Annotated in this window: 45 protein-coding genes and 4 pseudogenes (1 of these 49 cut by a window edge); 25 read left to right on the forward strand and 24 right to left on the reverse strand. The window is 70.2% G+C overall.

The genetic code is table 11. The annotated features are described in order from the left end of the window. From ACZ4FV_RS25815 to ACZ4FV_RS25830, 4 genes are all read right to left on the reverse strand, one after another. Positions 1–1,185, reverse strand: a 1,185-nt coding sequence (locus ACZ4FV_RS25815) for a diguanylate cyclase regulator RdcB family protein (protein ID WP_465323314.1), incomplete at its 3' end; no start/stop codon positions are given. Then, positions 1,182–3,560, reverse strand: a complete 2,379-nt coding sequence (locus ACZ4FV_RS25820) for a dynamin family protein (RefSeq protein WP_465323315.1) — start codon at positions 3,558–3,560, stop codon at positions 1,182–1,184. The genes ACZ4FV_RS25820 and ACZ4FV_RS25815, both read right to left, overlap by 4 nt. Before the next feature lie 402 nt (positions 3,561–3,962). Beyond that, complete coding sequence (locus ACZ4FV_RS25825; RefSeq protein WP_465323316.1) at positions 3,963–4,460, reverse strand: HAD family hydrolase; 498 nt, start codon at positions 4,458–4,460, stop codon at positions 3,963–3,965. Then, positions 4,408–4,818, reverse strand: coding sequence for a hypothetical protein (locus tag ACZ4FV_RS25830; protein ID WP_465323317.1), 411 nt, complete (start codon positions 4,816–4,818; stop codon positions 4,408–4,410). The genes ACZ4FV_RS25825 and ACZ4FV_RS25830 overlap by 53 nt, the downstream gene beginning before the upstream one ends. An 85-nt stretch (positions 4,819–4,903) precedes the next feature. On the opposite strand from ACZ4FV_RS25830, the gene ACZ4FV_RS25835 reads away from it, so the two are divergent. From ACZ4FV_RS25835 to ACZ4FV_RS25845, 3 genes are all read left to right on the forward strand, one after another. Beyond that, on the forward strand, positions 4,904–5,230 hold the full coding sequence (locus ACZ4FV_RS25835; RefSeq protein WP_465323318.1) for a hypothetical protein: 327 nt from the start codon (positions 4,904–4,906) through the stop codon (positions 5,228–5,230). A gap of 127 nt (positions 5,231–5,357) precedes the next feature. Next, entirely contained in the window at positions 5,358–5,678 is a 321-nt protein-coding gene (locus ACZ4FV_RS25840; protein ID WP_465323319.1) for a hypothetical protein, read from the forward strand. Positions 5,679–7,497: 1,819 nt separating this feature from the next. Further along, complete coding sequence (locus tag ACZ4FV_RS25845) at positions 7,498–8,517, forward strand: outer membrane protein assembly factor BamB family protein (RefSeq protein ID WP_465323320.1); 1,020 nt, start codon at positions 7,498–7,500, stop codon at positions 8,515–8,517. Between the two features lie 229 nt (positions 8,518–8,746). On the opposite strand, the gene ACZ4FV_RS25850 is transcribed toward ACZ4FV_RS25845, so the two are convergent. Next, positions 8,747–9,439, reverse strand: a complete 693-nt coding sequence (locus ACZ4FV_RS25850; protein ID WP_402234992.1) for a response regulator — start codon at positions 9,437–9,439, stop codon at positions 8,747–8,749. Then, complete coding sequence (locus ACZ4FV_RS25855; protein WP_465323321.1) at positions 9,436–10,695, reverse strand: sensor histidine kinase; 1,260 nt, start codon at positions 10,693–10,695, stop codon at positions 9,436–9,438. The genes ACZ4FV_RS25850 and ACZ4FV_RS25855 overlap by 4 nt, the downstream gene beginning before the upstream one ends. 177 nt (positions 10,696–10,872) lie before the next feature. Between ACZ4FV_RS25855 and ACZ4FV_RS25860 the strand changes: the two genes are divergently transcribed. Further along, positions 10,873–11,487, forward strand: a complete 615-nt coding sequence (locus tag ACZ4FV_RS25860) for a class I SAM-dependent methyltransferase (RefSeq protein WP_465323322.1) — start codon at positions 10,873–10,875, stop codon at positions 11,485–11,487. Positions 11,488–11,683: 196 nt separating this feature from the next. Here the strand turns inward: ACZ4FV_RS25860 and ACZ4FV_RS25865 are convergent, their stop codons facing one another. From ACZ4FV_RS25865 to ACZ4FV_RS25875, 3 genes are all read right to left on the reverse strand, one after another. After that, complete coding sequence (locus ACZ4FV_RS25865; protein WP_465323323.1) at positions 11,684–11,839, reverse strand: hypothetical protein; 156 nt, start codon at positions 11,837–11,839, stop codon at positions 11,684–11,686. 322 nt (positions 11,840–12,161) lie between these two features. Then, the gene (locus ACZ4FV_RS25870) at positions 12,162–12,350 is read right to left on the reverse strand and encodes a hypothetical protein (protein WP_465323324.1); all 189 of its coding nucleotides are present in this window, start codon (positions 12,348–12,350) and stop codon (positions 12,162–12,164) included. Positions 12,351–12,644: 294 nt separating this feature from the next. Continuing rightward, the gene (locus tag ACZ4FV_RS25875; RefSeq protein WP_465323325.1) at positions 12,645–13,175 is read right to left on the reverse strand and encodes a hypothetical protein; all 531 of its coding nucleotides are present in this window, start codon (positions 13,173–13,175) and stop codon (positions 12,645–12,647) included. Positions 13,176–13,348: 173 nt separating this feature from the next. Between ACZ4FV_RS25875 and ACZ4FV_RS25880 the strand changes: the two genes are divergently transcribed. Beyond that, entirely contained in the window at positions 13,349–14,092 is a 744-nt protein-coding gene (locus tag ACZ4FV_RS25880) for an SDR family NAD(P)-dependent oxidoreductase (RefSeq protein WP_395861664.1), read from the forward strand. A gap of 344 nt (positions 14,093–14,436) precedes the next feature. Here ACZ4FV_RS25880 and ACZ4FV_RS25885 read toward each other — a convergent pair whose 3' ends face one another. Next, the gene (locus tag ACZ4FV_RS25885; protein ID WP_465323326.1) at positions 14,437–14,751 is read right to left on the reverse strand and encodes a hypothetical protein; all 315 of its coding nucleotides are present in this window, start codon (positions 14,749–14,751) and stop codon (positions 14,437–14,439) included. Positions 14,752–15,079: 328 nt separating this feature from the next. Here ACZ4FV_RS25885 and ACZ4FV_RS25890 point away from each other — a divergent pair, with 328 nt between their 5' ends. The 3 genes and pseudogenes from ACZ4FV_RS25890 to ACZ4FV_RS25900 all read left to right on the forward strand — a co-directional run. Then, on the forward strand, positions 15,080–15,667 hold the full coding sequence (locus ACZ4FV_RS25890; protein WP_465323327.1) for a TetR/AcrR family transcriptional regulator: 588 nt from the start codon (positions 15,080–15,082) through the stop codon (positions 15,665–15,667). A 26-nt stretch (positions 15,668–15,693) separates the two neighbouring features. Then, positions 15,694–16,107, forward strand: a complete 414-nt coding sequence (locus ACZ4FV_RS25895) for a hypothetical protein (protein WP_465323328.1) — start codon at positions 15,694–15,696, stop codon at positions 16,105–16,107. 134 nt (positions 16,108–16,241) lie between these two features. Then, positions 16,242–16,406: pseudogene (locus ACZ4FV_RS25900) on the forward strand (IS5/IS1182 family transposase); the annotation flags it as partial. Positions 16,407–16,505: 99 nt separating this feature from the next. On the opposite strand, the gene ACZ4FV_RS25905 reads toward ACZ4FV_RS25900, so the two are convergent. Both ACZ4FV_RS25905 and ACZ4FV_RS25910 read right to left on the reverse strand, forming a co-directional pair. Next, positions 16,506–16,646, reverse strand: a complete 141-nt coding sequence (locus ACZ4FV_RS25905) for a hypothetical protein (RefSeq protein ID WP_465323364.1) — start codon at positions 16,644–16,646, stop codon at positions 16,506–16,508. 416 nt (positions 16,647–17,062) lie between these two features. After that, positions 17,063–18,685, reverse strand: a complete 1,623-nt coding sequence (locus ACZ4FV_RS25910; protein WP_465323329.1) for a serine/threonine-protein kinase — start codon at positions 18,683–18,685, stop codon at positions 17,063–17,065. Positions 18,686–19,247: 562 nt separating this feature from the next. Between ACZ4FV_RS25910 and ACZ4FV_RS25915 the strand changes: the two genes are divergently transcribed. Together ACZ4FV_RS25915 and ACZ4FV_RS25920 are read left to right on the forward strand one after the other, a co-directional pair. After that, positions 19,248–20,255: an ArsR/SmtB family transcription factor gene (locus ACZ4FV_RS25915; protein WP_465323330.1), complete on the forward strand. Its 1,008-nt coding sequence runs from the start codon at positions 19,248–19,250 to the stop codon at positions 20,253–20,255. A gap of 24 nt (positions 20,256–20,279) precedes the next feature. Continuing rightward, positions 20,280–20,585, forward strand: a complete 306-nt coding sequence (locus ACZ4FV_RS25920; protein ID WP_465323331.1) for an FtsX-like permease family protein — start codon at positions 20,280–20,282, stop codon at positions 20,583–20,585. A 503-nt stretch (positions 20,586–21,088) separates the two neighbouring features. Here ACZ4FV_RS25920 and ACZ4FV_RS25925 read toward each other — a convergent pair. After that, on the reverse strand, positions 21,089–22,216 hold the full coding sequence (locus tag ACZ4FV_RS25925) for a hypothetical protein (protein ID WP_465323332.1): 1,128 nt from the start codon (positions 22,214–22,216) through the stop codon (positions 21,089–21,091). A 405-nt stretch (positions 22,217–22,621) separates the two neighbouring features. Here ACZ4FV_RS25925 and ACZ4FV_RS25930 point away from each other — a divergent pair, with 405 nt between their 5' ends. Then, positions 22,622–23,434 (forward strand): ATP-binding protein, encoded by an 813-nt coding sequence (locus ACZ4FV_RS25930; RefSeq protein ID WP_465323333.1) that lies wholly within the window; start codon positions 22,622–22,624, stop codon positions 23,432–23,434. A 61-nt stretch (positions 23,435–23,495) separates the two neighbouring features. Here the strand turns inward: ACZ4FV_RS25930 and sigJ are convergent, their stop codons facing one another. After that, the gene (sigJ, locus tag ACZ4FV_RS25935) at positions 23,496–24,443 is read right to left on the reverse strand and encodes an RNA polymerase sigma factor SigJ (RefSeq protein WP_465323334.1); all 948 of its coding nucleotides are present in this window, start codon (positions 24,441–24,443) and stop codon (positions 23,496–23,498) included. A 169-nt stretch (positions 24,444–24,612) separates the two neighbouring features. Between sigJ and ACZ4FV_RS25940 the strand changes: the two genes are divergently transcribed. Next, entirely contained in the window at positions 24,613–25,602 is a 990-nt protein-coding gene (locus ACZ4FV_RS25940; protein WP_465323335.1) for an NAD(P)H-dependent oxidoreductase, read from the forward strand. Between the two features lie 1,250 nt (positions 25,603–26,852). Next, positions 26,853–27,506: a glycosyltransferase family 2 protein gene (locus tag ACZ4FV_RS25945; protein ID WP_465323336.1), complete on the forward strand. Its 654-nt coding sequence runs from the start codon at positions 26,853–26,855 to the stop codon at positions 27,504–27,506. 664 nt (positions 27,507–28,170) lie between these two features. Here the strand turns inward: ACZ4FV_RS25945 and ACZ4FV_RS25950 are convergent. Continuing rightward, positions 28,171–28,611 (reverse strand): alpha/beta hydrolase, encoded by a 441-nt coding sequence (locus tag ACZ4FV_RS25950; protein WP_465323337.1) that lies wholly within the window; start codon positions 28,609–28,611, stop codon positions 28,171–28,173. Positions 28,612–28,800: 189 nt separating this feature from the next. On the opposite strand from ACZ4FV_RS25950, the gene ACZ4FV_RS25955 reads away from it, so the two are divergent. Both ACZ4FV_RS25955 and ACZ4FV_RS25960 read left to right on the forward strand, forming a co-directional pair. After that, on the forward strand, positions 28,801–29,250 hold the full coding sequence (locus ACZ4FV_RS25955; protein WP_402235040.1) for an SRPBCC family protein: 450 nt from the start codon (positions 28,801–28,803) through the stop codon (positions 29,248–29,250). Between the two features lie 229 nt (positions 29,251–29,479). Continuing rightward, a complete protein-coding gene (locus tag ACZ4FV_RS25960) occupies positions 29,480–30,385 on the forward strand; it encodes an SDR family oxidoreductase (RefSeq protein WP_465323338.1) in 906 nt (301 codons plus the stop codon). Between the two features lie 327 nt (positions 30,386–30,712). Here ACZ4FV_RS25960 and ACZ4FV_RS25965 read toward each other — a convergent pair whose 3' ends face one another. Beyond that, a complete protein-coding gene (locus ACZ4FV_RS25965) occupies positions 30,713–31,090 on the reverse strand; it encodes a VOC family protein (protein ID WP_465323361.1) in 378 nt (125 codons plus the stop codon). 30 nt (positions 31,091–31,120) lie between these two features. Between ACZ4FV_RS25965 and ACZ4FV_RS25970 the strand changes: the two genes are divergently transcribed. Continuing rightward, complete coding sequence (locus ACZ4FV_RS25970; protein ID WP_402235046.1) at positions 31,121–32,176, forward strand: YihY/virulence factor BrkB family protein; 1,056 nt, start codon at positions 31,121–31,123, stop codon at positions 32,174–32,176. A 264-nt stretch (positions 32,177–32,440) separates the two neighbouring features. On the opposite strand, the gene ACZ4FV_RS25975 is transcribed toward ACZ4FV_RS25970, so the two are convergent. Continuing rightward, positions 32,441–34,033, reverse strand: coding sequence for a phytoene desaturase family protein (locus ACZ4FV_RS25975; protein WP_465323339.1), 1,593 nt, complete (start codon positions 34,031–34,033; stop codon positions 32,441–32,443). Beyond that, positions 34,030–34,503: an SRPBCC family protein gene (locus ACZ4FV_RS25980; RefSeq protein ID WP_465323340.1), complete on the reverse strand. Its 474-nt coding sequence runs from the start codon at positions 34,501–34,503 to the stop codon at positions 34,030–34,032. The genes ACZ4FV_RS25975 and ACZ4FV_RS25980 overlap by 4 nt, the downstream gene beginning before the upstream one ends. Before the next feature lie 102 nt (positions 34,504–34,605). On the opposite strand from ACZ4FV_RS25980, the gene ACZ4FV_RS25985 reads away from it, so the two are divergent. Both ACZ4FV_RS25985 and ACZ4FV_RS25990 read left to right on the forward strand, forming a co-directional pair. Then, positions 34,606–35,982, forward strand: a complete 1,377-nt coding sequence (locus ACZ4FV_RS25985; protein WP_465323341.1) for an APC family permease — start codon at positions 34,606–34,608, stop codon at positions 35,980–35,982. Positions 35,983–36,064: 82 nt separating this feature from the next. Continuing rightward, positions 36,065–36,310 carry a hypothetical protein gene (locus tag ACZ4FV_RS25990; protein WP_465323342.1) on the forward strand — a complete coding sequence of 82 codons (246 nt, stop codon included), beginning with the start codon at positions 36,065–36,067 and terminating at the stop codon, positions 36,308–36,310. 281 nt (positions 36,311–36,591) lie between these two features. Here ACZ4FV_RS25990 and ACZ4FV_RS25995 read toward each other — a convergent pair whose 3' ends face one another. Further along, on the reverse strand, positions 36,592–37,293 hold the full coding sequence (locus ACZ4FV_RS25995) for a MerR family transcriptional regulator (protein ID WP_395861616.1): 702 nt from the start codon (positions 37,291–37,293) through the stop codon (positions 36,592–36,594). Between the two features lie 431 nt (positions 37,294–37,724). Between ACZ4FV_RS25995 and ACZ4FV_RS26000 the strand changes: the two genes are divergently transcribed. The 6 genes and pseudogenes from ACZ4FV_RS26000 to ACZ4FV_RS26025 all read left to right on the forward strand — a co-directional run bounded on the left by ACZ4FV_RS26000 (position 37,725) and on the right by ACZ4FV_RS26025 (position 51,469). Beyond that, positions 37,725–45,098: a LamG domain-containing protein gene (locus ACZ4FV_RS26000; RefSeq protein ID WP_465323343.1), complete on the forward strand. Its 7,374-nt coding sequence runs from the start codon at positions 37,725–37,727 to the stop codon at positions 45,096–45,098. Positions 45,099–46,187: 1,089 nt separating this feature from the next. Beyond that, positions 46,188–47,909 carry an aa3-type cytochrome oxidase subunit I gene (gene ctaD / locus ACZ4FV_RS26005; RefSeq protein WP_465323344.1) on the forward strand — a complete coding sequence of 574 codons (1,722 nt, stop codon included), beginning with the start codon at positions 46,188–46,190 and terminating at the stop codon, positions 47,907–47,909. Between the two features lie 151 nt (positions 47,910–48,060). After that, positions 48,061–48,425 (forward strand): annotated as a pseudogene (locus tag ACZ4FV_RS26010) (IS701 family transposase); the annotation flags it as partial. Between the two features lie 516 nt (positions 48,426–48,941). Further along, positions 48,942–49,658: a neocarzinostatin apoprotein domain-containing protein gene (locus tag ACZ4FV_RS26015; RefSeq protein WP_465323345.1), complete on the forward strand. Its 717-nt coding sequence runs from the start codon at positions 48,942–48,944 to the stop codon at positions 49,656–49,658. 210 nt (positions 49,659–49,868) lie between these two features. After that, positions 49,869–50,063: pseudogene (locus ACZ4FV_RS26020) on the forward strand (Orn/Lys/Arg family decarboxylase); the annotation flags it as partial. A gap of 188 nt (positions 50,064–50,251) precedes the next feature. Further along, on the forward strand, positions 50,252–51,469 hold the full coding sequence (locus ACZ4FV_RS26025) for an aromatic acid exporter family protein (protein WP_395861599.1): 1,218 nt from the start codon (positions 50,252–50,254) through the stop codon (positions 51,467–51,469). Between the two features lie 432 nt (positions 51,470–51,901). Here the strand turns inward: ACZ4FV_RS26025 and ACZ4FV_RS26030 are convergent, their stop codons facing one another. The 5 genes and pseudogenes from ACZ4FV_RS26030 to ACZ4FV_RS26050 all read right to left on the reverse strand — a co-directional run bounded on the left by ACZ4FV_RS26030 (position 51,902) and on the right by ACZ4FV_RS26050 (position 57,434). Further along, entirely contained in the window at positions 51,902–52,585 is a 684-nt protein-coding gene (locus ACZ4FV_RS26030) for an SDR family oxidoreductase (RefSeq protein WP_465323346.1), read from the reverse strand. 471 nt (positions 52,586–53,056) lie between these two features. Further along, positions 53,057–53,518: a PH domain-containing protein gene (locus tag ACZ4FV_RS26035; protein ID WP_465323347.1), complete on the reverse strand. Its 462-nt coding sequence runs from the start codon at positions 53,516–53,518 to the stop codon at positions 53,057–53,059. A gap of 1,843 nt (positions 53,519–55,361) precedes the next feature. Further along, positions 55,362–55,769 (reverse strand): YwqG family protein, encoded by a 408-nt coding sequence (locus tag ACZ4FV_RS26040; RefSeq protein ID WP_465323349.1) that lies wholly within the window; start codon positions 55,767–55,769, stop codon positions 55,362–55,364. A 162-nt stretch (positions 55,770–55,931) separates the two neighbouring features. Beyond that, positions 55,932–56,169: pseudogene (locus ACZ4FV_RS26045) on the reverse strand (DUF6009 family protein); the annotation flags it as partial. Between the two features lie 362 nt (positions 56,170–56,531). Beyond that, positions 56,532–57,434 carry a LysR family transcriptional regulator gene (locus ACZ4FV_RS26050; protein WP_465323350.1) on the reverse strand — a complete coding sequence of 301 codons (903 nt, stop codon included), beginning with the start codon at positions 57,432–57,434 and terminating at the stop codon, positions 56,532–56,534. A gap of 187 nt (positions 57,435–57,621) precedes the next feature. Here ACZ4FV_RS26050 and ACZ4FV_RS26055 point away from each other — a divergent pair, with 187 nt between their 5' ends. Continuing rightward, on the forward strand, positions 57,622–57,671 hold the start of the coding sequence (locus ACZ4FV_RS26055; protein ID WP_395861548.1) for a DUF1330 domain-containing protein. The gene runs 244 nt beyond the window's last position; the window shows 50 of its 294 coding nt (coding positions 1–50); it begins with the start codon at positions 57,622–57,624; the stop codon falls past the right edge of the window.

Raw genomic sequence — 57,671 nt, forward strand, 5'->3', positions numbered from 1 at the left:
CGCCGCGGACGCCTCGGCGCCTCGCGCCGACCCCACGACGGGTCCCGCATCCGCATCCGCGGACGCCTCGGCGCCTCGCGCCGACCCCACGACGGGTCCCGCATCCGCATCCGCGGACGCCTCGGCGCCTCGCGCCGACCCCACGACGGGTTCCGCTTCCACGCCGGGCCCGGGGCCCATCGCCGGCTCCGCGGGAGAGAGCATCCGACGGTCGGCGGCGACCACCGCGGCCGTGCTCGCCACCACCTGGCGCACGAACGCCCGCGGGTTGACCGTCCGCCCCGGCCGGATGTCGTACCGTGCCGCGTCCTCGATCGCCCGGTGGACCACGTCCTGGACCGGACCCGCCGCCTCGGCCGCCAGCACCAGACATCGGCCGACCACATACGGCAGCGGAAGCAGCGGCACGTGACCGTCCACGAGCCGGGAGTAGGAACGGACCAGGTCGGCGAGCATGGGGATGTCCGCCGGTGATTCCAACCGCAGACACGGGGCCAACAACTCGTCGTCGAGCAACAGCAGGCGGGGCAGTCGCGTACGGCTGCCCGCCAGGATCTTGTTCGCCAGCAGATCGCGGAACATCGGGTCACCGCTTTGGAATTCGTACTGGCCCACCGGTCCGCGATACGCCTCCTGGGCGAGCAGAACCACCTGCAACGCCCAGGGCAGCCCGCGATAGGTCTGCTCGGCCGACCACGCCGTGATCAACATGTCGAGGTGGTGCATCGCCTCCAGGCGGCCGGTCAGCAGTCGGTGCTGATCGGCCCAGCCGGCCTGCAGCCGGGTCAGGGTCGCGTCGAGCGCCGTCCGATGGTCGCTCTCGTCGGTGGTCAGCCGGTCCAGGTCCTGCCGGGTCCGGGCGAGGAGCCGACCGGCCTGAGCCAGGGCGAGGTTGGACACCGAGCCCTGGCCGGTGAGTTCCTCGATCCGCTGCAGCAGCAACCGCTGTGCGTCGACCACGTTGCGGTTGAGCAGGGATTGCGCCTCTCGCCCCACGGTCCGGGCCACGAACGCCTTGAAGAACCCGCTGTGCCGGGGAAGCCGGGTCAGATCGGTGGCGACCTGGAGGCAGTTGACCAGTTCGAGCAACAGCGCGTCGCTGACCAGCGGGATGCTCCGGGCCAGTTCGGAAACCCGGGCGGGGGCGATCTCAAACTCACCGGTCGGGCCGGTCGGGTCGCTCATTGCAGGCCGTGCAGGGAAGTGATCGGCTGGAGGCCGTCGAGGAAGTCCTCGGCGATCAGCGTCTCGGCCCGCAACTCCTCATGGAAGCGGCCCACCCGCGCCTCCCACTCGCCGAGCGATTCACGCTTGCGCTCGCGATCCTTGAGCGATTCGGCGAGCGCGTCCCGGTAGCGCTGGAGGTATCTACGCAATTGCGCGTAGTAGTTCTCCACGTGTCGGGACAACTCGCTCGTCAGGTAGGCGTGGAACTCCTCGCGCATCGCCTCGATCTTGCGGTCCAGGTCGCCGATCATCCGCTCGCGTACATCGTCCAGGCCAATCCGGTGGAACGACTTCTGCTGTTCCTCGCGATGTTGCTCCCGGAATGTGCCCCAGCCGATCCACACCTTGTACCAGACGCGCCGGCGCAGGGTCTTCTCCACCAAGATCTCGATGGTGCGCTGTTCGCTGCGCAGCGGGATCGCGGCCCAGTCCTCGGTGTCGTCGGAGAGTTCGGCCGGCGGCACGTCGAGGGTGATCCGGAACTGGGTGCGCAGGCGTCGGTGCGCCTCTTCCAGTACCGGCTGGAGCCGAGCACCGTGCCGGTCCACCTCGCTGTTGATCCGTTCGACGAAGGTGCGTGCGGCCGTGCTCTGGGCCGCCTTCAGCGCCTCGTCGATGCTCTCGATCACGGGTCGGGTGAGCAGGCTCAGGAATGCCTGCGCGTCCTCCACGGTGTCGAATTCGACCGCGTCCACGGCCGGCACCTGCTGATTGGGCCGAAGCGCCTGGGAGATCAGCCGGGCCTCCCCCGCGATACCGGCGGGCTTGTCCGTCACCTCGATGTCGCGGATGGCGCGCAGGCTCCTGCCGCGCGTGCCACGCAGGATCTTGTCGACGTCGGAGCGCAGTTGGTCGGCGACGTCGGTGTTGCTGTCGAGTTCCTCGCGTATCTCGCCGATCCGGCGCAGGTCGTTGTCGAGCAGTTCGATCTCGGTGGCCACCGCCTCACGACTGCTCTTGAGTGCGCCGCGCCGCAGTTGCACCTCGTTTGCCAGTCCGACGATGCCCGCGACCGTGCGGCGCAGGGCGTTCTGCATGACCCGGGAGCCTGCCTGGGTACGCAGCGTGGCGATCGCCTGGCGCAGGAAGTCGTCGAGGCCGGAGCGCGAGCGGGCCTTCTCCGCGAGCCTGCGCACGCTTTCCGTGGTCGCCTGGCCGAGTTCCTCCTCGGCTTCGATCGTGTAGATCAACTCGTACAGCGCCCGCGTGGCCGGTCCGCTCCGAGGCTGGAAGCTGCCCGGTCGGGTCGCCTCGGCCGCCTCGACCTCGTCGAGGCAGCGGACCGCCTGGAGGGCCCGGATCGCGACGAGTTCGAAGACCCGGTCACTTGCGTCGCCGTCCACCAGACGCAGGTCGTCGATCACGAACCGGCGGAGTTCGTCGCGTTTCATGTCGCCCTGTCGGCGCTGGTCGACCTTGTTGACCACGGCGAACAACTGGTCGCGTCGGATCACCGCGAGCGCCGGTTCCATCGTGTCCTTGATGGTCGTCGCGGCGGTGCTGTTGAGCTTGGTGAAGTCCAGGACGACCAGGATGACCGAGCACTTGTCGAGTTGTTGGCGCAGTACGTCGGACAGGCGCAGGCCGCTGTTCGCCTCGTCCGGGCCGGGGGTGTCCACCAGCACGAGGTGGCCGAACGCGGTCGTGTCGTCGGTGGGAGCCCATCGGTGCGAGGCCACGATGCGGGGCACGGCGTGCAGCCGGTCCGCCAGGTGCACGGGATTGCGCAGCCCCGCCGCCAGGCGTGTCAGGTCGTTGAACGCGGTGAGGGCGCCGCGAATGTCGTCCAGGCCGGTGAAGGTGGTGCGGTTCCAGCGAGCGAGCCAGTCGTCCTGGATCTGCCGAAGGAAGTCGGCGAGGTAGGGGTAGCGGCCGGTCATCCGATCCCGATAGCCGGGATCGGCACTGTCCGGGGCCAGTTCGTCGGCGATCCGGCGGATGGCCTCTCGAAAGAGTTCGTGGTCCCTGGGGTCGATCTGCAGCGTCGGGCGAAGCCTGTCGTCGGGCTGGGAGAGCACGATCTCGGTCGGTAACGTGGTCATCGCGGCGGCCCGGCTGGGCACCAGGTCGTAGCCGACCAGCGAGTTGACGATGGTGGATTTGCCGGCCTTCATCGGCGCGATGATCGCCATCCGAAGTTCCAGGTTCTGCACGGAGGTTCGCGCCTCGGTGACCAGATCGATCAGTGCCTGGGTGGCCTTCTTGCGATTCTTCGTGTCCTCCAGGTGCGGATCCGCTTGTGCGAGCAGGGATTCCACCCGGGCGAAGAACTCCAGCACGTCCTGGTGCAGCGCCGCCAGTCTCCTGGGCAGCGTGGGATCCGTGTACGTCATCGCTCACCCCCGGGCGGCGCCGGGCAGACGCCGCCGAATACGTCGCGTACCGACCATGATTCCGAACCAGGCTACGCACTGCCCGCCCCTCCTCGCAGTCGATCGGGATCGCCGCGGGGATCGCGTCGCCCCCGGCCGAGGCGTCACGCCGCCGCGGCCAACCGACGCACCGGTCCCGGACGAACTGCGCACCGCGCTGGACGCGTGCGCGAGCGAGACGATCGCCCGAGTGATGGCACCGCTGCCCTGGATGCGCGCGACGACTACACCGGCCACACCGCACTCCACCGCTGCCTTCGCGCACTGCTCCACCTCGAAGACCCCGAACCGCGACCGGACAACCCGTGGAATCACCTCCGCAGCCCGGTCGGACCGCCACGAAACCCGTGAAAAGCACCCGGCTCACGGCCCGTTGGGTGCCTGCCGGTCGTCGAACCGGCACATCACCCGCGTTCGCGGGGAAAGCCGGGACGCCACGGATCGGCGTGTGTCGGTGGCCCCCGTGAGGTGCCGCCGCACATCGGTCACACGCATGCCGGCAGCCAGGGCGGCGGCGATGCCGGTATCGGCATCCTCGAAGACCACGCAGCAGCGGGCCGGGACCCCCAACAGTCCTGCGGCGCGGAGAAAGATGTCGGGGGCGGGCTTGCCGCGCGCGACGTCATCGCGGACAACGACCACGTCGAACACACCGGCCGGCTTTGCGGCGTCCCAGTCCCGCCCGGACGAAACGGCGACTGCTGCCGGTGGCGATCGCAGCAGGGACGCCGGGGCCCCGGCCGCGGGCCAGCCGCGCCGCCGGCTCGATGACGCGCACGTCACCGACCCGCCGCTTCGAGCGAGGCCGTCAGGATGCCTCGGCGTCGTGGGCGAACACACGCCACTCCACAGGTTCCACACGCTCGGCCGCGCTCTGCCGCACTTGCGCGGCAAGCCGCGCGACCGGGGTCGAGGCGTCCAGAGCGAGGTGCTCGACGATGCAGTGGGTACCGTAGTGAGTGAGGGTCAACGGTCCGATCCGCCCGACCACTGTGCCGAACCGCGGATGCGCCGAACCGGAGCCACGCAGGATGCGATCGTGCGCTGCAAGCAGTTCCCCCACGTCCAAGACCACCGCGGCATTCAAGCACTGCAAGTCCCGCGAAACCATTGGTTGGATGCGAACGGGCCCCGTCGAACGAATGTGATTCTTCTCGGCCGGGATGATCGACCCTGCACCGGCGGCGCCTCCGACGAAGCCCGCGAAGCCTTCGCACACAACGCGTACCGCCGGGTGTGCCGCTAGGGAGCGGATCGCGTTCTCGGTGTCCCGACGGTGTGCCCGTACTGGCCCCACACGGGGGGTGTGGACGATCCTCGCGCACGAGTTGCGGTGGCTCGACGAGCGGGTGAGGACCGTCGCGGTGCCGGTGTTGCCGACCGGACGCCACGACGTTTCGGTGTTGCCGCCGCAGGTGCACATCTCCACCGGCTACGACGACCTGCGAGGACGACTCGCCGACGCCGGTAGCGTCCAGGCCACCGAACACTCCCGGGCCCGGCTCGACGACGTGGGCCTCGGCGTGGTCCATCGCGGCACGCCGGTCGCCCGGTGGGTCGTCCGGCAGAAAGTCGCCTGGGACACGCTCACCAGCCACCAACGCGAACGAGTGGGCTTGTGCGGGTCTTGATCGGATAGGCGGAGAGTGCATCGGGTCGTACCCACCTGTCCGGGCCCTTGTCGGCGGTGGCGTCGGGTCTCGTAGGCGCCCGCAAAATGGCTGGTCACAGGTGCGGCCTGTGCAGGACCCTGAACGTATGCCTCGACGTCTGATGTTCGTGCAGTTGAAGACTGGTTACAGCACCGACCGCGGACCCTCGTGGATCGGGTGGGTGGACTTCTCGAAGACTTGGAGCACCGCGTACTTTCACGGCAGGACACTGCGCCGTGCAGGGGGGATGTCCGACGCGAACTTCTACGACGTGGCGACCGGTGAGGAGTTCTGGGTCTCCGGGCCGAAGCGGGACCGCACCGACACCCGCTACGGCCCCTCCAACTCTGAAATCGAGCCGGACGCCGTCGAGATCTATCACGCCTTCCTGGACGGTGCGCCCCTGCCAGGCCGGGAAAGCGGCTGACCTCGCGCCCCTGCCAGGGGGTGCGTCCGGGTCTTGATCAGATACACAGAAAGTGCTTCCGACCTGCGTCTATTGGACTCCGGTTCGGCGGGTCGGGGGCCTCATCCCCGACCGCACCGTCACCTCACCGTCCGGCGCACCGGCGGGCGCACCGGGGTCACCGGGGTCGGCGCAGGGTCGCGAACGCCTTCCCGTCGATCGGGCCGTGGGCGCGGAGGCGGTCGACGGTGGTGGCCTGTACCTCGAGGACGAAGGTGGCACGGAGGTGGCACGGCCGCGTGGTACCGCGCGGGGGCGTCCGGCGGGCGGGCCCGGCGCGCGACCCAGAGGCCGGCGAAGTCGTTGAACCCGCGTGAGCACCTGCTCGCCCCGCCCCCCTCGTCACCGCCACGCTGTCTGCCACCCGTGCGAGGACCGGGCCCCGGCCTACGACACACCGGCCGTGCGGAAGCAACAGGAAGGCGACTCGGCGGAGTTCCGCCCCTTGGGTGGGTGATTTCCCTATCGCGGTCGACCGGTTCGGCGATGAGGATTCGCGGACGGACACAAAGGTGGGGCGCGTATGGGCGGCGGCGACGACGGTGAGCGGAAGACGTGCGGGTGCTCCTCGAGGAGCACGACGCCGCGCTGCGCGAGGTCGATCCCGGCGATACGGGGTCCGTCCTGCGGGCGGCATGCCAGGGCTTTTGCCCGGCGGGAGCGGCGGGCAGTCTCCTGGCGCTGTGCGCGGACCGGGAGAGATCCTCCCCGCGTTGTGGGACAACGCCTCGCCGGTCCTGGCGGCTGCGCTCCTCGCGCTGCAGGGCGTGCCGTCCCTGGCGGGAGGGCAGGGGGCCCGGATCCCGCGGGCGGCCCGGGCGAGGCGATCGGCGACGACGAGGCCGAGGAGGTACGTCACGCAATCCTCCGGCTCGCGCTCACCCTGAACACCGTGCTCCCGGCCGCCGCCGACCGCGCCGGCGCAGTAGGCGACCGGAACGCGTGCCGCCAGGCCGCCCTGCTCGCCCACGAACCGTCCGACTGCTACGAAGGCCGTTTCCGCGGCCGGCGGGTGGGTCGACGCGGTCGGCCGGTTGTCTCCGGGAGCGTAGGCGTCGCTCGGCGGCCGATGGGTCGTTGTGCCCGTCCCGTCGTGGTGGTCCGGCCTCTCCCCGTCGCCGGGTCCCGCCGCGGCCCTGCGGTCCCTGCCCCGAGCCCGCGGGGTGGGCGGGCGCTTCGGTGCCGGCAGGCGTGACGCCGGCACCGACCGCGCCCGGGACACGATCGGCGTCACCCGACCGAAGCTCGCGCCGCGCCTGCGAAACGTAGCCGCTGTGGGGGCGGACCGTCGATCGTCCAAAACCGGTGAGGGTGCTCGACGTACGAAACCGGATCCACCGCGCCCCGGGCCCGCCGCCGCCGTCGTGCCGGACAGCAGCGGCCCGAGACCGTACTCCCTCGAACGCCCACTGTCGTGCCGGCCGGTTCGGCCGGAAGAGCGATCACGCGCGCCGTCGGCTATGGTGCCGGTGCTCGGACGGGTCGAAGACCTGCGTCGGACGGGGGAGTTGGTGTGCTCATGAGGCGTGTGGTGTTACTCGCCGTCGGTGTGGCGTCGAGCCTGGCAGTCGCGGGATGCGTTGATTCCGGCGGCGGGAGCCCGAAGGGCCCGGATGGCGGATCCGCCGCAACGGCGGCCGCTTCGGGCGGTGCGGGGCGCCGGTCCACGGCGGCCGCGTTTCCCGGGGAACCACCGGCGGGCGTACGCGGCGCACCGCTCTGGTCGGCGCAACTGACCGGCCGCGGAGCGAGCGCGGCACCCCTCGGCGCGAGCGTCGCCTTGATCACGCCGCACGGGGACGGCGGGGACGGCAGTGGTGTGGAGTTCCGCGACGCGGCGACCGGCGCGAGTCACGCGAGCGTCGAAGTTCCCGGCAAGCCGGTCGCGGGCACCTGGCACGGCCGTCCCGCGCTGGTGAGCGAGAGCGTGAAGAAGACTCCCTCCGACGGGATCTCGCCGGCGAAGACGGCCTGGGTGGTCGACGTCTTCGACGAAAAGGGGCAGCGCATCGCCCACAAGGAATACCCGGGCCAGGACAAGCCCTTCATCGTCGACGGCAGGCGCATCGTCACCGAGCACGGCAGGGGAAGCGACGCCGGGGCCTTGGTGATCAGCGACGCCGGCAGCGACGCTCCCGGCTGGCGGATCCCCTGCCAGGACCGGGTCTGCATGGACGAGAGCGCCACCGTCGCCTCCGGGGTGATCGTCCACCGGCGCCGCGACTCCAAGTCCGTGGACCTGCACAGAGCGGAAACCCTGGCCGGGTTCGATCCCGCCACCGGGGCCACCCTGTGGACGCCGCAGAACCTCGCCCGGCCGGCCGGCGCAGCCGCCACCGTGGATCCCGAACTCGTCGAACAGGACGGCGACAAGCTGGTCATCGCCTGGTACGACTACGGCGCAACGCAGTCCCCCGCCATCGCCTACAGTGTCAACGACCCCGCCACCGGCAGGCTGCTGTCGACCGGCCCGACGCTCTCGGGCACGCACAAGTCCGGGCTCTCCAACCCTCAGGGATCCGTCGTCGTGGTCGCGACGACGAACACCACCGCCGCCTGGGAGACCGACATCGGGACCCTGCTGTGGCAGCAGGCCAAGGACGAGGTCCGCCTGGCCCCGGTCACCGTCGTGGGCCCGGTCCTGTACTCCGGTAAGAACCCCTCGATGGCCGTCGACCTCCGCACCAAAGCAGTCCTCCAACGCACCGTCTCGGACATGCCCCTACCGGTGGGCACCGGCCACGCCGTGATCACCCGCAACCCCGGAGTCGCATACGTCTTCGCCACCCGACAAAACTGACCGGTACGCACGGCTGCACACCGAGAGCGGCGGGTGGTCGAGCGCGGCGTCGGCACCCCTGACCGGACGCAGGAGATGATGGCCGGGCAGCGCCACGCGAACCGGAAGGACGAAGTCGACAGGCAGCCACGTCATGAGCCGCAGGCCGGCAGCCGACGGGCCGCCGCCCCACACCCGGTTGCACCCCAAGGACAAAGGACGTCTGGCGGACGGTTTCCGCGATGGGGCATCAGCGCGTCGCGAGGCCGCATTCGTAGGCGAATACCACGGCCTGGACGCGGTCGCGGAGGTCGAGCTTGGTGAGTACACGTCCGATGTGGGTCTTGACGGTGGTCTCGCCGAGGTGGAGGGCGGCGGCGATCTCGCGGTTGCTGAGGCCGCGGGCGACCAGGCCGAGGACTTCGCGTTCGCGGTCGGTCAGCAGGTCGAGGCGTTCGCGGCCGACCGGTGGGCTGCTGCCGGTGACGTAGCGGTCGATCAGGCGCCGGGTGACGGAGTGGGAGACGAAGGTGTCGCCGCGCAGTACGCCGCGTATCGCGACGAGCATTTCGTCGGCGGGTGCGTCCTTGACCAGGAAGCCGCTCGCGCCTTCGCGCAGGGCTGCGTACGCGTACTCGTCGAGGTCGAAGGTCGTGATGACCAGGACGCGCACGCCGGGCAGTTCGCGGACAATACGACCGGTGGCCGCGACGCCGTCCAGTACGGGCATGCGCACATCCATGAGCACGAGGTCCGGGCGCAGCGCCGCGGCGAGTTCCACGGCGCGGCCGCCGTCTGCGGCCTCGCCGACGACCGTCAGGTCATCCTGGCTGTCCACCACCATGCGCAGACCGACGCGCATCAGTTCTTGGTCGTCGCAGAGCAGGACGCGTGCCGGGGACGGTTCGCCGGAGCGGATCTCGGCGTCGAGGGGGCCGGTCATCGTGCGACCGCCGCATCCTGGACCGGGGCGTGGTGGAACGCCGAGTCGGGGAGGCGGAGTTCCGCACGGACGCGGTATCCGCCCTCCGGGGTCGTGCCCGCGTACACGGTGCCGTGGAAGAGCGCTGCGCGGGCCCGCATGCCGGCCAGGCCGTGCCCTGCCACCGCGGTATGGGCGGGGCCGCTCACGAGGGTTTCGTGCGTTTCGTCGACACACTCTGCCGCCCGGGGGCGATGGCCGGCGGTGTTGACGACCTCGACCTGCGCCACCCTTCCGGGGCCCGGGTCACCGAAGTCCACACGGACATGCGCCGACGCGTCCGGGGCCGCGTGCTTGAGGAAGTTGGTCAAGGCCTCCTGGACGATGCGGAAGACCTGTAGGCCGGCGCTGGCCGGGAAGGCGTCCGGGCTGCCGTGCAGCGTCAGCCGTACCGGGCGCTGCTCGGTGCCGGCTTGCTCGACCAGGCCGCGCAGGTCCTGGACGGTGGGCTGGGGCTCGCGCTCGGCCACCACGCGGAGCAGGCGGCGCAGATCGTCCAGGGCGGCGCGGCCGGTCGCCGAGATCGTGTCGAGGGTGCGGCCGACCACCTGCGGTTCCTTGTGCCGGGCCAGCCGGGCGCCTTCGGCGTGCACGACCATCACGCTCACGCTGTGGGCCAGGACGTCGTGCAACTCGTGGGCGATGCGCGCCCGTTCCTCGGCCGCGGCGGCGCGGGCGTGGGCCCGGCGCTCGGACTCGGCGTGCGCGGCGCGCTCCACGACCTCGGCCAGGTAGGCGCGGCGGGCCAAGACGTACTCGGCGAGCATCCACGAGCTGCCGAACATCAGCGCGACCAGCAGCGCGACGTTGGACCAGTTCCCGGACTCGTCCAGGTACCAGGTCAGCGCGTACGCGGTGAACCATGCCGCGACCGCGAGGCACATCGCGGCGGCGGCACGCCGATGGCCGCGGACCACCAGCGTGTAGATCGCGACGAACACTACGGCGTCGCACAGTCGCGGCTCGCCGCGCCATGGGTGGACGGCGTACTGCAGCCACGCCACCCCCACGACCCAGACGGCGAAGGCACGCGGGAACCGGCGGCGGACGAGCAGCGGCAGGAGCAGCGCCGCGGTGAACGTGACCTGCACCCACACCGGCCGCCAACCCGGTCCGTGCAGCCGGTCGTTGGGCGAGGCCAGGACGACGATCAGCACGGCGTCGACCGGCCACCGGTGGTGGCGCAGCCACGGAATCAATCGATGGAGGCGGGGCACGCTCCCCAGGCTAGGTTTCGGCCCCGTCCCGGCGCCTCGTACCGGGGAGGGGGATGGCGGCGGCACCTCAGGATGACGGTCCGGTCCGCGAGGAGGACACCGCGGTGTCCTGCGGGACGATCATCCGCGACTCACCGGGGGACGTGCGGCGACGGCCCGCGTTCCTAGCTTTTCGGCATGTTCTTCCGAGAGTTCCTCCGCCACCCTCTCCGTACCGGCGCCGTCGCGGCGAGCTCGCACGGTCTGGCCGACTGCCTCACCGACGGCATCGGGCTCGGCGACGCCTCGCTTGTCGTCGAGTTGGGGCCCGGCACCGGCGCGGTCACCGATGTGCTGCTGGCCCGCATGCGGCCCGGTGCGCACCTCGTCGCGATCGAGGTGAACCCGCACCTTGCCGCCGGCCTTCGGGGCCGGTTGGCCCGACGCGCCGCGCTGGTGGCGGCCGGCGCCGGGGCGGCTCTCCCGGACGCCCGGGTGGACGTGGACGTCGTCGACGGGTCGGCCGCGGACCTGTCACGGCTGGTCCCGTCCGGCGGGGTGGACGCCGTCGTCTCGGGCCTGCCCTGGGCGGTGATGCCGGTCGGCGTCCGCCGGGAGATCCTCGACGCGGTCACCGGCGCGCTGACACCGGGCGGGTGGATGACGACGTTCGCGTACGGGCACGCCGCCTGGATGCCGACGGCACGCCGCTTCGCCGACGAACTCTCCGATGCCTTCGGCACCGTCGAACGCACCCGGACCGTGTGGCGGAACCTTCCGCCCGCCTTCGTCTACCGGGCCAAGACGGCGTAGGCGGCGTACCTTCCTCCCGCCGCAAGGCGATGTTCGCCGCGCTGCCACCGGGATTCGGCCGGCGCCGTGGGTCGGCGTCTCGCCGCCCGCGTCGACGACCCGGGCGGGCGGGTGTAGCAGGCGCTGTCGCTGCCTCGTCAAGGACACCGCCGGTGGTGGCATCCACTGAACATCCCACCCGCCGCAGGAGTGAAGGTCAGCAGTTCGTCGGATGTCTTTCGACAGGCTTGATGTAGCGGTGGCAGGGGACGAGGACGAGGCCCGCGGCGCCGTCCGCCGGATAGGCGAACGGGCCTTCGTCGGTCGAGCCGTTGCGTGTGTAGAACCTGCGGGCCCGGGCGTTGCCGCCCACGACGGCCAACCACGCCCGACACGGGTGCGGCACCCGAGGCACCGATTCCCAGTGATGATCCCAGCGCGACGGCTGCCGACGTCCGGCGTATGCGCATTGATTCCCGACTCCCTGCGATTGTGGGTGCCGTCATCGAAATAACGGACGCCGACGGCGTGTGTCCAGATTGCCGGGGAGCCCGAGCACTCGCCTTGTACGAAGGCGCACTCTCCAACCAAAGCCGGCCAACGCGTCCGGTAACCGCCCCGACATTCGGGCGGCCACACCGCGACGACGGCGATCGGCATGAGGGGTTGCCGCTTCGTCCCCACCCGCTGCCTGATCACCCGTGCCGGTTCGCTCTCGGCATCGGCATGCCGAGCACGACTGGCCCGCCCGATGCCGCCGCATCGATCTGGCCGATCCTGGATTCCGCACCGGCGAGGCTGACGCGGAGTCCGTCGATCTCGCCGCGCCGGCCTTCGCGCTCGGCTTCGGCGATCCGGTCGAGCAGGTTGTCGCGGATCTCCACGAGCCGGCCGCGCTGCGCGGGGTCGGGGCGCAGCGGGGAGCAGCGGACGCAGACGTGTCGGCCGCCCATGGCAGGTCATCGCCCCCGCGCCTGTTCCGCAGAGCGAGTTCCCCAACGATCCCAGCGTCGCCGCCTGCCACAGCGTTGCCGAGTTCGTCACCTGCGCGGAGTCCTACCGTCCCAATGACGGCATCCGGAGCTGGATCTATGACTATGTCCCGGGCTCAGCCTCCGTATTGCTCGGGGGCAGCGCCTTTGAGGAGCACCCGCAGTAGGCGAATGAGTCCGATGTGATCAATCGTTGTCGTTGAGGTTGAGGCCGTGGTTGAGGTGGGCATGGAATGTGGGCCGGGCGCCGGTCGGACCGCTCAGGACGAATTCGTAGGCGGCGTCGTCGGGGTCGTCGGGGTGCAATCGGTGTCCGCGGACTTCCACTTCGTACCAGCCGGGTGGTACGGAAATGCGCCGATGCCGGGGATGGTCGGGCGTCCACTTCGTGAGGTAGCCCAGGCCGCACAGCAGCAGTTCTCCCGACCGGACGTGCAGAACCCACCCGGCGGATGTCACCTTGGGGTCCTGCCACGGTGAAGGGCCGCGGGCGTGGCGTACGAGCACGGTGTAGAAACCGGGATCGATGTTCTGCGCGGGAATCGCGATGCCGTCCCGTACGACCCGATCGCCCTGCTCACTCGTGCTGAACAACTGCAGCAGATTCCTGCCGACAGGGCTGCCGACACCGAGATCGTCGAGCCCTGTGGCATCCAGCAGCACGAAGCCGAAGAGCTCGGGAAAGCATCCTTCGAACCGCTCGCTGGGAAATGTCATGGCCGCACGGTAACGGGTTGCGCCTGCACGCAGCTTCTCGCGGAGCGGGGTAGCCGCGTTGCGGTTGGCTGTGCGTCCACCTTGCCAACGCGACGTCCGAATGTCGCCAGACTCCCGACTGGAGACCCACGAGCATCGACATGTCCACGAACGCAACACAGAGACGAGCGAACATGACTGCGGTGCTTCAGGGCAAGGTTGCATTCGTGACCGGCGGTAGCAGGGGGATCGGCGAGGCGGTCGCGCTCAGGCTGGCCGAGGACGGAGCCGATGTCGCGCTGACCTATCAGCACAATGCCGAGCGCGCGGCGGACGTGGTGGATCGGATCAAGGCACTGGGCCGCCGGGCCTGGGCGGTACGGTCCGACAGCGCGGACCCGGCGGCGGTGCGCGAGGCGGTGGATCGGGCCGCTGCCGAGTTCGGTCGGCTCGACATACTGGTCAACAACGCGGGCATCGGCGTCCTGGGCCCTGTCGAGGAACTGTCGCAGGCGGACATCGACCGGGTCCTGAACGTCAACGTGCGGGCGCCCTTCGTCGCGTCCCAGGCCGCGATCCGGCACATGGCTGAAGGAGGCCGGATCATCAACATCGGCAGCTGCATGGCCGAACGCTCCGCGTTCTCAGGCGGTTCCCTGTACTCGACGAGCAAGACCGCCCTGATCGGCCTGACGAAATCGTTCGCCCGCGAGTTGGGCCCCAGAGGAATCACCGCCAACCTGATCCACCCCGGGCCCATCGAGACCGACATGAACCCCTCCGACGGCCCGGGCGCCGACACCCAGAAGGACCTCACCGCCCTCGGACACTACGGACAGCCCTCGGACGTCGCCGCGACCGTCGCCCACCTCGCGGGCGAGGGCGGCCGGTACATCACCGGCGCCGCCATCGCCGTGGACGGAGGCTTCGCCGCCTGAACATCGGTGGCCGGCCGCACCACGCCGCCGCCGGCCACCCCCGAACATCCGCTACGCCGGCCCGCTGATGCTCGACGCGCCGAGCGCACGGCGGACCGGCACGACATCGACCGCTGCTCACCCGATCAGGCAAACGCGCCGCCCCTGCCCCGCCCCCGGCCTCGTGTCTCCACCGGGGGGCGTCCGCCCCGGCGGAAGCCCATCTCGCTGCGGACGCGTGCGCGTTCCCGGGGTCCAGTAGTAGGCGTACAGCCGTCGGCGCCGAGAATGGTCTCGTTGGCTCGCCCAGCCCTCTTGCGCCAAGGGGACGCTGAGCACTTTCGTGCGGTGGGGCGGCATCGGGATCACTCGGCGTTTCCATCCCGGGTCTGCGCAAGCAACCGAGCCATGACGTCGTCGGAGCCGTTCTCGGCCTGCCAGGCCAAGTCGTCCGGCACGCGATCGCCGTCGAGGACTTGCCGGGCGAACCGTTCCATCGGCTCGGCGTTGGTGCCGCTGCCCGCACCGGTGATCCGGGCGGGGGCAGGGCCGGCGCGGGCCGACGAGGTGGGCGTCGGTGGGTGCGCCGGCTTCCTCGGCTTCGGCGAGGGCCGGTACAGGAAGGCGATCGCGGGGTGCTTTCCCGCGTTCTTCCCGACCTTGATCGGCACGGTGTCCACGTCCCGCTCCGTGGCCGCGGCCCACCGCAGGAACATCTCCGGGAACGGACGCCGCCAACACCGCGCGTCACGTGCTCGCCCCACCGTCGCCGTCCCCCGAACCGGCGAAACACCGGGGGCCAACGAGGACTTCGATGCGGATCTCCCCAGTCCGTTGACTGTCCGCATCTTCCGGAACCGGCGGACGAACACTGGTACCCGAAGGTCGAAGCGACGGTCGACGAGAGCAACTGCGTCGCCGGCGCTCGAACCGTTGCGCCCGAGGCGAAGAGGAGGTTCGGTTCGCCCGCTCGTTGTTATCAAACGGGTCGACCCGTAAGGTAAGACCATGAGTTCCTCTTCCTCCCCCAAGGGGCGTCCCAGGGATCCCCGTTCGCACGCGGCGATCATCGGCGCGACCGGGGCTCTGGTGGTCGAGGTCGGCTACGCGGCGACCTCGATCGGGGCCGTGGCAGCACGTGCCGGGGTCGGCAAGGACAGCATTTATCGGCGGTGGTCGGGGAAGGCGGAACTGGTCTTCGAGGCCGTGTTCACCACCACCGACGACGCCCCGATCCCGAACACCGGCACACTCACCGGGGACCTGACCGAGCTGCTCGAATCCCTGATCGACGAGTTCCGCACACCGGCCGGCAGCGCGGCGCTGCCGGGGCTGCTCGCCGACTTCGCCGCCGATCCGGTCCTGAGGACACGTATCCGCACGGATTTCCTGGCTCCGTCCAAGGACCGACTGGCGGTCGTCTTCGACCGGGCCGCGCAGCGCGGCGAGATCGCCACCGACACGCCGGTCGACCTGCTCCTGGACACGTTGGCCGGAGCGGTGTTCTTCCATGTCGCGCTGGTCGGCGAATCCCCGACGCCCCGGCTGGCCGGCCAACTGGCCGCGATGATCTCGCGCGGCATTGAGATCCGATGAACACCCGCCCCACACCGGAGGTTTCCGTGTCAAGCACCGCCATCATCACCCCCACGACCGCGGCCGGCCGCCGTTGGCCGCTGTGGACCGCCGCCGCCCTTGCCGCGGGCATCACCGGACTTCACCTGTTCGGCACCTCCGAATTCGTCGACCCCCTACTCGGTGCCGACGACCTCGACGACTCCGTCATCCAGCTCTTCCGCGTGCTGTGGCACCTGTGCTCACTGCTGCTCGCCGCCCTCGCGGTCGCCCTGGCCTGGGCCGCACGCGCCGAACGAAAGGCCGCCCGGCCGGTTCTGGCTCTCGCCTGGTTCATCGCCGCCGCGTTCACCTGCGTGTTCTTCACCGTCAATGTGGCAGCCTTCGGCGGCGCGGTGTTCACCCTGCCCCAGTGGACTTTGTTCGTACCGCTGCTCGTACTCATACCGCTGTCCCGCTGACCGGGCCGCCGGAACGGCACACGTCGCCGGGGGCGCATCAAGCACGACCCCACAGGCACGGATCCACAGCGGCAACCTGCCCGACCCCGGGGCGAGTCGGGCGAGTCGGGCCAGCGGAGCGAGGAACATGTGGACGTACGCACGCCCGGCGGACCGCCTTTCACCGCCTCGCCCGCTGCTCCGAGCAGCGCACCGCAGTCGTCGACGTCTTCTTCGACCACCCACGCCGCGACTCCATCATCACCGTCCGACGTCTGATCCGCCGGGCGTGGACCACTCACCGCCGGCGCACCCGGCCCCAAGCCGCCGGCACTCCCCCGGGCGGCCGGCCTGCGCACGGCGGACACCCGGGGCGCGCCGTGCGGGAATACGGTCAGCGGCATGCCGGCACCGCGACCTCACAGCCGAAGGTCACCGCCGGCCGGCCGTCCGTCCGGCGCCACCGCCACGCTGCTCACCGTCATGGGAAACACCGACTCCCCCTCGGCGCCGACGACCTCGACGACTCCGTCATCCAGCTCTTCCGCGTGCTGTGGCACCTGTGCTCACTGCTGCTCGCCGCCCTCGCGGCCGCCCTGGCCTGGGCCGCATGCGCCGAACGAAAGGCCGCACGGCCGGGGTGCCGGATCGCCGGTGGGCCGCAGGTCTCGCCTGTGCATCTTGCCGAGACGAACTCGCCGCCGGGGAGCGGGGCTTCGCCGGGCCCTCCGCGGTGCTGACCGGCGGGGCGGCCGGAATCGGGTTGGCGACCGCTGCATGCTGGTCGCGCGGTGCGCGGATGGCCGGCGTTGTCGGCATGTCGGCGTTCGCTGCGGACCTGACCGATGCCGCGTCGGTCGTCGAGACCCGGGGTGGTGCGTCCGCGCTGCCGGGTGGGCATCGACGTCTTGGTGAACAACGCGGGGTCGACCGCCATCGGGACGAGCGCTGGAGTCGACACCCCCGTGGTCGACGCTCACGCGATCCGGCGCTCGTCGTCCCCGGCCGGTCGTCGGACCGCGCCCCCTTCCCGGAGATACGGCGTGTGACCGAGTTCCGGACGCCACCGGGCGCCGGCGTGGCGGGTGAGGGCCCGAGTGAGCTCGTCGTACTCCTGTTCGGTCAACGGGCCCAGGATGCACAGGGGGATGCGGCCCACCGTGCCGGAAGCAGCCTTGTCGGGGTAGAACCAGCCCGCGGGACGTAGGGGAGTGCCACCGGCGTCATCGACGAAGTGGACGTACAGTCCGCGATAGGCGTACGGCACGGGGGCGACGACGACCTCCGTGGTGACCGTCTCGACCTGGTCCCAGGTGACGGTGCGGCGGAAGCCGTCGGTGGTGACGATGCCCTGGGGGCCGACGTGGAGGGACCAGGGCGCCCTGTTCGGGAGCGCGTGCCGGTGTCGTCCGTTCGCGCGCACCCCCATCTGCAGAAGGATGAGGCTGATGAATAGCCAGATTGCGGCCAGGATCCCCACCGCGTTCGGGATCAACCAAATGTAGGAGTCTTCGCTGTCGTCGAAGCCGCCCGTGACGCTCACGCCGAAGAAGGAGGCCACCGCGACCGCCAAGGTGATCACGACACGAAGCACGGCGGACTGGGAGGTGTCAAACCTCGAAGGGGCGTAGTCGGTGATCGGTTCCCGGCCGGTCCAGGAGATGTCGAAGGCGCCGTCGTCAGCCGGCGGGCGTTGTGTGTGCGGTGGAGTCGTTTTCGGGGATCGTGGGGCAGTGACGGTGGTCGCGGCGGACGTGCCGGGGGCGGCGGAGGCGGTGCCGAGGCGGCCGAGGCGTTCGTGGACCTCTTCCGCGCTCTGGGGGCGCCGGTCGGGTTCGCGTTCCAGGAGTGCGGCGACCAGTTCCGTCAGGGCGGGTGGCAGGCCGGGGCGGAGGGTGTCCAGGTGTGGGGCGTCCTCGGTGAGCTTGCGTTGCATGATCGCGAAGCTGGTGTGGCCGGTGAACGGTGGTCGGCCGGCGAGCAGGGCGAACAGCACGCTGCCGAGGGCGTACAGGTCGGAGCGGGCGTCGCCGCGTTCGGCAAGGAACTGCTCGGGCGCGCCGTACTGCGGGGTGCCGGCGGGGGCGAGTTGGGAGGAGGCCGCGAGGGTGAAGGCGGCCTGGAGAAAGCCGGCGATGCCGAAGTCGACGACCTTCACGGCGCCGTCGGGGGTGATCATCACGTTGTGCGGCTTGATGTCGTAGTGGACGACGCCGGCCCGGTGCGCGGCGGCCAGTGCCGCGCAGATCTCGCGCGCGATGGCGAGCGCGCGGTCCGTATCCACGGGTTCCCCGTCGCGCATGTGTTCGGCGAGGTCGGCTCCCTCGACGCGTTCCATCACCAGGAACCACAGGTCCTCGTGGATCCCCCGGTCGTACAGGGCGACCACGTTCGGATGGTTGATCTGCGCGGCGGCCACCGCCTCGCGTTCGAACCGGCGCGGCAGGTCCGCGTGCACCGCCTCGTCCAGGACCAGCATCTTGACCGCCACGTCCCGGTGCAGCACCCGGTCCCGCGCCGCCCACACCTCACCCATCCCGCCGCGGCCGAGCCGTTTCAGCAACTCGTAACGCCCCGCGATCAGTTCCCCGCGTTCCACCCGTCACCCCCGATGACAAAGGCCACACCGACTCGTAGGGTACGGCTCGCCGCCCGGCCGCAAGGAGACCTCGGGCCCCGCGATACCGGCCTCTTCCTCCCCCGCGCAAAACAGTCGGACCCGACCGCGGAAGCGGCGGCCGCCGCCTGGGACGCGGCGGCAAACACCGGCGCGACCGAGCCGCCCAACAGCGGCGCGGTGTCGACAGCCGCGATCGCACGACGAATACGCGTGGATCTCTCCTTCGGTAGGAACACCGAGTTCGTGCCTTGCCTTGTCCTTCTCGCCTACGAACGCGGAACGGCATCCGCCCTGAAATCCGAGGGCTGGGCCCCGAGGCGACCGAATTCACCCGCTTGTCACCGCGAGTACCTTATTGCGGGTCACCGCGTGTTCCGAACACGTTGCCGCGAATCGTCAGGGGCGCGGGACGGGAGGCTTCATGCCTTGCGCCTGGGTAAAGCCTCTTCGGTCGCACCGATCGCGACAACAACTTTCGGGCGTGACCGAATATCACCGGCCGCCGGGCTGCGGCGGCGGGTAAACCGACAATGGGGGGCACATGTTACGTATTCACTTCACGGCTCGGGATCTGACGGGGGTGGCGTTCGCTCACCACCGCGCGCTTCCGATCAGCGAGGCGGTGATGAGTCTGCAAGTCCTGCGCCGGGGCTCCGTCCCGCTCTTCCGTGCCTGGCGGAGTCATGTGCTGGAACGGCTGCCCCCTCGCGCGTCGTTGCTCGGGTCGTTGGTCCCGGCTGTCGGCTGGGTACCGGACTTCCTCACCCCCAGCGCGCCGGCGTTCCCCGGCACGGGGGTCTTCGAGGCGATACGGGCCACGCCACGCGAGCGCCTCGCCATCGATGTACAACGCCTGTCATCGCACCGCCGCCCGCCCGCGTGGGTGCGGCAACTGGCCGACGGAGACCGAGACACCCTGGACACGGTGGCCGACACCCTGGCGGCCTATCACGACATCGCCGTAACGCCCTTCGCCGACCGCATGCGCGCCGTCTTGGACGCCGACCGAGCCCGGCGTATCGACATCATGGCACGCGCCGGGATCGGCGCTTTGCTGGCCGGACTGCATCCGCACGCGCACTGGCGCGAACCGGTACTGGAGCTTCCCGGCCTCCCCGGAGAGGGTGACGTCGACTTCCATCTGGAGGGTCGCGGGCTCCTCCTGTGCGGGCACGTCTTCTGCGGCCCACGCCCTCGGGCACTACTCAACGACGTCGACACCCCCGTACTGATCTACCCGCCGCTCCGGGATCCACGGACGAACGACCTCGTCCGCGAACCGGCTCCTGCGCACGCAGCGAAGAGCCTGGCGACGCTCCTGGGCCGCACACGCGCGGCCGTCCTGCAGGCGCTCGCAGACCCGGGCGGTCACACCACCACACAATTGGCCCGACACCTGGGAATCTCCAACGCGTCGGCCTCCCAACACGCCGCCGCGCTCCGGGCCACCGGCCTGGTCACCAGCCTCCGCCAAGCCAACACGGTTCTGCACACCACCACCGCCCTGGGAACCAGCCTCCTGTCGGCCCCGCAGAAGCCGCCCGCGTGAACCGACTCGTCGACGGCGCGGGTCGTGGGATGCGCGGGTCCTCGATCTCAGGTCTTCCGGACGACATCAGGCTCCCGGCGCGGCAGCTTCCAAACACAGTCCGGGGAACCTCCGTTGAGCGGACGGAAGGGATCTCCAAGCACGGCCCGGCCCTTCCCAGCGGCTTCCGTCGCTGGGCGCCGCCGCGAGTTCGCGCTCCACCGGCTCGTCGGAGCCGGGAGACGCCGAGTACTACGCATGGTGGCGGCCGGGGCAGTCGTCACCTCGGCGGCCGGCGTCATCCTCGGCACCCGCCGTCGGCGCCTTGACCCTGGTGCCCCTGGACATTAGCGTCCTGGGCGCATCGCTCCCGGCCCGGGTCGCCCTCCGTATCGTTCGCCGTGGCCGGTGGCGCCCTGGCGCTGACCCTCCCCTCGCGACTCTCGTGCCTGCGGTAGCACTGCCGCGTGGCAACCCCGGCGCACCCGAAGCGGCCACGGACCAGCATCCGGGCGGTTGCCGGTCGCCCGGTCGCCGATCGGCGGCAGACGGCAGACCGCAGACGGCAGGCAGGAGGCAACAGGCAACAGGCAGGCCGATCGTTTCCGACACGAAGCGACACGGTGACGACGCGCGTACGGCGCCGGGTGTCACGCCGGGGTTCGGCGGGGCCGGGATCGCCGGGCAGAGCGTGTGATGCTCCGGGCGTCGGCCGGTGGTCAGCACGTCGTGCGACGCGGCGCCGACCGCCGACCGCCGACCGCCGATCGGAATCGATCGGCCGCGTTCCCCGCACCGGCTACGTGCGGATCCGCGTGACCACCGCGTGCGGACACGCACCAGGCTACGTGCGTCTACCTGGTCATTCGGGCGGTTTGGGCGCGGGTGGGGATGCGTGTTTCGCGGGTGGTGTTGACGGCGGCGTCGCTGCTCCCCGGACCGATCGCGGGAGGTGGTGCGGCCGACAGGTTCTTGTCCACCGCCCGCATGCCGATGGCGGCAACGTGGTGGGCGGGCGTCGGGGACGAAGAGGTCGCGCTCTTCGCGCCCGGTGCCGGGGCCGCCGGTTCGACCCTGTTGACTTCGGCCGGCGCGTTCGAAACGCGGCCCGCCACCGGGGCGCCGTCGGCATGCCGGGCACCTGTCTTCGCCCTCGCTCCGACTACGGGCACCGGACGACCACCCGCGGTCCTGTCGGGCAACTCCCCGGACTGTGCCACGGATTGCCCCTGCCCACGTTGGGCGTACATCCGCGCCACGCCGCCGGCGACGCCCTCCGCGCGTGCGGGCAGGTAGTCGTCGCGCCGGGCGACGAACACCTCGGTCGTCTTGTCGAGGAATTCGGCGGTCGCCTCGGTCATCCACCGCACAACCCAGGTTTCCGCGGCCAGTTGCGGCTCCGAGGCGCGCTCACGGACTCGCCAGGACGGATCGCGAGACATGCACTCGGCCTCGACGTACATCTCGATGGCGTACCGGAGCGGGCGGACGTCCTTCGCATGTTCGGGCCGCCTGGCCGCGCCTACGGCCACCTCCAACAGCTGCCAGGCCATGGGATGGGCGCCCGCGTCGTCCATGGGCACTTGGTCGGCGATTCCCCGCGCTCCCCGGGCGAGTTGATCAGCGAGGACCACCGCGGGCGGGTCGGATTCCAGCGTGGGTACATCGGCGCGGTCCGGGACGGTGGACACGTGGTCCGGCAGGAACCTGAGGATATCGACCACGCTCGCCGGACGGCCCGAGGCGACCTCGACACCCGCGGCACGCTCCGCGGCGGCCCCCACCTGCTTCGCGAGTTCCCGGTGGACCACCGACAGAAGTCGTCTGCTTCTTCGTCGGGTTTCTTCGAAGTAGGCGTTCGGCCCGTGCACGCCGTTGTCCAACGACCTTGCCATCGCCATCTCGCCGAGAACGGACATATACCCTTGAAGAGCGTGGCCGAGTTCCTCCGCCAACGACTGCGCGTGGTCGTCCTCTGTCACGGGCGTCCCTTGACGAACGGCTATAGGGAGTAGGCAAGTTACCAGTCGGCCGGCGGGCGTGAAAAGTGGCCGGGACATCGCGCGCGATGCCGGCCCGACGCGGACGGAGCGGATTCCGCACCACGGCGGACCCCGATTTCCGGTGGCCCGATCGCGGGACGACATCGCTCCCGTGACGGCGCGCCACGCGCCGCCGGTCGCCGCCCCGGCAGGGTACGGGCAGCGGGACCATCGGGCGTGCTCAGGCGTTTCCCAGCGGATGGAAACGAACTGTGTCGTCGTCTCGTTTGGTGGTTTCACGAGTTCGCCGTCGGTGGTCGGGGTGGGGTGAGGGTTGGGGTTGGGGTTGGGGTTGGGGGCGGGCCGCCATCGGTGATTCGGCGGCGCAGCACTGCCCTGGGGTCGGTGCCGCGGTGTCACCCCCTCGGGGGTCGGGACCGATATAGATCGCGAGCCTCGCCATGTTCGTCCCACCGGACGCAACGCCGCCGGCCCAGACCGGAGAGCTTCGCCACCGGACACCGTCACCGACCACCACGCAACCACCCCCACCCGGGGCCCCGCGCCGGTGCGCCGCCGCGGGCCCTGCCCGCCCAGGAGTGCCGGGTCTCCGACGCCCGCCGATTCGCCCACGCCCTCCTGGCCTCCTGGGGTGTGACCGGAGACGACCTGGACTCCGCCGTCCTGATCGTCGGCGAACCGGCCGCCAACGCCGCCCGGCACGGCCGCGCCGACATGGCGACCATCCTGGTCCTGACCGACCGTGTCCTGAGCGTCGGGGTCGTCGACTCCGGCGAGCCGAACGAGCGCCCTCCCCCCATGCGCCGACGGCGAACCCGGTCGAGGCCTGGCCATCGTGGAACACCTCGCCGAAAGCATCGACATCCGAGAGGAACCGCGCCACCACATCACACACGTCACCCTGCGCCTCGTGTGATTCGGATACGCGTCGAGCCGACCCCGCCCGACACGAGGAAGCGGGCGTCGTGCGGTGTTCACCAGGGTTTCGGCCTTGTCATCTTCCTCGAACCAGGCATCCGTCGCCGACGACACCGGCTGGGTCGGCGGGCCGCACTCGCCGAAGCAGACGGATCGTCCGGCGCCCTCCGGGTCGGGCAACGTACGTCGTCGCTCTCGTCCACGACGGGAGAGGCAACGCGTCGGGGACGGGTGCGTCGTTCGGGGCTCCGACGAACGTCCGTGTTCGGATGGTCATGAAGGCGAACTGTTGGGACCGGCAACTTCGCACACCAGCCCCGACTTTGAACCGGTCCTGCGGTCAGCCCGCCGTCCACGGGTGGAGTTTGTCGGGGTTGCGCACCGCCCAGATGCGCGTGATCCGGTCGTCCGCGACGTCGAACGCGTACACCGCCACGATGACGCCCTCGTGCTCGATCACCAGTCCGGCTCGACCGTTGACCGTGCGCTCCAGGACCATCAGGCCGCCGGACGCCCGGACGGCGAGGTCCGCGAGGTACCGCGCGATCCCCTCGCCGCCCTCGATCGGGTGGAGTGCGGCGGCGACCACGCCGCCGCCGTCCACCGTGAAGGTGGCACCGGGGGCGAGGAGACCGACGAGGGCATTGATGTCCTGTGCGTCCCACGCCCGCTTGAAGTCCGCGACGAGGCCCGCCTGGTGGGCCGCCGGAACCTCGGGGGGCCGGGAGGTTCGTACACGGCGCCGGGCGGAGGAGGCCAGTTCGCGGCACGCCGCCGGGGTACGGCCGGTGATCACGGCGATCTCGGCGAACGAGAAGCCGAAGACGTCGTGCAGGATGAGCGCGACCCGCTGGGCAGGGGTCATGGATTCGAGGACGACGAGAAACGCCATGCTCACCGACTCGTCGAGCGTGACCCGGTCGGCCGGGTCCGCGGGGTCGGTCGCGGCGGTACCCGGGCGCCCGCTGATCCAGTCGGTCCGCTCGGGCAGCGGCTCCGGGATCCATTCGCCCACGTAGCGCTCGCGCCGCACACGCGCCGAGCCGAGGAGGTCCAGGCACACGCGGGTGGCGACCGTCGTCAGCCAGGCGCCGGGCGAGTCGATGGCGTCCTGCCGCTGTCGGGACATGGCGTACCAGCGGGTGTAGGTCTCCTGGACCGCATCCTCGGCCTCGGCCAGGGAACCGAGGAGCCGGTAGGCGAGACCGATCAGCCGCCGCCGCTCGCTGATGATCGCGCCCAAGCCCGCGTCCGACTCGTCGTGCCGTGATGCCGCGTGATCGGTCATGGTTTCGATGGCTCCCCAAGTTCGGATCGTCCCTCACCGGTCCGACGAGAGAGCACGTCCGATTGTCAGGTCCACGACTCCCCCTGACGTTCCGCGGGGCCGCGTCGTCGTACTGGTCACAGACACCACCGGCCCGGAGAGCCCGGGCAGGACACCTCGGGAGACAGCGATGACCAGGATCGGAATACTCATCGGCAGCACCCGCCCCGGCCGCAAGGGCGACCAGGTCGCCCGGTGGGTCCACGAGCGGGCGACCCGCCGCGGCGACGCCGAATTCGAGGTGATCGACCTGCTCGACCACCCGCTGCCGCACCTGGACGAGCCACTGCCCGCGCTCGCCGGGCGCTATCGGCACGGGCACACCCGGGCATGGGCGGACACCATCGCCCGCTTCGACGGATTCGTCATGGTCACCCCGGAGTACAACGCCTCCATCCCCGGCGTCCTCAAGAACGCCATCGACTACCTGTACGCGGAGTGGACCCACAAGGCCGTCGGGTTCGTCTCCTACGGCGGTGGGGGCGGCACCCGCGCGGCCCGGCAGCTGCGGACACTGTGCGAGCTGCTCCACATGGGTGCCGTGACCCGGCAGGTCTCGCTGTCCCTGCACACCGACTTCGAGGACCACGCGACACTCACCCCGGGCGCCCACCACGTCAGCGCCCTGGACACACTGCTGGACCACGTCGTCGCCCACAGCACGGAAGGACGGACAGCCACACCCACACAGCGCGAGACGGACGAAGCCGCCATCCGCCACCACATCGGCCGGATCGTCGACGCGATCCGGGCCAAGAACCTTGAGGGCCTGAGGCGGCTCTACTCCGCGGACGTCGTGTCCTTCGACATCGATCCGCCGCTCCAGCACGTGGGGATCGACGCGAAACTCAAGAACTGGGCGAACGTGTTCACGTTCTTCCGGGAGGTGACCTACGAGCTGCGCCACCTGATGCCCACAGTGGGCGAAGACGTGGCGTTCACGCACGCCTTCGGTCGCCTCAGCGGCACACTGCCCGACGGGACGGCAATGGGCGGCATGTGGGTCCGGGTCACCTTCTGCTTCCGGAAGATCGACGGCGATTGGCTGATCACGCACGACCAGGTCTCCGTGCCGCTGGACATGCCGGGCGGCAGGGGGGTCGTCGACCTCGAACCGTGACGCCCGGGCGGGCCCGTCGACTCCCGGGCTGGACCGCGGGCAACCGCGCGAGTGGCCAACAGGGCCGGGGACTCGTCGACGCGGCCTTGGCGCTCCAACACCTCGGCGGGCAGACCCACGATCTCGGGGGAACTCCCCGAACGCCGGTTCGGCGGGCACCGCGGGCAACAGGCGCAGCACCGTGTCGGCACGACCGCGTCCGGCGGTGAGGTCGAGCAACTCCCGGGCGCGGAACATGTCCGAGGTGTGTGGGGCCAGAACCGCGATCGCCTCGTCGAGCCGGCCTTCGCCGGCCGACAATGCCGCCGGCCGCTTGATCGCGGACCCTTGGCCGCGCTGCGCCGCCGGGCGGACCAGGGCCATCGCCTCCGCCGTGCGCCCTCACCGGGCCAGGTGCTTCGCGACCGTCTCCACCGCCACCCACCAGCCGGTGTCGGCGAACGGCCTACGCCCCCAGCGCCCCGTCCCGCTCACCCCGCGCGGCCGGCCGACGCCCAGTCCCGCGCAACACCATTCCCCCGCCCGCGCCTGGAAACGGAGTTCGTCGCGATGGCCACACTCCACCAACGCCGACACCACCTCCTGCGGCGCACTCTCAACGCCAATCCCCCGCCAGTCTGCTGCGACGCTCGTGAGACGAGTTTGCCCGCCGAATCGGTACTGCCGTGGCCTGGCTGTCCAACGGTGCTCATCGAATCCTCACCCTCTTCCCCGCGCTCGGTGAAGTTCTTCAGCGCGAAGGCAGCCAACGACCTCGCTCCCGGGTTGCCGCGCCGGCCGGCGGCCCCGGTCGGTACCAGTCGCCTTCCAACTGGGCTTCCTGCTCGCCGAATCCGGCGACACCACCGAAGCCGAGAAGTGGTACCGCCGCGCCTCAGACACCGGCGACGCCGACGCCGCGTACAACCTGGGCCTCCCCCTGCTCACCGATTCCGGCCGTCTCGAGGAGGCGAGGATACGTTCCGCAACGCGGCTCGGGAGCAACCTCGCCGCTCCCAACCTGGGCGTCTTCCTCCACGCGTACGGCCGTACGGCGGAGGCGGAGGAGTGGTTCCGCCGTGCGGTCGCCGCCGGCAACACCTTCGCCGCGTACAACCTCCACATCCTCCTCGCACAGACCGGCCGGCCGGGAACGTGGCGCTCCGAGCGTCGCTCGCGCGCCACCCGCCGCACGGGTCGCCTCAGTCCGTCGTCGGTGTCTGCGGTTGGTCGCCAAGGGGGATCAGCAAGGTGCGGAGGTTCCACTCGAGTTGTTCGCGCTCGATGGGGGCAAGGTCGCCGCGGATCTCAAGAATCCCGAGCCTTCATCAGGACGCGGCCGACCGTGTACACAAGGAAGAACCTGCGCGGACTTCGACTACCAGATGCGGGCGAGGCGGCTCGGCTACCGCACGGTGATCGACCCGAAGGTCACCTCGTACCACTGGGAGCGGCGCAACGGGGTGCACCGCGAAGGAAATCGAAAGAACAACCTCGCGCGGTTCTGGAAGTCCTGGGGCGCGCAGATCGACAACGACATCACCCCTCGGCTCCTCGCCGGCCTCGCGGACCGTACCGTGGACGTGCGCGACCACTTGCCGACGCATCGGGGATCGACCGGCACGACATTCTGGACTTGGCTGAAGCTGTGCTTCGAGTTCTCGCCCGCGGGCCGGGGAAGCTTCGTCTCGGTCGTGACACGCGGGGCGTCCGACGACGCGAACTCCTGGGACGTAGCAGGGGGTGCCGTATACCTGCGCGTTTCCCGTATGACCCACGCGTTCGCCCTGCACAGCTCGGCCGACGGCCGGACGTGGCTGGTCGCGTATGCAGCCTGGGAACACCGATCGACATGCCGGTCGAGGTCGGATTCCTCGCGCAGTCACCGAACGGCCCCGGATGCCGGACGACCTTTGCGGACGTGACGTTCGCACCCGACGAGGCGGCCGATATCAGGGACAACAGCTGACCCTGTCGGCGCCACCGCAACCGCCTCGACCACCCGGCGCAGGGCCGGGGTGCGCCGCTGATACCGCTCGATCAGCCCTTCGACCTGCTCGCCGAACGTCGTCTTCCCACAGTCCGGGTTCTCGCCGTACAACCGACGCACCGACAACTTCGGCAACAAGCCCTCCACCTCGATGACACACATCACCAGCCTGCCCCCGACGACCGTGCCACGTCATCGGAGTCCCGCAACGATCAACGCATACGAAAGCCTTGGAAGAGCCGAGTCCTCCTCCTTGATAGTCCCCGACCGCCGCCGGCGGCGGCGGCTGGGTACGTCGAAGGCGAACCAAAGGTAGACGGCACGGTGGTACACACGGGACGCGGTCGCCGGCATGATGCCCGGATCGCGTGTGCGGCGAGCGCCGGACCGACTCGCCTTCCTGTTGGTCCCGCACCCGTCCCGGTCGTGTGGTGGGGACGCCCGTGACCGGGTGTCCCCACCAGGGGACGCGGAGGGAGGCGCGGATCGCGCCGTTCGGGGATGTCGCTGGGGACGCCGCCGGTACCGTACGACCTCGCGGGTCGATGCTGACAGGAAGGCTTTCGAGGTGCCGTGTGGCTATCGGTGGTCCCGCACGGTCATCCCTGTCCTGCGGGCGCATTGCCGCCCGGCTTGTCGACGGCTGGGCAACTCGTGCCCTCGGCCGGGACCTTGAGGTTGATCAGGTAGTCGTCGATCAGCTCGTTGACGCAGGTGCTCGGCCCGGCGGCGGAGGTGGACGGGTACACGGTGTGCCAGTAGCCCTCGTATGTGACCAGGGTCGCGCCGGTCGCCTTCGCCGCGCCCCGTGACCAGGGGTGGACGGTGGCGAAATCATGCAGGTTGCCGAGCATGACCATCGGCGGCGCGTTCTCGGTGTGCGGACAAGCCTGCGGGTAGGTGGTCTTGCCGGTGTATCCGACGCAGTCCAGTCCGCTGTTGGCGTACGGGCTCCATTGCACGTTGGGGTGGCTCCGCGCCAGGCGGGTGGACATGGTCCGCCATTCGGTGAAGTTCGCGACCTGGAACCTCCAGTCCAACCAGACTTCGTGGGGCAGCCTCGCCAACCGATCGCCAGGGGGCGGGGGTCCGTCGTGGTGTCGCACCAGTCGGCGAACCGGACGAAGGGGTCCGACGCACGGGCTCCTCCACGCCGTGAAGCGTGTCGGGAGGGAGAAATCGGGCAGCGGTCCACCGTCACACCGACGTCATCGAGGAAGGTTGGCCGCGTGTCCCAGATCGAGGAATCCATCGAAGTGGACGTTCCCGTCACCGTCGCCTACAACCAGTGGACGCAGTTCGAGGACTTCCCCCAATTCATGGACGGCGTCGAACGCATCGAGCAGCGCACCCCCACGCTCACCCACTGGACCACCAACGTCCACGGCGTCAAGCGCGAGTTCGACGCCGCCGTCACCGAGCAGATCCCCGACGAACGCGTGGCCTGGACCACCGTCGAGGGCGAGGTGCACCAAGCCGGCGTGGTCACCTTCCACCGCTTGGGCGACACCCACACCAAGATCATGCTGCAACTCGACCACGACCCCCACGGCATCGCCGACACCGTCGGCGACAAACTCGGATTCGTCCGCCGTCAGGCCAAGGGCGACCTCGAACGCTTCAAGACGTTCATCGAATCCCGAGGCACCGCGACCGGCGCCTGGCGGGGCGAAGTCTGACCGATCGACCCGAGAACCCCACGACGGCGGGGCCGGCACCCATCGCCCCGGCGAGAGGTGCCGGCCCCGCCGTCGAACCACGCCCGGACGAGGGCACGGTCGCCAAGCGGTGCCATGTCGCCGCCACCGGGAATCGACGGCGCCCGGGTTCCCGGCCCCGGCCCCCGCCCGGAACGGGCCTCGCGAGCGCCGTGTGGCCCGCGAGACCTCGTCTACGTAGGCTGGCGGGATGTCGGTAATCGGTCGAAAAAGGGCACGACCCCTGGCTGGGCGCGTCGCCGTCGTGACCGGGGCCGGGCGCGGCTTGGGCGCGGCCGTGGCCGTTGGACTGGCAGAGCGTGGCGCGGTCGTGGCGCTGCTCGGGCACAACGCGCGGTCCCTGGAGCGCGTCGCGCGGTCCCTGCCGGGGCGAGCCGACTGGTGGGAGGTCGATGTCACCGATGATGCGGCGATGCACCGCACCGCCGCACAGGTGCGCGAGCGGTTGGGTGCGCCGTCGGTGGTCGTCGCCAACGCCGGAGTGGCCGAGGGTGGGCCGTTCGCCGAGTCCGACCCCGCGACCTGGCGGCGTGTGATCGAGGTGAATCTGATCGGCAGCTCGATCACCGCCAGGGCGTTCCTGCCCGACCTGCTCGCCTCCCGGGGCTACTACCTGCAGATCGCATCCCTGGCGGCCATGGGCGCCTCGCCCATGATGACCGCTTACTGCGCGTCCAAGGCCGGTGTCGAATCGTTCGCCCACGCCCTGGGAGCGGAACTCGCCCATGAGGGCGTCGGAGTGGGCGTCGCCTACCTGAACTGGACCGACACCGACATGATCCGAGACGCCGACCAGCACCCGGTCCTGCGGGAGTTGCGCGCGCACATGCCCCGGCCGGCCCGCAAGGTCTACCCGGCGCGCACCGTCGCCTCCAGGATGGTGCGAGCCGTGGAACGACGCTCCTGCGCGGTCTACGCCCCCGCATGGCTCAGGGCACTGCAGCCGGTCCGCGCCGCCCTGCCGCCGTTGGTCACCCGCCTGGCCCGCACCGAACTTCCGCGCCTCGCCGCGCACCACACGTTCGACGCGACCGGACTGCTCGGAGCCGGCGGCCGCGACGACACAGCCCCCGGCACGCAGGACCGGTACCGGTAGCGCTTCGTCGAGGGGACCGGGGTTGGGGGCCTGGGCAAACGCTTGGAACCGAGGGCGGCCGGGGGCCGGCGGGGTGGCGGGCCGATGACTGGGCTTGGGGGTGCCGTGTCCGGGCGGATGCGGTTCTCGGGGCCCGGATTCGGCGATATGCCGTGGCAGCGCGCGAGAACCCACCGACGAACATCGCAACCAGGCCGCCGGCGGCCGGGCCGGCGCCGAGAACGCGGCTGGTCCCGACCGGGGGCCGGTCAGGCGACAAAGATGCGGAACGGATAACCAGAGGGGTCCGCGAACACATACAGCGGTTCGTCGGGGTCGTCGTGCTCGTCAGGCAGGAACCGCGTCCCGAGACTGCACGCGCTCACGCTGCGTATGCAGATCGGTCGTGCCCGGGACGGCGAGATCCAGGTGCATCTGCATCAGGACGTCGTGCCGAGGCACGTCGTCCGCGTCAGGTGGTCGACGCGCCGAAAGGCGAGCTTGTTCGTTCCGTCGGCATCGCGCAGGACGAGCCCGTCGGCTTCGTCGGACGCCCCCTCCACGGGGGGGTTCGTCGCTGGGTCGATACGACAGTCCAAGCAGTAGGCGGTAGAACTCCACCAGAATTCTCGGTTCGGTGGTGTCCAGGACCGTCTGCACGAGCCGCGGATGGTCGTCCATGGCGGACTCGGACCCGAGCCCCATCAGGAATGTCAAAATCGGCATGCGGGCCGCCAAGACGGAAACTCGTCAGGCATGACACACGCACCGCGGCCGGGACACGAGGACGACCACAACCGTGACGACGCCGAAGGCCGCCCCGAGGACGTTGGCCCGTCCGAGCAGGTCGAGGAACGCGCACCCGATCAGCCGAGCGAGTTGCCCAAGCGGGCCTGGCTCGCGGTGCTGCGCGGCACGGTCAAGGAGTTCAAGGACGACGAACTCGCCGACCGGGCCGCGGCCCTGACCTACTACGGCGTACTGGCACTGTTCCCCGCCCTGCTGGTGTTGGTCTCCCTGTTGGGTATCGCCGGCGAATCGACCACCGACCGGGTGCTGGACAACCTGAACAAGTGGGCCCCCGGCTCGGCACGCGATGTGATCACCGACGCGGTGCGCCAGTTGCAGAACAACGGTGGCTTGGGCTCGCTCCTGGCGGTGGTGGGCCTGGTGGTCGCCGTGTGGTCCGCCTCCAGCTATGTCGCCGCGTTCATCCGGGCCTCCAACGCCGTCTACGACATGCCCGAGGGCCGGCCGGTGTGGAAGGTCCTCCCGCTGCGCCTCGGCCTGACCGTCGTGCTGATGATTCTCGCCTGCGCCAGTGCGCTGATCGTGGTATTCACCGGTTCCCTGGCGCGACAGGTGGGCACCGCACTGGGTATCGGCGACGGCGCGCTGACGGCGTGGTCGATCGCGAAGTGGCCGGTCCTGGTCCTGCTGGTGACGATCATGGTCGCGATCCTGTACTGGGCCGCGCCCAACGCCGAGGGCCGCGGCTTCAGATGGATCACCCCCGGCAGCTTCCTCGCCCTGGCGATCTGGATGCTCGCCTCCGCCGGCTTCGCCTTCTACGTCGCGAACTTCGCCTCCTACAACAAGACCTACGGGACACTCGCGGGAGTGATCATCTTCCTGGTGTGGTTGTGGATCACCAACCTCGCCGTCCTGCTCGGGCTCGAGTTCGACGCCGAACTCGCCCGCCGACGCGCCATCGCCGGCGGCCTTCCCGAGGACGAGGAGCCCTACGTCCGGCCGAGGGACACCCGCAAGTGGAGTGCGAAAGACCACCGCCGACTGAATGATTCGTCCTGAGCCCACGGGAGACGGCGACCGAAACGCGGATACGCGTGAGGCGCCCGAACGCGGCCGAACGCGGCCGTGCGCGGCGGCGGCCCCGAAGCGCTCATGGGCCTGCTTGTCACCGAGACGACCGCGGCCCCGCAATCCCACCGGTGGCAAGCGGCAACCCATCGGGGCTACGCACGCACACACCTTCCTCGGTCGACGGTACCTCGAGACCGCCCGTCGACATCGATCACGAAGCGATCGAGCGCTCGACGTGCCCGGCGGGGGCGATCAACAGCCGATGACGCGGGTGATCGCCAGGCGGTCGGCGCGCAGCGCGGCGCGGGCGGCGTTCGCGCCGCAGGCCCCGTGCACACCGCCGCCGGGGTGAGCGGATGCGGAGGCCAGATACAGCCGGCGGACCGGCGTGCGCGATCCGCCCGTGCCCGGGACGGGCCGGAAGACCAACTGCTGGTGCAGCGCGGCGGATCCGCCATTGAGGGCGCCGCCCACCAGGCTCTCGTTCGCCGCCTCCAAGGCGAGCGGGGACATGATCCGGCGCGCGGTGATCCTTGCGCGAAATCCCGGCGCGAAGGACTCGACCCGCGCTTCGAGGCGATCGGCGTACGCTTCCGTCTCCGCGAGATCCCAGCGTCCGGTGAGGCGGCCGTCGAGGTCCTCGGTGACGTGCCTGGGAACGTGTGTGTAGGCCCAGGCGGATTCCGTTCCGGCCGGGGAACGGGTGGGGTCCGTCGTGGTCATCTGTCCCAGCAGCAGGAACGCGCGGGCGGGCAGTCTGCCCGAGGCCACCTGTACGGCGTAGTCGGAGAGTTCCGCGAGGTCGCCGGACAGATGTACGGTGCCGGCTTCGGACGCCGCGTCCGCCGTCCATGGGATCGGCCCGTTGAGGGCCCAGTCGACCTTGAACGTCCCCGGGTCCCAGGCGAACCGGCGCAGGTCCTCGCGCAGCCGCGTGGGCAGGTCGTCCCACGAGACGAGCCCGCCGTACAGCGCCGGCGCCGGGACGTCGGCCAGCACTGCCCGGCGCGCCCGCACCGCCTCGCCGTCCGCCGTACGTACGCCCAGAGCCGCACCGCCGCGCACGACGACCGACGTCACCCGCGTGCCGCAGCGGACGTTGCCGCCCTTGGCGGTGAGGCGTCGGACCAGCGCGTCGGTCAACGTGCCCGCGCCGCCCACCGGCACGGGCCAACCGTACTGTTGGCCGAGCATGGCCAGGAGCCAGCCGTATGCCGCGCTCGGGGCGGCCTCCGGCACCAGATCCGCGTGCAGCGCGCAGCCGGCCAACAGCATCGTGGCGCCGACGTCGGAGAACTCCTCCTCGCCCAATCTGCGCACAGACAAGGCCATCATGCGCGCGAACCGCAGGCCGTCCGCCGGCCCGAGTCGCGCCGCGAGCGCCATCCCGGAACGAATCGGCGGGAAGGGAGTCAGAAGCGCGTTCACCAGATGCGGGTCCAAGCGGTCCCACAGCGCCGACAGCCTGCGCCACCCCGCCCCGTCGTCGGTGCCGAAGTCCGCTGCCAGCCCTGTGGCCGTGGCATCGACGCCGCGCCGCAGGACGGCACATCGTCCGTCGGCGAGGGGGTGTGCCAGGACCGAAGGGGCGTGACTCCAGCGAAGTCCGAACTCGTGCAGGTTCAGTGCGGCGATCGCGGGCGAGGCAACGGCAAGGGGGTGGAAGGAACTGAAGGTGTCGCTCACGAAGTCCGGATGCACCTCGCGGTCGCTGTGCACCGCGCCGCCGGGGGCCTCCCGGGCTTCCAGCACCTCGACCCGCCATCCGCGATCCGCGAGGATGTTGGCCGCCACCAGCCCGTTCGGGCCGGCGCCGATGACGACCGCGTCGGCCTCGTCGGTCATCGGGGGCCGGCTTCGGGCGCCGGAGCGTACTCGCCCTCCGACGGTTCCTCGGCGACCCGGGCGAGGTTGCGGAGCATCCTGCGGTTGCGCAGGTGCAGAAGGAACTCGCCGGGTGGGCCGTGCAGACGCGCGGCCGGGCCCCGGAGCGGATGCTCGTCCACCAGGACCAGGGTGTCGGTGTCCCACGGCAGCAGTTCGATGCCGATGCGAGCCGTCCCCAACGGCGAAGCCACCGCCTCCAGCTCCAGGCGTCTGCCCGGTTCGCAGAGCCGGACGATGCACTCGTCCCGAAACGTGATCGGCCCGAACCCGATCGTGTACACCAGACGCGCCCCTTCGCCGGGCCACGCGTCATCGGCGCTTTCGACGCGCTTGGTGCCCACGACCCACTCGGCATAGCGCCGCGCGTCCGCGAGTACGTCCCAAACCCGTTCGGCATACGCGTTGATCAACTGCTGTCGTCGAGCCATGCGCGGCGACTACCCGAACCTGGCCGTCTCGTACCCGAAACGTTCGACGTACCTCTGCCCGTGCCGCGTCTGTGAATCGATCTTCGGGGCATACGGGTGCGCATGACCACATCGCAGACACCGATGGTGCCCTCCGTCGCGGCAGCCGGGCCCGGACTCAAGAAGACCTTGACGACGCCGTTGCTGTTCCTTTTCATCCTCGGCGATGTGCTCGGCGCGGGCGTGTACGTCCTGGTGGGCCAAGTCGCCGGCGAGGTCGGAGGGGCGGTGTGGGTGCCGCTGGTCGTCGCGTTGTGTCTCGCCCTGTTGACGGCGGGTTCGTACGCGGAGTTGGCCACGAAGTACCCGCGGGCGGGCGGTGCCTCGCACTACACGACCCTCGCGTACGGGCCGTTCGTGGGCTTCGTGATCGGGTTCTGCATGCTCGCGGCGGGCATCGTGTCGGTCGGCGCGTTGGCGCGGGCCTTCGGTGGCGACTACCTGACCGAGTTCGTCACGGCCCCCATCGCACTGGTGGCGGTGTTGTTCCTGATCGCCCTGGCCCTGCTCAACGCACGCGGCATCAGCGAGTCGATGCGGGCGAACTCCGTGGCGACACTGATCGAGGCGGGTGGCCTGATCCTGATCATCGGCCTGGGGGCCTGGGTGATGCTGCGCGGCGACGGCGACCCGTCGCGACTGACCCGGCTGGGCGTCCACGACAAGGGGCCGGCCGGCGCGGTGCTGAGCGGTTCGGTACTCGCGTACTACTCGTTCGTGGGGTTCGAGACCTCGGTCAACGTCGCGGAGGAGACCAGGAACCCTCGACGCTCCTACCCGCGCGCCCTCTTCGGTGCTCTGGTCGTGGCCGGCGTGATCTACGCGCTGGTCGGCATCGTCGCGAGCGCCGTCGTACCCACCGACCGGCTGGTGGCGTCCAGCGGCCCGCTGTTGGAAGTGGTCGAGATCGCCGGTGGCGTACCCGAGTGGCTGTTCAGCGCCATCGCCCTGGTCGCCGTCGCCAACGGCGCCCTGTTGACCGGCATCATGTCCTCGCGACTGACGTACGGCATGGCCCGGGACGGCCTGCTGCCGGCTTTCCTGGCCCGCGTCCTGCCGAGCCGCCGCACGCCGTGGACCGCGATCGCGACGACGACCGGACTGTCCCTGCTCCTGGCCCTCACCGGTGACGTCGCCACCCTCGCCTCGACCCTGGTCCTCCTGCTTCTGGTGGTCTTCCTCGCCGTCAACGTCGCGGTACTCGTGCTGCGCCGCAATCCCGGGGAGCACGAGCGGGAGCATTTCCGCGTCCCCACCGTCCTGCCGATCCTGGGCGCCGCGTCGTGCGTCCTGTTGTCCACCCGCGTCGAAGCCGACGTCTGGGCCCGTGGGCTGCCGCTGATCGGCGCCGGGATCGTGCTCGGCCTGCTCTCCGCCGTACGCCGCTCCCGGCAGCGCCCCGGCGCAAACGAAAGTCACACCAGTGGGCCCCTGGTCTGAACGCGCGTACACCAGAGCGCTCCGAGGTGACGAGGGACACCGGAACACGGACCTTCTCCGGAACCGCGTCGGGCGCGTACCCATGACCGAGACCGGCAATATCACCGGGACCAAGGACGAGGACTACAACATCATCTGGTTCACCGAGGCATGCACTGCGGCCATCGGCGCCGCCCGACGCCACGCGTTGCTGCTCGGACTACGCCCGGGGCCCCCACCGCGAAACACCACACAAGCCAGGCCCCGGTCGAACCCGGGGAAACACCGCTCCGGCGGTGAACGCCCGACGCCGTCGAGCATCGTGAACACCGCCGGGTCAGCCACGTGATCGCGTGAATGGGTGGCTGACCCCCGTGTTCTCCCCGCCGCCGTACAGTTCGCCCTCGGTGCCGACCGCGAGTTCCCCGCGTCGGCGATCACCACGCTCACCCGGCCGGACCGACCGGCTCGGCCACCGGCCGGTGCAGGTCGCGGTCGACCTCTCCGCCGTCCAGGCCCGGCACCGAGGATCTGGTGCAACCGGGTCGTCTCGTCAAACCAGGGTGCGCCCGGCCGCGTGCCTTCGTGTCGTTGTCGGCCGTGCCGATCAAGTGGCTTGCCAATCCCGGATCAGGCCGTTTGCCGGTGAATGGAGAGCACGGCACTGAGTGCGGCGGCACCGTCGAGGAGGGCCTTGGATCGAGCAGTGATGCCGGCGTCCCTGGCAGCCAGCGCCGAGACGACATCCTCCGATCGGCGGGCGCGCCGCAGCTCCGGCATGAGGGCCCGCAGGGGCGTGATGCGGTATCCGGCCTTGCGCAGTTGGTGAACGATCCGCGCATCCTGCACCTGAGTCGGTGTGTATCGTCGCGATCCGCGCACGGGGTCGCGGTCCGGGATGACGAGAGCCTCCGCATGCCAGTGCCGCAACGTCGAAGGGCGCACACCGAGGGCGGCGGCGAGTTCGGAGACGCTCATCGAGTCCGACGCGCGCACGTCTTCGATCGACTCGCTGGAGATCGCGTGGGCGGCCTCCTGAGCGCGCCTCAGTTCCGCGCGCTCTGCATCGAGCCGGGCGTGCGCCGTGTCGAGAAGGGCAAGCGCCTGCGAAGTGGGAAACCGGTGGAAGGCCCGAACGATCTTCTTGGCCTCGATCGGCCCCACGCCCGCGGCGAGGGCTCGGTAGGCCATTGCGGACTGCAGATGTACCTCCCCATAGATCCGGTAGCCCGCGGCGGTGCGCATCGCGGGCGGAAGTACACCGTCGTGCTCGAGATTGCGAACTTGCTGAACGGAGTACCCAACGCGTCGCGCGACATCAGCGGTACGCACGCATATCCCCTGATTTGAGACTTGGCATCCCGGCATCCCTCGATCTCGGCCTCAAAGTCTCCACAAGCACTTCAATGCAACGCTAGAGCACATGACCAAGCGCACCAGGCGCGGCCTCTCGCAGGCAGGAGTGCGTGCGTGCGTGTGTGCGCGGTTGTGGGGATTTGGTGAAGGCGCCGGGTGGCAGCGGTCCCGTTGATACGTTCCATGCACGAACCACCTTGCTGTGTAAGGGCTTTACCGTCCGTCGTTGACGTGGGGCCAACACGGGGTTCGGGGGCGCCGGGCCTCCCGCCCGTCGTCGCACGGGTGCGGCAGCCGATGGGCTGCGTCATTTCCTGAATGGCTGTAGGGGTCGGTGACCCGTGTGGTCACCCGGTGTCGATCAGCTGTGGTGTGGACGCCGCTTGCCCGAGTAGGGCGGTGGCGCGGTGTTCGAGTTTCGCGAACTGGCCATGGCCCGCGTGGGTGCGGGCACGACGGGTGGGGGTTTCGTGGCGCACGACGAGAGCTTGACGAGGGTGTACAGCGACCGGAAGTACGTGTCGACGACGATGGTGCGTCACTCGGGTACTACCGTGGCGTTCGCCATGGACGCGGACCGCAGGATCGTCTACAGCGTCTTGGACCTGGAGCAGGCGTCGGCCAAGCGCGGTCCGCTGGACGCGCGGTACTGGAATGAGGAACCGGCGGTAGTGCCGTTCCCCGGCGAGCTTGTGGAGGTACCGGCGCCGGGGGCGTACGCGGCGTCGGGTGTGCTGCGGATGCCGTGGGTACGGGCCGGGGGACGTACCGAAGCGGTGGCGGGTGTGCCGCTGCCGGTGGAGGAGCGTGACCCGTTCCTGTCGACGACGGCGCGGCTGAGCGCGCCGGCACCGTTCCAGGTCGTTTCGGACGGCCGCTACATCCTGCTCTTTCGCCAGGGAGTGGACGCGAACCACAAGGATGTCGTGTTCTACGCCGAGGGCGGCACGGTATCCGGTGATCGGGCCACCGCGGCGGCGGGCACGAAGGCGACGGCGACCGCCGTGGTCGACGGGTCGTTGCTGTGCGACCGGTTCGTCCTGGTGGGGTCGGTGCTGAAGCCGGTCGTGGAGGTGCGGTACCAGCGGTCGCGGTCGAAGCTGCGGGGCGCCTCGGAGAGCGACACGTTGGGCACCCGGGACATGGAGGGGAACCCCTTCTTCGAGCCCACCGCGAAGCTGTCGTTCGTCGCGCCTCTGCAACGCGGCGCGTTCACCGTGCTCTTGCTGCCGACCGCGGTCGTGGGTGAGTCCCGGTGGCAGGTGTTCGCGGCGAACAAGGCGACGGGACTCGTGGAGGGCTACAACTGCGCGCAGGGCTCGGACGGCTTGTTCGACGTGGTGGGCGCTCAGCTCTACACCAGTCCGGACCCGAAGTTCGCCTCCTCGGTACTGGAGCGCGGGCCGGGGACGTGCCCGCACACCAAGAGGCCGCTTGTGCCCGTGCCGGCGACCCGCGACCGGGCCGGTACGGCGATGCGGTTCGACCCGGCGAAGAACACGCACGTGCTGCTGCCGGCCGCGCCGCCCGGGTCCGCGGCGGTTGCGTCGTCCGGTTACACGGTGGAGGCGTGGGTACGTCCGGCCGCGGCCTCGGGGACCATCCTGGCGCACCATACCGGGGCATCGCCGACCAGCACGTTCGCGCTGGAGTTGGACGCGGACCGGAAGCTGGTGGCGGACCTGGGTGGAACCCGTGTGGTGGCGGGCACCGCGGTGCCCGTGAACGCCTACGTGCACGTCGCGGCGGTGTTCGACGGCAAGAACGCGGCCGTGTACGTGGGCGGGGTGCGGACGGGCGGACGTGCGGTCACGGCGGTACCGGACGCTCGGTCCGCGGCGAGCGTCGGGACAAGGCTGGCCTCGGGCGTGCCGGAGGCCGGGTTCAAGGGCGACGTCGACGAGGTGCGGATCTGGGAACGGGCGCGGACCGAGGCCGAGTTCGGCGATCGGGGGCTGCGTCTGTCGGGCATCGAGCCGGGCCTGGCGGTGCACTGCCGCTTCGACGAGGGGGCCGGGACAGTGGCCGGCGACCACACCAGGGCGATGCGCGACGGCACGGTGCACAACGGCGCGGTGTGGGTGGCTTCCGACGCTCCGGTGGGTGACGGGCCGGGACTGTCGCGGGACGTGTTCGGCTTCGCCGGCCGCGCCGTGTCGACCGGGCTCGCGGCGGTCACCTATTCCCAGCAGGAGCCGGCCACGACCGGGTACGGCACGGCGGTGGGGCACGAGAAGCGGCAGACGCGGGTGCTCGTGGCGTGCGGGACCTCCGGCCCGGCACCGGCGGGCGGCGCGGCCAATCGCAGTTACGTCGCCGCGGTGGACTTCGCGGTCGCCCGGGACGGTCGTCTCGCGGCGATCCCGTCCTTGGTCACCTTGGCCGAGGCGGGCAAGTCCGGGGCGGTGGGCGACGCGGCGGCGGTGGCCGCCGCGCAGGCGGCCGTGGACGCCGCGCGGGCGAGTCTGGACGCGGACCGGCAGCTGGCGGCGCAGGTTCAGCAGACTCTGGCGACCATCGACTCCTACGACCGGATGTTCGGCCCCACGTTCGCGTCGTTCTTCGGCATGCACAGACGGCTCCAGGAGCAGCAGGCCGCGCAGCAGCGGCTGGGCGCGCGTCAGGCGGCCGTGGACGCCGCAGAGGACGCGTTGATGACCGTGTCGGGCGGTACCCGCGGCGGCGGCGACACCGTGGTGGCGATGCCGCTGGTCTCCACCGACCGGCAAGGACTGACGGTCTACGGGGCGTTGTTGGCGTTCGCGTGGACCGAGGACGCGCCGTTCGTTCTGGACGGCGCGGGCGGCGACGTCGTGCTGTACTTCCGGGGCGGGGCCGGGCAGTTCTTCTCGGCCTACTACTCCACGCTGGTCACCCGGGCGACTCGGAGCCTGGGCGCGGGCTCGGACCGGCTGGAGTTCATCGCGCGCGACACCGCCACGCGCGCCAAGGACTTCACCGTGCAGGTCACCGCCGATGCCGGTTCGGCCGCGGACCTGTGCACGGTGACCGTGACCTGCGGGTCGCGCACCGAGACGTATCTGCGGGTGCCGCGTGCCGCGGCCTCGCTGGCCGCGGTCCTCAACGGCAACCCGCCGGCCGGCACGCTGCTGGGCACCGTCCTGTCGGTCAAGGACCGGCTCGTCGAACTGACCGCGCCGCTCCCCGCACCGCTCGCGGTCGGCAGCCGGGTCCTGGTCGGCGGGAGAGTACGCAAGGTCGACGCCGCCGCACCGGCGGGCGCGACCACGTTCACCGTCTCCGGCGACACGGTCACCGCCGCGGCCGGATCGCAGGTGACCGCGGTGCTCTACGACTACGCCGACGCCACCGGCAGCGTGACCGGCACCGACCTGTCCTCGGGATCGCGGATCGTCGCGGTCACCCGCGTGGGTTCCACCACCGCCGTGGTCGCCGACGGCGACGCGAAAGACGCCGGCGACGGGGTCGGGCCGCACTGGCGCGGTCACGCCCCGGGCCGCGCACCGGCGTTCGACGGAACCACGCAGTACCTGACCGCCGTGGACGGGGCGGACTTCGCCACCGATGGCGACCTGACCCTGGAGGCGTGGCTCAACCCCGCCTCCGCGACCGGCACCGTGCTGCGCGCCGCCGGACCCGCCACCCCCTACGGCCTGGCCCTGCGCGGCACCACGTTGTTCAGCGGTCTCGGCCTCGAAGAGGACAACGTCGTCGAGTGCGGCGACCGCCTCACGCTGACCGGGACCAGCTTCACCATCGAGATGTGGGTCTTCCGCCAGGCCACCAACCGCGAGGACCTGCTGTTCAGCACAGGACTCAGCCTGATGTTCGGGGTCGACGCGAGCAACCGCTTCATGTTCGGCGGAGACTTCGGCACCCCCGGCCAGGCCGACTTCACCTGGGCGATAACCACCGCCACCGTCCCCGCTCAGGAATGGCACCACTGGGCGGTGGTCCACGACGCCTCCGCCGGAACCCGCCGGGTGTACCGGGACGGCGTGGAGATGGTGTGCACGTCCGAAGCCGGCGGCGCGGTCGCCACGGGCACGTTCGGTGGCCAGAGCCTTTTCGGCTCTGGCGACTCGCGCACGGTCAAGCTCGGGTGCCGGGCCGAGGGCGGCAACCCCGGGTCGCGCGTCTGCCTGGACGAGGTGCGCGTGTGGGGCCGCGCGCGGACCGCGGACCAGATCAAGGAGACGATGCGTCGGCGACTGCGCGGCCGCGAGGACGACCTGCTGGCGTACTGGCAGTTCAGCAACGGATCGACACTCGACCGCTCCGGCCGCGGCAACCACGGCACCCTGGTGGGCCCGTTCCGGTCGGCGGCCTCCGGACTGGACGGCTTCGCGCCCGTGGCCACGGTCGGCTCGCAGACCTTCGCCCTGTCGGAAGGGGTCGCGATCGGCGACTGGAGCCACGTCGCGCTGGCGTTCAAGCAGCACTGGGCCATGGCGATGGACGGCGCCGGCCACCTGGACGCGGGCGGACCCGAGGGGCTGAACCTGCTCGGCGACCTGACCATCGAGGCCGGCGTACGCCTGGACGCGCTCGGCGTCGTGCACGGCCTGGTGGGCAAAGGCGTGGTGGAAGGCGGGGCGGCTGGCACGGCGGTGCCGTACGCGCTGCTCGTGGAAGCGGACGGCCAACTGGCGTTCATGTTCGAGAAGGGCGGCGGCGGCAAGGACAGCCTGGTCACCGTCCGCTCCGGGACCAAGCTCCAGGCCGGCGTGTTCACCCGGGTCGCGGTCACCCGCAAGGGCGGTCACAACGACAGGGGCGGTGTGGCGATCCGCCTGTACATCGACGGCGCCCCCGTCGGGCACAAGCCGTTCGTGTTCGAGGGCGCCGCACCGGTGGGCAACGACGACAACTGCGAACTGGGCCGCCTCCGCCAGGGCCGGACCACAAGTCACCTGCGCGGTTCCCTGACCGACGTACGGATCTGGAACGTCGCCCGCGACGAGAAGCAGATCGGCGCCGCGATCACCCCCAAGACCCCAGGGCTGACCGCGTGGTGGGCCTTCCCCGAGAAGGAGGGCGCCGTCACCGCGGACGCCTGCGACACCTTCCCCGCCAAGGTGCGCGGCGCCCGCCGCGTGCGCACCCCCGACCCCAACGGCAACCTCGCCACCTTCTATGTCGACGGCAGCCCGCAACCGGCCTGGATCGCGCCCATGCACGCCCAACCGACGTACCCCGGCGAGGCACACGCCACCATCGCAGGCCGACGCCACAGCGGAACACTGGCCAACGGCTACACCGGGACCATCGACGAGGTACGGATCTGGCGGACCTGCCGCACCCGGGAGCAGATCCTGGACAACATGTTCGCCCGACTGCGCGGCGAGAAGAAGGACTTGGTCGCCCACTTCCCCTTCGACGGCGCCTCTACCCAAGCCGGCGCCACCGTCAAGGACTTCGGGCCGCGCGGCAACGACCTGAACCCCTCACCCGACGCACCGCGAAACACCATCTCCAGCGCACCCATCTCCGCCGACGCCGCGGAAGTCCGCTCCGCACTCACCGGAATCGGCAGCACCTTCAATGCCCGCATCGACGCGCCCCCCGCCGCCTCCGATTACGGAGACCTGCAAGCCGACGCCGACGGACGCGCGTTCGGCGTCATGAAACGCGCCTACACCTTCGTCCGGCACGGCAGGTGGGAGCTGCACACCGGCTTCAAGACCGGGGAACTGACCAGCACGTGGGTCGGGCAGGCCCAATTCGACCCGCAACTGGTCGGCTTCCTCGAAGGCGCCCCGCCGGTGCCCTCGGAGAACATGGTCTGGGGAACCGCCGGCGACTACGCCGAGAAGGCGTCCGTGTCCTTCATCCAGGCCGACTCGGTCACCAACACCATCTCCAACGACGAGAAGCGCAGCCTGGACGCGTCCGCCAAGGGCAAGGTGGAGTTCTGGGTCAACGACGACACCTCCATCGTCGTCGCGCCCCTCGGCGTCGGCACCGCGAAGGAGGCCGTCAAGGTCAAGGTGGGCATGACCGTCGAGGCCGAGATCAAGTTCTCCAACGGCTGGACCACCAACCTCGCCGTGTCCCAGAGCACCGAGACCACCCGCACCAGCGGCGTCGTGCTGACCGGCCAGTGGGAGGAGGACGCCCGGACCGGCCAGGTCAACCCAGACGCCGGCCGGCGCTGGGTACCCGCCAACACCGGCTTCGCGATCGTCCAGTCCGCCACCGCCGACCTGTACGCGCTGCGCCTGGCCCACACCGGCGTCCTGGTCGCCTACCGGATGATCCCCAACGCCGACATCCCCCGCGACTGGAACATCATCGCGTTCCCCATCAACCCCCGCTACACCAAGCAGGGCACCCTGGACGGCCTGGTCGGCTTCGCTCCCAAGGGCAGCTCCGGAGCACTGCAGCCCTTCCCCGACCCCGCGTTCCCCAACGCCGGGGACGGCGGCGAACACAGCTACTACCGCCCCCGCGAGGCGTACGCCATCAAACGACGCATCCAACGCGAGGAGCAGCAACTCCAGAGCTTCTACGAATCGGTGTCCACCGAGAGCGCCACCTTCGCCGCCCACAACCCCGTCCGCGACCAGGCCAACCGGGTCCTCGGCGGCATGATGGGCGGCACCGGAACGGGTCTGACCCCGGACAAGACGAACCCGGCCGAAGTCCGCAAGGCCGCGAACAGCGCGTCCCGCCGCCACATGGTCAACACCTACGTGTGGACCGCGGCCGGCGGCCTGTTCTCCGAGACGATGTCCACCACCGACCAGGTCACCCAGGTCACCACCGGCGACTACACGGTCAGCAGCAGCCTGAGCGTCGGCGGATTCGCCGAAATCGAAGCGGGCCCGGTCGGCGTCAACCTCTCCGGCAGCGTCACCCTCGGCGGCGGCTACGCGGTCACCCGCAGCAAGACCAAGGAAGCCAAGCGCACGTTCAGCCTGGAAGTGAAGGCCGAACCCGCACGCGACCTGCAAAAACGTGAAGGCGACAAGCCCGTCTTCGACATCGCGCGCAACCCGGTCCTGGTGCCCGGCCGCGTCGACGCCTACCGGTTCATGACCTTCTACCTCGACAGCTCCACCGACAACTACGAGGACTTCTACGGCAAGGTCGTCGACCCCGAGTGGCTCGACCGCAACACCGGACCGGACGCCCGCGCGCTGCGTCAGACCCGGCAGGGCGACCGCAAGCCCCCCTGTTGGCGCATCCTGCACCGCGTCACCTTCGTCAGCCGCGTCCAGGACACCGCCACCGCGACCCCGTCCCTGGCCAAGGCGATGGGCACCCTCGGTATCACCAGCGACTACCACCTGATGCGGCAGCTCGAACCCCACCTGGCCGGCGCCACCACCGACCGCGCCGCACTCACCGCCGCCGCCAGGACCACCCTCGCCACCCGGTTCCCGGCACTCGCCCCGTACACCGACGCCATCGCCGAACGCCTCACCGCCTATTACAACCTCCCCGCCGAGACGACACCGACGCTCACCCCGGCCACCCCTGCCCCGCCCTCGACGCCGGCGGCAACCAGCACCCTCACGACAGCCGCCTCCACCATCGCCGCCGGCGGCACCATCACCCTGCGCTACTCGACCCCGGCCGCCACCCTCGCCGCCACGAACTGGATCGGCCTCTACCGCGACGGCACCAGCCCCACCAACGGCTCAGCCACCGACTGGAAGTACGCCCCCGACGCCGACGGCAGCCTCGACTTCCCCGCCGGCGGCAAGCTCACCCCCGGCAACTACCGGGTCTGGTACCTCCACAACAACGGCTACACCGCACTCGCCGGGCCGATCACCCTGACCATCACCTGACCCACCCAAGCATCGGCGCATCCTCGGCTGCACCACGGCAGAGCAGCAGAGCCACACGCACGCAGCCGCCCCCGTCGCACCCTCCACGCGACGGGGGCGACCGGGTCTGATCCGTGCGTGTCGTCGGCCCCGTTGCGAAAGCCGGGCAGGTCGCCATCGGCGCCGCATTCACGGGTGTTCTGTGCGGTGGACTGGCCGTTCATCGAATCGACGTTGGAGCCGGGCTGTCCGTCACAGTCGAACGATTCCTTGAGCACGGCGGCGGCCGTGGCCGTGCACAGCCGGGCATTTTCCGTCCAGATGGCTGGTACCCGGTCCGCCGTGGGCGATCACGCTCAGCGTGTAGTCCTCCTCGGCTATGGCGTGCGAGTCCCCCACGGCGCGGCGATCCGGTCCCGGCGTCTCACGTACGCCCCCTCCTCATGCGCCATGTCGGCGAGGGCTACGCGTGCGCGTGCGGGCCGCAAACGGCTCGCCTCGCTCCCGCGCCGCGATCGACCGTTGCGCCACTGAGCAACGAGGAGTTCGGGGAGGGTGCGCACCGCTCGACCCGAGGTCGCCGCTTGCGACGCCTTCGAGAGCGAACCCGACTGTGCGGTAGGGCCGGACGGGTGAACTCCGCTCGCCGGTGCGTGGATCGGCGGCTTCGCGGGCAGGGGCCGCGCGTTTGCCGTGACGCGTTGTCGCGGTGCTACGAGGAGAAGGCCATGGATACCGGAATCCTGAGTAAAGGCGAACGGCGGGCGTGGTGCGCCCTCGTGGCGGAACTCCGCCTCGGCGTGTGGGCGCATGGACCTGTGCGGGCCGGCGCCGCACCGCCCGCACCGAGGCTGCGGATCGTCGCAGCCGTCATCGTCCTGGCTCCCGTGGCCGTGGCGTGTGGCGTGGTGGCGGCGACGAGGCTGTCGCATCCGCTGGTACTGGTTCCCCTCGCGTCGCTCGCGGCACTGGGAGCACTGCCCCTGCCGGCATGGGCCTCCCGGCATCGGCATCGGTGTCGGCTTCCGTGAACGACGTCCTCACCCGTCGAGCGCAGCGATCGACCACTTCGTTCCGGTGCCGCCTTACGACCCTTCCCGTGGAGCACGAATGACCGACGTCCAAGCCCCCTTGGCGCCTTTCCCACCCGACGCGGCGGCTCCGCGCTCGTCTCGTCGTGGGACGATCGTGGTGAAGTGGTTGACCACCACCGATCACAAGACGATCGGCAGTCTCTACCTCACGACATCGTTCCTGTTCTTCCTGTTCGGCGGGATCCTCGCGCTCGCGATCCGGACCGAACTGGCCCGGCCGGGGACCCAGTTGCTCTCGAATGAGCAGTACAACCAGGCATTCACCATGCACGGAGCGATCATGCTCCTGATGTTCGCCACGCCCCTGTTCGCCGGCTTCACCAACTGGATCATGCCGCTCCAGATCGGCGCCCCGGATGTGGCGTTCCCCCGCCTGAACATGCTCGCCTACTGGCTTTACCTGTTCGGTTCGCTGATCGCGGTCGCCGGGTTCCTCACCCCGGACGGGGCAGCCGACTTCGGCTGGTTCGCCTACACCCCGCTCAGCTCGGCCGTGCGCTCACCCTCCATCGGCGGCGACATGTGGATCATGGGCCTGGCACTGTCCGGATTCGGCACCATCGTGGGCGCGGTCAACTTCATCACCACGATCATCTGCATGCGTGCGCCCGGCATGACGATGTTCCGGCTGCCGATCTTCTGCTGGAACGTGCTGCTGACCTCGGTCCTGGTCATCATGGCGTTCCCGGTCCTGGCCGCCGCGCTGTTCGCGCTGGAGGCCGACCGCAAGTTCGGCACCCACGTTTTCGACCCCGCCAACGGCGGTGCCCTGCTGTGGCAGCACCTGTTCTGGTTCTTCGGCCACCCGGAGGTCTACATCATCGCGTTGCCGTTCTTCGGCATCGTCACCGAGATCCTCCCGGTCTTCTCGCGCAACCCGGTCTTCGGTTACAAGGGTCTGATCGCCGCCACCATCGCCATCGCGGGCCTGTCGGTCACCGTCTGGGCCCACCACATGTTTCCCACCGGTGCCGTGATGCTGCCGTTCTTCTCCTTCATGACGTTCCTGATCGCCGTCCCCACCGGCGTCAAGTTCTTCAACTGGATCGGCACCATGTGGCACGGGTCGCTCTCCTTCGAAACGCCCATGCTGTGGTCGATCGGCTTCCTGGTCACCTTCCTCTTCGGCGGCCTCACCGGCGTCATCCTCGCGTCACCCCCGCTCGATTTCCACGTGACCGACTCCTACTTCGTCGTCGCCCACTTCCACTACGTCGTCTTCGGAACCGTCGTCTTCGCCATGTTCGCCGGATTCCACTTCTGGTGGCCCAAGTTCACCGGAAAAATGCTGGACGAGCGGCTCGGCAAGATCCACTTCTGGACCCTGTTCGTCGGCTTCCACACCACCTTCCTCGTCCAACACTGGCTCGGTGCCGAGGGCATGCCCCGCCGCTACGCGGACTACCTCGCCTCCGACGGCTTCACCACGCTCAACACGATCTCCACCATCGGCGCCCTCCTCCTCGGCCTGTCCACCCTTCCGTTCCTGTACAACGTCTGGAAGACACACCGGTTCGGACGCGAGGTGATCGTGGACGACCCCTGGGGCTACGGACGCTCACTGGAATGGGCCACCTCCTGCCCGCCGCCGCGGCACAACTTCACCAGGCTGCCCCGGATCCGCTCCGAATCGCCGGCCTTCGACGTCCGCCACCCCGAGATCGCCATCCTGGACTACGAGACCCAACGCGGAAAAGAGCACATCCTCGACGTCAACCCCGACAAAATTGGCAGATAGGAATAATAGGCTGAAAAGCCCCGACCGACGACGACCACCCACCCACCCAGCGGCGGGCCGTCGCCGACCCGACCCCGGCGCGGCGCGGAACAGCGGGCCGGGGTCGCGGGATGCCGATAGAAGGGACCGCCGTCTGCGCCTCGGGGGTGCGATGACCAAGCGTGTGCCCTGTCCGCCCGCACCCGGGCCGCTGGAGGCCTACGCCGCGCGGTTCGACGACCTCTTCTCGACGTTGGCGCAGCGGCGCGGGTTCCGCGAGTACCCGGCCGGGCCGTTGCTGCCGAGGGACCGCAACAAGACGCCGACCTGTCTGGTCGGTGCGGAGCCCTTGGTCGGTGCACGGCATCCGGCGGTGCAGCGGCTCCGGTTCCTCCTGTCCGGGCCCCCCTGGGACCTGTCCGAGCCCACCTGGGACCACAAGCGGATCAACGCCCGCCGCGTGAAACTGTTGCCGGCGGATTGGGCCACCACACCGCACGCGGGCGGGTCCTGGTGATCGACGACTCCGGCGACCGACCCTGGGCCTCCTGGAATCCCTCGGCCTGCACGCCGAAGTCGTCGCCCGCCGCCTCGAACCCTTCGGCCCGGTCCTGACCGCCCGCGCGACCTTCCTGGAACGGCGCGGCCTGATCGCACCGGGCCAACGTCAAGAGGAACTCGTGGTCATCCGCGCCGACGCGCCCCAGACCCACCACCCATCCGCCACACGATCGTGACGCCGAGCGCACACCGAGAACGAACGCCCATCGGGCCATTTCCACCGTCAAACGCACGCGGATGACGAGATGCGGATCTGGATCGGTCCGGTCCCCCGATTTCTCCCGGCCTCGCGTCCCCCCTCCGGCGGATCCGCCCGCGACACCACGCGTGTCGCGGATGACCGCGCCGCCTCCGGGTATCGGCAGAAACCGAAGCGATCAACACTTTCGCGTTTGCACTCCCGGAATCGGGTTGACCCGGCAAACAGAACAAGGCACCGCCATGCGCCCACGGGCCGACGGCGAACTCGGAACGATTGGAAGCATCATGGTCATGCCCTCGACCGGCAGTCCCCTTCGAGCCGCCCTCACCCTCACCGCACCCATCCTGATGTGGACACTCGCGAACTCGCCGGGACTCGCGCACGCCTCCCCCGTCCCCACGAACGACGGTCGACCGACCCTGACCGCCGACCGCACGGGCTCACTGGACCCCGCCGGCGATCGCATCACCGTGACAGGCCGCGGCTTCCGGCCCGGCAGCGAGGTGCGCGTCAAAACGTGCGACCCCGCCCAGGGGCCCGACGCGGCATGCGACACCGACCTGGGTGAAGAGCCCGTTCGGGTCGACACCGACGGCACCTTCACCCGGGAATTGCGCGTACGCGCCGCGTTCGGTCCCGTCGACTGCCTGCGCACCCGCTGCGCCGTGGCCACCACCAAGGTCGGCGGCGGTGGGGACCGCAGCCAGGAGAGCTACCTCTCGATCGGGTTCCGCGGCGAGGTCCCCGGACTGCCGGCCACCTGGGCACCAAGCCCCTCGGCCACGCCCGGCAGCGACGGCGCGACGGCCGCACAGCCCTCGCCGGCGAGTCCCTCGGCCCCCACCGACTCGGCGCCCCCGAAGGCGCAGGACACCGACACCGACGAGAACCCCTGGGTACTCCCCGCCGTCATGGCAGGCGTGATCGCGGTCATCGCCGCGATTGTGGTGTTCGTGGTCCGCAACCGACGCCAGGCCGGTACGGGACGAGGCAGCGGCGACCAGTAGATCCGGGACCGGGCATGGACCACGAGACTTGGGAATCGGGGCATAGGCGTGGGACCGAAAAACGGCGCGTCGCGTGCGCGGACGTGATGAGGCCTTCGCCGCGAGTGTCGCCGTCGCCACACACGCCGGTGTCGCGCAGCTGATGTACGGAGGGTTCCTCATCGACGTTCGCGCGCCTGTCGATGAGGTTCAGGGCGCTGGGCAGATCATGCGGTCGGCCGCACCAGTGCCGAAATGCTCACGTCCTACCCCCCGGGTATCCCCGCCGCCCTGCCCGGCGAGGGGCTCACGGCCCCGGTCGTGGACTCCCTGACGTCCGGAGTCCGGGCCGGCGTGGTCGTTCCGGACGCGGTGGACCCCAAAGTCGGCAGCGTCCGTGTGGTCGACGAAGAACTCGACGAGTGAGCGCCGATCAAAGGCGAACACGTGCGGGCAACGGCTGTTCGGCTGCGAAACCCACGTGCCCGGCGGCTCGTTTGTCGAGTGTAGGTCTCCGTTGTTCGAGTTCCCGACCGTCGCCCGCGCCGAAATAGCCGAGTTCCGCCGGACACAAGAGCGGGTGTCAAATCGGGACAGCGGGACAGGCTCGGGTGATGTCATCTGTTTCTTGGGGGCGACGTCTTCGTGGCGCGCCCGCGGTGGTCGGGGCCGAACTGCGGGGGATCGGGCGGTCGGCGACCCGTGCGTGGCGAGGTCCGGGGCGCGAGCGGGATCTGGTCTGGCAGTCGGCCAAGGCCGCGCTCGCGGCGGTGCTCAGTTGGGCCGTGGCAGGGTGGTGGCTGCGGGCCCCGATGGCCATCATGGCGCCCTGGGTGGCGATCGTGCTCGTTCAGGCGACGGTGTACCGATCGGTGGCCCAGGCTCTCCAGGTCCTGGTGTCGATGACCTTCGGCACACTGATCGCCGCCCTCGCCTGGGTGATGTGCGGCAGCACCATCGGGGCGATGGCGGCGGTGCTGCCGATCACGATGCTGATCGGCAACTGGCGGCGGTTCGGGGACAAGGGGATGTACAGCTCGACCAGCGCGCTGTTCGTGCTGTCCTACGGCCCGGTCACCGGCGCCACCATCGGACACCGTCTCGGGGAGGCACTCCTCGGAGCCCTGATCGGACTCGCGGTGAACTTGCTGATCCGGCCGCCGATGCACCTGCGGGACAGCCGCCGCGCCGCGCTCGACGTGGCGGACGAGGTCGCGGAGATCCTGGCCGAGTCGGCCGCCGGGCTGCGCGAGCAATGGGACGCAGCGGCGGCGGACGAACGGTATCGGCGGGCGCTGCGGGTCTCCCGCCGGTGGGAGGACCTGCGGGCGGCCACCGAACACGCACGCGAGAGTGTCCGGATGAACCCCCGCCGGCACCGCCATGGTCCGGTACCGGAGATCGAGCACGGCTTCCTGCCCACGCTGCAGGACCTGGTGGCCCGCACGATCGCGATCACCAGGACCATTCGGGACACCGCGCGAGCGGACGGGGTGGACCTGACCCCGGACGGCAGAACGTTGGCGCCCTACGCGGCCTTCCTGGAGGCACTGGCACGAGCGGTGCGCGAGTACGGACGGGCCGTGGCCACGACCGGCACATCGGCGCGGCCGGACGCGGCAGGCCCACCGAACGCGCGACTGCGCCGCGCCCGGGACGAGTTGGACCGAGCCGCCGAAATCCACTCCGTACTCGCCGAGCGCTTGCCCGAGGCGGCGCGGTCGGGACCGGTGACAACCGCGCTGTCCGGTTCCCTGCTCGCCGAGGCGGGCCGGCTGCTGAGCGATCTGAAGGTCGACCCGGACAGCGGTCTTCACCGGGTCGGAGACTGAGCAGCGTCGCGCCAGAGCAGTCATGTCGGCTCGGCTACCCCGGGGAGATCTCACCGGTGGACGCACCATCGCCGGGCCGGGGCGATCGACGACGGCCGGGTCGGCAAGATCGACGGCCTCCCAATGAAGCTCCTGGCCGCGAAGTGGGACGGGGCAACGGCGTTCGTCCTGCCACGTGCCGAATACGCCGAAGCCGATCGAGCCGCATGCGGCGGACTGCGGCTGGTCCCCGTTGAAACCCTCTCCGACGCGGTGAAAGCGTGTCGGCATGGGACGCGGCAAAGTGCCGTCGTGCTGACACGGCTTCGGCGAACCCGGCCGTTCGGGCGAGCGTTACCGGCCCCCGTTCCCGGCGCGTCCGCGATCGGCTCGCGTCGGAAACGGGAGCGAGGAGGAGTCGGACGATGTCGGTGGCCGCAAGCGAGCGGCGCGTCAGCCCGGGAGGGTTTCACCTCCGATGGGAGCCAAGACCTCGCCGGAGTAGTAGCCGGACAGACGATTCGACGCGAAGAACACGTACGAGGGGGCGATCTCGTCCGGCTGAGCCGCGCGCCCCATCGGAGCCTGCTGCCCGAACGTGGCGACCTTCTCCGGTGGGAACGTCGCGGGGATCAGCGGAGTCCAAACCGGGCCCGGAGCAACGCAGTTGACCCGGATGCCGCGTTCCTGGAAGGACTGGGCCAGGGAATAGGTCAAGGCGAGGATGGCGCCCTTCGTGGCCGAGTAGTCGATCAAGGTCTTGTTGCCGCGCAGTCCGTTGATCGACGAGGTGTTGATCACCGATCCGCCCGACGGCAGGTGCGCCGGGGCGGCCTTGGTCGTCCAGAAGAAGCTGTGGATGTTGACCCGGAAGGTGTACTCCCACTGCTCGCCGTCGAGTTGCTCCAGATCGTCCACCGGGTTCTGGGTTCCGCAGTTGTTGACCAGGATGTCCAAGCCGCCGAGGTCGCGGGCGGCCCGCGCGCCCACGTCCCGACAGTTGAGCTCCACCGACAGGTCGGCGCGAAGAACCACACAGGTGCGCCCGGCTCGCTCGACCAGCCGCGCGGTGTGTGCGGCGTCCTCATCCTCGCGCTCGGACAGGTACGCGATGGCCACGTCCGCGCCGTCGCTCACGTGATCGGCTTCGCCCGCTCCGTGCTGTGGAGCCGGCGATGGCCGGTGGTCACAGACGCTCCAGGAACAGCGACATGAGCAGTCGCTCGACCGTGCGGACGAGAGTGCGGGCGGTGGTGATGTCGCTGCGGGAGGCGTGCTTGAGCTCGGCCACTGACAGTCCCATCCGGTCACGTCGTTGCGGACGAACCCGGCGATCTTCCAAATGCGTTGGCGGTCGTATGCCGGTTGGGCCTCTCGTGTCCGTCGCGCCCGGTCTGCTCGCGCAGGTGAGCCACAGCGACGGGAGGCAACCGTCGCCTTCAGCGCACTCGACCGCGAGGCCCCGGTGCGCGAGCGCAAAGTGTTGACGCGGGTCCCGAGTCCGGGGGCGGTCGATCCGCACGGATCCGTGAATACGGGGCCGCCCCCGACACCTCGAACGCTACGCGGCACGACCGAAACACACGCGATCTCGCGTACGGGGTCGACTCACCTTCCGCGGTCGCGCCTGATCCGGGCCGCCACCTCGGGGACGGACGCCCAATGCTCGCCCCGGCGTCGTACCCATGTCTCCCGCAGGGCGTTCACCTCGTGGTTCAGGTCGTCCGTGCGGAGGTCGTCCATGTTGGGAAGGTCGTATTTCCGCCCGGTCGAGTCGTACAACACGGCCGCCCGTGTCGGCTGGTCCTCCAATCCCCAGGGCAGCGTCTCGATCTCGATGCCCTGCACGTCCCGCCACTCCACCACGCGGGTACGAATCACCCCGCGAAGCGTCACGCCGTGCCCGTCGACGACCGTTGCCCTGATCACGTGCACACGGAAGAGCTCGAAGGACATCAACACGGGGAACAGCCCCATCAGCAGCGGCCCGAGGGAGAACCAGCCGGTCTCCGAAGCGATCTTCACCGTGGCCACGACACCGATGCCGAGCACGAAGACCATCGGGAGCATGCCCGATCCGAGGCCCAACCGATATTCACGCCACTCCGAGGGATCCCCACGCCCGCAGGACACGACCATCAACTCCGGTGGTTCGACCGGCGAACGAAAATGCGTACGAACTAATCTCCGGACGAGCCAAGCACACGAAGCCCCCGCGCGGGAGGGCGCAATGGTTGCCGGCGTGCGCAGGAACGGTGTCTCCCACATCTGCGTCGCGGCGCGATTCCTACCGGAGGCATATGCCCAATGGGAGGCGAACGTCGGGTGGGTCGCCGGTGTCGGGCGGCCGAACCGGTCGACCTCCGGCGGTTCCCGGACGCCACCCCCAAGTGCAGCCTCCTGGAGGTCGCCCAGGCCATCGGCCGCGCCCTACGCCAACACCCCGGCGAAGGCCGCACCGCCACCGCAAAAACCCCGACCGATGGCGCGAACGCCGGCAGCGACTGACCGAGATCGACCCCGACTGGAACCCATCGGACGGCCCGATCCGGCGCAGCGGTGCTCGCTGGACTGGCAGCGCATGCTCGTTGTCGTACGCCTGCATACCGAAGCCGGCGGCCACATCGACGACTTGGTCCCCAAGCACACCGTCGGCGGCGAGGACGTGGGAGCCTGACTCCAACGGCAACGGCAACAACGCGGCGCCGACAGTCTGACGCCGGCGCAGCAGGCGGCGTTGGCCAAGGTCGGCGTCGGCGTCGGCGTCGACGTCACCGAGCAGGACGCGCAGCCCGCGACGGTGGCGTTCCGTGAGCGGGAGGGGCATCTGACGGTGCCGCGCAAGCACGTCCAGGCTGTTGAACACGGCGGCAAGGCGCACCACTTCCCGAACGCGGTGGGCATTCTGGCCGCAATCGGGCTACTTATCAGCCTCATCCTTCTACAGATGGGTGTGCGCGCGAACGAACGACACCGGCGCGCGCTCCCGAACAGGGCGCCCTGGTCTCTTCACGTCGGAAGGCGCCTACCGGCGTGGTGTCGACTTGTTCCTCGACGGCATCGCACAACAGATCGACCACCTCCGCGCGTAACACCCCCGCGGCCCGCCACTGGGCCACTCGCCCACGCCGTCCGCGTCGCGCGCGTATACCGCAGGGGCCGGCGCAAGCACACCCTGCGGTCGGGCCGAGCGCCACAGGAACGTGCATCCCCACGACAGCCACGCCACACATGCGCCGCCACCCTTGGGCGGGCCACCACAGCAGATCGGTCACACAAGCCTGCCCCGGTGACAAACCAGCGTGCTTCGGCACAGCAACGCCACCGACGGACTCGCCACCAACCGAACGAGGCGCCCAGCTCCGGGAGCCCGATCCCGACCCGACCCGACCCGACACATTCGCGGCGGACGACACTGCCGGGGAACGTATCCGCTGCATGACAATAGGGCACCCGTGCACCATTTTCCCTTCGCCGTTGGGTGCTTGAGCACTATTTCCCTTCAGGCAGCGCAACTGATGCACCATTTCCCGCTGACAAGAGGCTGCCGATACACCACGGTTGAGGAATTCTGCCACCACTCGGGCGGCGAATGCGCGCACCGTACGGCGACGTCCGCGACTATCCGAAAAGCGCGGCGAATGAATGCGGTCCGTGGTTGGCGGCCCCGTCGGTTCCGACCGGAGACCGGCCCCGATAACCCGTCCCCGGAAAAGGAATACCCCTGCGCGCCATGAACAGACGCGTTGCCAAGTTCTGCGTGACCGTCGCGCTCGCATTCACCACCGGCGTCTCGACAGCCGGCCGGGCCGAGGCAATCGCCGCCACGCATTTCATCCCGCTCCACATCGGCAACGCGGCAACGCACCGGGTGCACGCGCACCCCGACATCGTGGACAACGACGACGGCCCGTCACCCCGAGCGGGCGAGGTCGTACGCGTCGGGCGCGACTTCGTCGTCATCGCCGTCATCCCCGTCCTCCGCGGGGTCGAGCGTCACGACGTGGGTGCGGATGGCCGAGGCGGCGGGCAGCAGCGTCACACCCGTCGCGGGCACCTCCACCGGCCGCAGTTCCTCCCGGGGAAACAGATGGACCCGGTTCCCGCCGGACGTCGCGTCCCAGAACTCGCACGCGCCGGGATCGTTCTGGCACACGAACACCGACAGAACGCCGTACTCGACGGGAAGATGGGCGAAGAACTGCAGCGGCCCGCCGCAAAAGGACCCGCATATGGGCCAGGTGAATCCCGCAGGAGCCAGCGGCACGCCCCCGGTCCGCAGAACGCCGGAATCGGCCGGTACGGTGCCGTCGTAGATCATCAGAGTGGTCTGCATGGTGAGAGGCTACGGCCGAAAACGTCTTGCACCACGGCCGAGAACTCATCGTGATCTCCACACCACCGCACCTGGTGGACAAACCGCTCTCGACTGCTCCCGCACAGGCCTTCCTCGGACCGGGAGTGTGCCCCCCTCGTGCGGGCTTCAGCGGCCGGCCGGCGCTATCGCGGCGGAGCATCGCTGAGAGCGGGTGGTCTTCTCGCCGAAGCGCCTGGGGGCGATGGTGCGCGGGTCCGACCGCCTCTCCGGGCGCGCCTGCCTGGTAGGGGCCCTCGGGCTCGCTGTCCCGGTCGTGCGGGAGGAGGAAGAAGACCCTGCGCAGTTGCAGGCCGCTGTCGGGGTCGACTTCGGCGGTCTTGTCGAGTTCGATGTACCCGACCATGCCTGCGGGAAGAACGACTCGGGCCCGTCGCGATCGGGAGCCGCACACCATGGGCCCGGTGGAACGCGGGCCGTTCCGCCGGGAAGTTCGTCGCTGCGGAACGATCCCCGCGTTCGCGGGGCGGATGAGGTCGTGCCCCGTGTTCGCTCCCACGAGATCTCGGGCTGGGCGAGGACGTCGCCGCGGTGTACGACTCGGACCGGACCCGGGGCCATCGCAGGATGCTGATCCGCCGGCGTGGCGAAGTCGTGTCGGACATTCGGCAAGACCGCCGTCGTCGTCGTGATCACCGCGAAGTCCGCCGGGCGCAAGGTCTTCGGCCTCGCCACCGCAGGCGTGCGTCTCGCTCGACCTCTTGCGCGTCAGTGCGGCAGCCAGTGCAACTCGTGCGCCAGGGTTTTGGCGACGGCACGGATGCGGCGGTGTAGCGGCGACTGCTCGCGTGGGAGGACCAGGTGGATCGTCAGGCTTGGCGCGCCTCGCAGCGGTCGCCAGGTGAGACCGGCCGGTTGTGCCGTGGCCGCGGCTTCTCCGGCCGGGGCGAGGGTGACGCCGTCGCGCAGGTCGCGCTGAGACATGTCGAAAGAGACTGCGGGCGTGTGGAATCGGGGGTGTGGTCGGGTGTCTCGGAACAGTGCGGACAGCTGCTCGTGGATCACGGGGTTGGCCGCACGGTCCGGGAGTCGCAGCGGATACGCGGCCGCGTCGGCGATCTCGATCTCCGGGTGTTCGGCCAGCGGATGGTGCTGCGCCAGTTGGACCCCGACGCGCTGACGCCGCAGCGGGAACCGGCGCACGCCACGGCCCGGTTGTTCACCGCGGGTGATCCCGGCATCGATGCGGCCGTCGGCGACCGCGGGGGAGATCTCCGGTGTCGCCATCGGGACCGCGCCGACCTCGAGTCCGCTGTTGCCGCGAATCAGCCTGTCCACCAGGGCCGGTGCCGTCTCGGCCCCGGTGCTGAGGCTGTATCCGATGCGCAGCGTGCCCAGTTGGCCGGCCGCCGCGCTCCGGGCGGTGTCCCATGCCCGGTCCAGCGCCGCCAGCGCGGGCGGCGCGGACTCCGCCAAAGCCGCACCGGCCGTGGTCAATACGACGCTCCGCGTGTTGCGGACCAGCAGGGCCGTACCGAGTTCCGCCTCCAGTCGGCGCATCCGGGCGCTGAGTGCGGGCTGTGCGATACCGATCCGTGCGGCCGCGCGGGTGAAGTTCAACTCCTGCGCCAGCACCAGGAAGTACCGCAGGCTCACCGTATCCGGCGCCACGCGCCCTCCCTGCCGATTGATAACGATCCGTTCTGAGTCTATCCCGTATCGGTCTTTCCCTCGACCGCACATCCAGCCCTAGCCTGCGCATATGACGATCCAACCGACCGCAGTACCGGTCGCCGGATCGATCGATCCGAGTGTCGATTCGAAGTCGGACGTATCCGGCCGAACACAGGAGGTTTCCATGGCCAAGGGCTACTGGGTCAGCGTCTACCCCGCCATTTCCGACCCCGA

It is taken from the genome of Embleya sp. NPDC025285 (genome assembly GCF_055558835.1).

Excerpts from the sequence above, each read along its gene's own strand:
- ACZ4FV_RS25820 (WP_465323315.1), bottom strand. The coding sequence starts at position 3,560 with ATGACGTACACGGATCCCACGCTGCCCAGGAGACTGGCGGCGCTGCAC.
- ACZ4FV_RS25840 (WP_465323319.1), top strand. The coding sequence starts at position 5,358 with ATGCCTCGACGTCTGATGTTCGTGCAGTTGAAGACTGGTTACAGCACC.
- ACZ4FV_RS25850 (WP_402234992.1), bottom strand. The coding sequence starts at position 9,439 with ATGACCGGCCCCCTCGACGCCGAGATCCGCTCCGGCGAACCGTCCCCG.
- ACZ4FV_RS25860 (WP_465323322.1), top strand. The coding sequence starts at position 10,873 with ATGTTCTTCCGAGAGTTCCTCCGCCACCCTCTCCGTACCGGCGCCGTC.
- ACZ4FV_RS25875 (WP_465323325.1), bottom strand. The coding sequence starts at position 13,175 with ATGACATTTCCCAGCGAGCGGTTCGAAGGATGCTTTCCCGAGCTCTTC.
- ACZ4FV_RS25880 (WP_395861664.1), top strand. The coding sequence starts at position 13,349 with ATGACTGCGGTGCTTCAGGGCAAGGTTGCATTCGTGACCGGCGGTAGC.
- ACZ4FV_RS25890 (WP_465323327.1), top strand. The coding sequence starts at position 15,080 with ATGAGTTCCTCTTCCTCCCCCAAGGGGCGTCCCAGGGATCCCCGTTCG.
- ACZ4FV_RS25915 (WP_465323330.1), top strand. The coding sequence starts at position 19,248 with ATGTTACGTATTCACTTCACGGCTCGGGATCTGACGGGGGTGGCGTTC.
- sigJ (WP_465323334.1), bottom strand. The coding sequence starts at position 24,443 with ATGACCGATCACGCGGCATCACGGCACGACGAGTCGGACGCGGGCTTG.
- ACZ4FV_RS25940 (WP_465323335.1), top strand. The coding sequence starts at position 24,613 with ATGACCAGGATCGGAATACTCATCGGCAGCACCCGCCCCGGCCGCAAG.
- ACZ4FV_RS25960 (WP_465323338.1), top strand. The coding sequence starts at position 29,480 with ATGTCGGTAATCGGTCGAAAAAGGGCACGACCCCTGGCTGGGCGCGTC.
- ACZ4FV_RS25965 (WP_465323361.1), bottom strand. The coding sequence starts at position 31,090 with ATGCCGATTTTGACATTCCTGATGGGGCTCGGGTCCGAGTCCGCCATG.
- ACZ4FV_RS25970 (WP_402235046.1), top strand. The coding sequence starts at position 31,121 with ATGACACACGCACCGCGGCCGGGACACGAGGACGACCACAACCGTGAC.
- ACZ4FV_RS25975 (WP_465323339.1), bottom strand. The coding sequence starts at position 34,033 with ATGACCGACGAGGCCGACGCGGTCGTCATCGGCGCCGGCCCGAACGGG.
- ACZ4FV_RS25980 (WP_465323340.1), bottom strand. The coding sequence starts at position 34,503 with ATGGCTCGACGACAGCAGTTGATCAACGCGTATGCCGAACGGGTTTGG.
- ACZ4FV_RS25985 (WP_465323341.1), top strand. The coding sequence starts at position 34,606 with ATGACCACATCGCAGACACCGATGGTGCCCTCCGTCGCGGCAGCCGGG.
- ACZ4FV_RS25990 (WP_465323342.1), top strand. The coding sequence starts at position 36,065 with ATGACCGAGACCGGCAATATCACCGGGACCAAGGACGAGGACTACAAC.
- ctaD (WP_465323344.1), top strand. The coding sequence starts at position 46,188 with ATGACCGACGTCCAAGCCCCCTTGGCGCCTTTCCCACCCGACGCGGCG.
- ACZ4FV_RS26015 (WP_465323345.1), top strand. The coding sequence starts at position 48,942 with ATGCCCTCGACCGGCAGTCCCCTTCGAGCCGCCCTCACCCTCACCGCA.
- ACZ4FV_RS26025 (WP_395861599.1), top strand. The coding sequence starts at position 50,252 with ATGTCATCTGTTTCTTGGGGGCGACGTCTTCGTGGCGCGCCCGCGGTG.
- ACZ4FV_RS26035 (WP_465323347.1), bottom strand. The coding sequence starts at position 53,518 with ATGCTCCCGATGGTCTTCGTGCTCGGCATCGGTGTCGTGGCCACGGTG.
- ACZ4FV_RS26040 (WP_465323349.1), bottom strand. The coding sequence starts at position 55,769 with ATGATCTACGACGGCACCGTACCGGCCGATTCCGGCGTTCTGCGGACC.